At 66.1% G+C, this 47,957-nt stretch carries 50 protein-coding genes; 26 read left to right on the plus strand and 24 right to left on the minus strand.

What is annotated here, in order from left to right; translation table 11 throughout:
• A partial coding sequence (locus C489_RS02300) for a thiolase family protein (RefSeq protein WP_006429506.1) occupies positions 1–995 on the plus strand: 995 nt, incomplete at its 5' end.
• 422 nt (positions 996–1,417) lie between these two features.
• On the opposite strand, the gene C489_RS02305 is transcribed toward C489_RS02300, so the two are convergent.
• The 3 genes from C489_RS02305 to C489_RS02315 all read right to left on the minus strand — a co-directional run bounded on the left by C489_RS02305 (position 1,418) and on the right by C489_RS02315 (position 3,790).
• On the minus strand, positions 1,418–1,849 hold the full coding sequence (locus C489_RS02305; protein ID WP_006429507.1) for a hypothetical protein: 432 nt from the start codon (positions 1,847–1,849) through the stop codon (positions 1,418–1,420).
• A 3-nt stretch (positions 1,850–1,852) separates the two neighbouring features.
• Complete coding sequence (locus C489_RS02310) at positions 1,853–2,377, minus strand: DUF7342 family protein (RefSeq protein ID WP_006429508.1); 525 nt, start codon at positions 2,375–2,377, stop codon at positions 1,853–1,855.
• 240 nt (positions 2,378–2,617) lie between these two features.
• Positions 2,618–3,790 (minus strand): MFS transporter, encoded by a 1,173-nt coding sequence (locus tag C489_RS02315; protein WP_006429509.1) that lies wholly within the window; start codon positions 3,788–3,790, stop codon positions 2,618–2,620.
• Positions 3,791–4,050: 260 nt separating this feature from the next.
• Here C489_RS02315 and C489_RS02320 point away from each other — a divergent pair, with 260 nt between their 5' ends.
• Both C489_RS02320 and aroC read left to right on the plus strand, forming a co-directional pair.
• Entirely contained in the window at positions 4,051–5,166 is a 1,116-nt protein-coding gene (locus C489_RS02320) for an MFS transporter (protein ID WP_083902748.1), read from the plus strand.
• A 109-nt stretch (positions 5,167–5,275) separates the two neighbouring features.
• Positions 5,276–6,427: a chorismate synthase gene (aroC, locus tag C489_RS02325; protein ID WP_006429511.1), complete on the plus strand. Its 1,152-nt coding sequence runs from the start codon at positions 5,276–5,278 to the stop codon at positions 6,425–6,427.
• Between the two features lie 46 nt (positions 6,428–6,473).
• On the opposite strand, the gene C489_RS23195 is transcribed toward aroC, so the two are convergent.
• On the minus strand, positions 6,474–6,647 hold the full coding sequence (locus C489_RS23195) for a hypothetical protein (RefSeq protein ID WP_449289377.1): 174 nt from the start codon (positions 6,645–6,647) through the stop codon (positions 6,474–6,476).
• Positions 6,648–6,816: 169 nt separating this feature from the next.
• Positions 6,817–7,473: a lactate utilization protein gene (locus tag C489_RS02330; RefSeq protein ID WP_006429512.1), complete on the minus strand. Its 657-nt coding sequence runs from the start codon at positions 7,471–7,473 to the stop codon at positions 6,817–6,819.
• Positions 7,474–7,667: 194 nt separating this feature from the next.
• Here C489_RS02330 and C489_RS02335 point away from each other — a divergent pair, with 194 nt between their 5' ends.
• From C489_RS02335 to C489_RS02345, 3 genes are all read left to right on the plus strand, one after another.
• Complete coding sequence (locus C489_RS02335) at positions 7,668–8,444, plus strand: PHP domain-containing protein (protein WP_006429514.1); 777 nt, start codon at positions 7,668–7,670, stop codon at positions 8,442–8,444.
• 239 nt (positions 8,445–8,683) lie between these two features.
• Positions 8,684–10,588, plus strand: a complete 1,905-nt coding sequence (locus tag C489_RS02340) for a 2-oxoacid:acceptor oxidoreductase subunit alpha (RefSeq protein WP_006429515.1) — start codon at positions 8,684–8,686, stop codon at positions 10,586–10,588.
• Positions 10,589–10,591: 3 nt separating this feature from the next.
• Positions 10,592–11,527 (plus strand): thiamine pyrophosphate-dependent enzyme, encoded by a 936-nt coding sequence (locus tag C489_RS02345; protein WP_006429516.1) that lies wholly within the window; start codon positions 10,592–10,594, stop codon positions 11,525–11,527.
• A gap of 114 nt (positions 11,528–11,641) precedes the next feature.
• Here the strand turns inward: C489_RS02345 and C489_RS02350 are convergent, their stop codons facing one another.
• Both C489_RS02350 and C489_RS02355 read right to left on the minus strand, forming a co-directional pair.
• Positions 11,642–12,811 carry a LolA family protein gene (locus tag C489_RS02350; protein ID WP_006429517.1) on the minus strand — a complete coding sequence of 390 codons (1,170 nt, stop codon included), beginning with the start codon at positions 12,809–12,811 and terminating at the stop codon, positions 11,642–11,644.
• 73 nt (positions 12,812–12,884) lie between these two features.
• Positions 12,885–13,199, minus strand: a complete 315-nt coding sequence (locus C489_RS02355) for a hypothetical protein (protein ID WP_006429518.1) — start codon at positions 13,197–13,199, stop codon at positions 12,885–12,887.
• 153 nt (positions 13,200–13,352) lie between these two features.
• On the opposite strand from C489_RS02355, the gene lrpA1 reads away from it, so the two are divergent.
• The 5 genes from lrpA1 to C489_RS22030 all read left to right on the plus strand — a co-directional run bounded on the left by lrpA1 (position 13,353) and on the right by C489_RS22030 (position 16,392).
• On the plus strand, positions 13,353–13,781 hold the full coding sequence (lrpA1, locus tag C489_RS02360; protein WP_006429519.1) for an HTH-type transcriptional regulator LrpA1: 429 nt from the start codon (positions 13,353–13,355) through the stop codon (positions 13,779–13,781).
• A 74-nt stretch (positions 13,782–13,855) separates the two neighbouring features.
• A complete protein-coding gene (locus tag C489_RS02365) occupies positions 13,856–14,335 on the plus strand; it encodes an SRPBCC family protein (protein ID WP_006429520.1) in 480 nt (159 codons plus the stop codon).
• 90 nt (positions 14,336–14,425) lie between these two features.
• Complete coding sequence (locus tag C489_RS02370) at positions 14,426–15,022, plus strand: nitrous oxide reductase accessory protein NosL (RefSeq protein WP_006429521.1); 597 nt, start codon at positions 14,426–14,428, stop codon at positions 15,020–15,022.
• A gap of 55 nt (positions 15,023–15,077) precedes the next feature.
• Positions 15,078–15,980, plus strand: a complete 903-nt coding sequence (locus C489_RS02375) for a DMT family transporter (RefSeq protein ID WP_006429522.1) — start codon at positions 15,078–15,080, stop codon at positions 15,978–15,980.
• 244 nt (positions 15,981–16,224) lie between these two features.
• Positions 16,225–16,392 (plus strand): hypothetical protein, encoded by a 168-nt coding sequence (locus C489_RS22030; protein WP_006429523.1) that lies wholly within the window; start codon positions 16,225–16,227, stop codon positions 16,390–16,392.
• 53 nt (positions 16,393–16,445) lie between these two features.
• Here C489_RS22030 and C489_RS02380 read toward each other — a convergent pair whose 3' ends face one another.
• Positions 16,446–17,606 carry a glutathione-independent formaldehyde dehydrogenase gene (locus C489_RS02380; protein WP_006429524.1) on the minus strand — a complete coding sequence of 387 codons (1,161 nt, stop codon included), beginning with the start codon at positions 17,604–17,606 and terminating at the stop codon, positions 16,446–16,448.
• A gap of 199 nt (positions 17,607–17,805) precedes the next feature.
• Here C489_RS02380 and C489_RS02385 point away from each other — a divergent pair, with 199 nt between their 5' ends.
• Positions 17,806–18,225 (plus strand): GlcG/HbpS family heme-binding protein, encoded by a 420-nt coding sequence (locus C489_RS02385; protein WP_049890514.1) that lies wholly within the window; start codon positions 17,806–17,808, stop codon positions 18,223–18,225.
• 125 nt (positions 18,226–18,350) lie between these two features.
• Here C489_RS02385 and C489_RS02390 read toward each other — a convergent pair whose 3' ends face one another.
• The 3 genes from C489_RS02390 to C489_RS02400 are packed head-to-tail and all read right to left on the minus strand — an operon-like array spanning position 18,351 to position 22,386.
• Positions 18,351–19,742 (minus strand): plastocyanin/azurin family copper-binding protein, encoded by a 1,392-nt coding sequence (locus C489_RS02390; protein WP_006429526.1) that lies wholly within the window; start codon positions 19,740–19,742, stop codon positions 18,351–18,353.
• Positions 19,743–19,767: 25 nt separating this feature from the next.
• Positions 19,768–21,477 carry a pyrroloquinoline quinone-dependent dehydrogenase gene (locus C489_RS02395; RefSeq protein ID WP_006429527.1) on the minus strand — a complete coding sequence of 570 codons (1,710 nt, stop codon included), beginning with the start codon at positions 21,475–21,477 and terminating at the stop codon, positions 19,768–19,770.
• Between the two features lie 6 nt (positions 21,478–21,483).
• Entirely contained in the window at positions 21,484–22,386 is a 903-nt protein-coding gene (locus C489_RS02400; protein WP_239642022.1) for a hypothetical protein, read from the minus strand.
• Positions 22,387–22,578: 192 nt separating this feature from the next.
• On the opposite strand from C489_RS02400, the gene C489_RS02405 reads away from it, so the two are divergent.
• Positions 22,579–23,436: a hypothetical protein gene (locus C489_RS02405; RefSeq protein ID WP_006429529.1), complete on the plus strand. Its 858-nt coding sequence runs from the start codon at positions 22,579–22,581 to the stop codon at positions 23,434–23,436.
• A gap of 20 nt (positions 23,437–23,456) precedes the next feature.
• Here C489_RS02405 and fdhF read toward each other — a convergent pair whose 3' ends face one another.
• Positions 23,457–25,601 (minus strand): formate dehydrogenase subunit alpha, encoded by a 2,145-nt coding sequence (gene fdhF, locus C489_RS02410; RefSeq protein ID WP_006429530.1) that lies wholly within the window; start codon positions 25,599–25,601, stop codon positions 23,457–23,459.
• Between the two features lie 773 nt (positions 25,602–26,374).
• Here fdhF and C489_RS02420 point away from each other — a divergent pair.
• The 4 genes from C489_RS02420 (at position 26,375) to C489_RS02435 (ending at position 29,997) form a co-directional block, all read left to right on the plus strand.
• Positions 26,375–26,929, plus strand: a complete 555-nt coding sequence (locus C489_RS02420) for a hypothetical protein (protein ID WP_006429532.1) — start codon at positions 26,375–26,377, stop codon at positions 26,927–26,929.
• A 68-nt stretch (positions 26,930–26,997) separates the two neighbouring features.
• Positions 26,998–27,654, plus strand: coding sequence for a molybdenum cofactor guanylyltransferase (locus C489_RS02425; RefSeq protein WP_006429534.1), 657 nt, complete (start codon positions 26,998–27,000; stop codon positions 27,652–27,654).
• A 105-nt stretch (positions 27,655–27,759) separates the two neighbouring features.
• Positions 27,760–28,683 (plus strand): 2-dehydropantoate 2-reductase, encoded by a 924-nt coding sequence (locus C489_RS02430; RefSeq protein ID WP_006429535.1) that lies wholly within the window; start codon positions 27,760–27,762, stop codon positions 28,681–28,683.
• 87 nt (positions 28,684–28,770) lie between these two features.
• Positions 28,771–29,997: an iron-containing alcohol dehydrogenase family protein gene (locus C489_RS02435; RefSeq protein WP_006429536.1), complete on the plus strand. Its 1,227-nt coding sequence runs from the start codon at positions 28,771–28,773 to the stop codon at positions 29,995–29,997.
• Between the two features lie 12 nt (positions 29,998–30,009).
• Here the strand turns inward: C489_RS02435 and C489_RS02440 are convergent, their stop codons facing one another.
• From C489_RS02440 to C489_RS02460, 5 genes are all read right to left on the minus strand, one after another.
• Positions 30,010–30,471, minus strand: coding sequence for a hypothetical protein (locus C489_RS02440; protein WP_006429537.1), 462 nt, complete (start codon positions 30,469–30,471; stop codon positions 30,010–30,012).
• 88 nt (positions 30,472–30,559) lie between these two features.
• Positions 30,560–31,309 (minus strand): 7-cyano-7-deazaguanine synthase QueC, encoded by a 750-nt coding sequence (gene queC, locus C489_RS02445; protein ID WP_006429538.1) that lies wholly within the window; start codon positions 31,307–31,309, stop codon positions 30,560–30,562.
• Between the two features lie 15 nt (positions 31,310–31,324).
• Positions 31,325–32,119: a 7-carboxy-7-deazaguanine synthase QueE gene (locus C489_RS02450; protein ID WP_006429539.1), complete on the minus strand. Its 795-nt coding sequence runs from the start codon at positions 32,117–32,119 to the stop codon at positions 31,325–31,327.
• Position 32,120: 1 nt separating this feature from the next.
• Positions 32,121–32,597 carry a 6-pyruvoyl trahydropterin synthase family protein gene (locus tag C489_RS02455; protein ID WP_006429540.1) on the minus strand — a complete coding sequence of 159 codons (477 nt, stop codon included), beginning with the start codon at positions 32,595–32,597 and terminating at the stop codon, positions 32,121–32,123.
• A 227-nt stretch (positions 32,598–32,824) separates the two neighbouring features.
• A complete protein-coding gene (locus C489_RS02460) occupies positions 32,825–33,181 on the minus strand; it encodes a winged helix-turn-helix domain-containing protein (RefSeq protein ID WP_006429541.1) in 357 nt (118 codons plus the stop codon).
• 164 nt (positions 33,182–33,345) lie between these two features.
• Between C489_RS02460 and C489_RS02465 the strand changes: the two genes are divergently transcribed.
• The gene (locus C489_RS02465; protein WP_006429542.1) at positions 33,346–34,029 is read left to right on the plus strand and encodes a competence/damage-inducible protein A; all 684 of its coding nucleotides are present in this window, start codon (positions 33,346–33,348) and stop codon (positions 34,027–34,029) included.
• Positions 34,030–34,042: 13 nt separating this feature from the next.
• Here C489_RS02465 and C489_RS22035 read toward each other — a convergent pair whose 3' ends face one another.
• Positions 34,043–34,183 carry a hypothetical protein gene (locus tag C489_RS22035; protein ID WP_006429543.1) on the minus strand — a complete coding sequence of 47 codons (141 nt, stop codon included), beginning with the start codon at positions 34,181–34,183 and terminating at the stop codon, positions 34,043–34,045.
• 159 nt (positions 34,184–34,342) lie between these two features.
• Between C489_RS22035 and C489_RS02470 the strand changes: the two genes are divergently transcribed.
• From C489_RS02470 to C489_RS02495, 6 genes are all read left to right on the plus strand, one after another.
• Positions 34,343–35,539, plus strand: coding sequence for an ATP-NAD kinase family protein (locus C489_RS02470; protein ID WP_006429544.1), 1,197 nt, complete (start codon positions 34,343–34,345; stop codon positions 35,537–35,539).
• Positions 35,540–35,691: 152 nt separating this feature from the next.
• Positions 35,692–36,723, plus strand: coding sequence for a phosphate uptake regulator PhoU (locus tag C489_RS02475; protein ID WP_006429545.1), 1,032 nt, complete (start codon positions 35,692–35,694; stop codon positions 36,721–36,723).
• A 130-nt stretch (positions 36,724–36,853) separates the two neighbouring features.
• Positions 36,854–37,039: a DUF7525 family protein gene (locus C489_RS02480; protein ID WP_006429546.1), complete on the plus strand. Its 186-nt coding sequence runs from the start codon at positions 36,854–36,856 to the stop codon at positions 37,037–37,039.
• 111 nt (positions 37,040–37,150) lie between these two features.
• The gene (locus C489_RS02485) at positions 37,151–37,375 is read left to right on the plus strand and encodes a DUF7123 family protein (RefSeq protein ID WP_006429547.1); all 225 of its coding nucleotides are present in this window, start codon (positions 37,151–37,153) and stop codon (positions 37,373–37,375) included.
• 106 nt (positions 37,376–37,481) lie between these two features.
• Positions 37,482–37,916 (plus strand): SRPBCC family protein, encoded by a 435-nt coding sequence (locus tag C489_RS02490; RefSeq protein WP_006429548.1) that lies wholly within the window; start codon positions 37,482–37,484, stop codon positions 37,914–37,916.
• Positions 37,917–37,941: 25 nt separating this feature from the next.
• A complete protein-coding gene (locus C489_RS02495) occupies positions 37,942–38,796 on the plus strand; it encodes a nitrilase-related carbon-nitrogen hydrolase (protein ID WP_006429549.1) in 855 nt (284 codons plus the stop codon).
• 259 nt (positions 38,797–39,055) lie between these two features.
• Here C489_RS02495 and C489_RS02500 read toward each other — a convergent pair whose 3' ends face one another.
• The 5 genes from C489_RS02500 to C489_RS02520 form a co-directional block, all read right to left on the minus strand.
• The gene (locus C489_RS02500) at positions 39,056–39,778 is read right to left on the minus strand and encodes a hypothetical protein (protein WP_006429550.1); all 723 of its coding nucleotides are present in this window, start codon (positions 39,776–39,778) and stop codon (positions 39,056–39,058) included.
• A 156-nt stretch (positions 39,779–39,934) separates the two neighbouring features.
• Entirely contained in the window at positions 39,935–41,122 is a 1,188-nt protein-coding gene (glmU, locus tag C489_RS02505; RefSeq protein WP_006429551.1) for a bifunctional sugar-1-phosphate nucleotidylyltransferase/acetyltransferase, read from the minus strand.
• Between the two features lie 159 nt (positions 41,123–41,281).
• The gene (locus C489_RS02510) at positions 41,282–42,859 is read right to left on the minus strand and encodes an aldehyde dehydrogenase family protein (protein WP_006429552.1); all 1,578 of its coding nucleotides are present in this window, start codon (positions 42,857–42,859) and stop codon (positions 41,282–41,284) included.
• Positions 42,860–43,201: 342 nt separating this feature from the next.
• Complete coding sequence (locus C489_RS02515; protein ID WP_006429553.1) at positions 43,202–43,720, minus strand: hypothetical protein; 519 nt, start codon at positions 43,718–43,720, stop codon at positions 43,202–43,204.
• A 99-nt stretch (positions 43,721–43,819) separates the two neighbouring features.
• Entirely contained in the window at positions 43,820–44,629 is an 810-nt protein-coding gene (locus C489_RS02520; protein ID WP_006429554.1) for an RIO1 family regulatory kinase/ATPase domain-containing protein, read from the minus strand.
• A 149-nt stretch (positions 44,630–44,778) separates the two neighbouring features.
• Here C489_RS02520 and C489_RS02525 point away from each other — a divergent pair, with 149 nt between their 5' ends.
• A complete protein-coding gene (locus tag C489_RS02525; protein WP_006429555.1) occupies positions 44,779–46,017 on the plus strand; it encodes a DUF7544 domain-containing protein in 1,239 nt (412 codons plus the stop codon).
• A 91-nt stretch (positions 46,018–46,108) separates the two neighbouring features.
• Complete coding sequence (locus C489_RS02530) at positions 46,109–47,251, plus strand: acyl-CoA dehydrogenase family protein (protein ID WP_006429556.1); 1,143 nt, start codon at positions 46,109–46,111, stop codon at positions 47,249–47,251.
• A 97-nt stretch (positions 47,252–47,348) separates the two neighbouring features.
• Here the strand turns inward: C489_RS02530 and C489_RS21820 are convergent.
• On the minus strand, positions 47,349–47,957 hold a 609-nt coding region (locus C489_RS21820), incomplete at its 5' end, for a DUF6517 family protein (RefSeq protein WP_006429557.1).

The following is a 47,957-nucleotide window of genomic DNA, read 5'->3' on the forward strand; positions in this document are numbered from 1 at the left end:
TCGACGACCTGATGTGGGGCTGTGCCCAGCAGCGCTCGGAGCAGCGGACGAACATCGCACGACAGATCGCGCTCTTCTCGGACCTCGGAGAGTCGGTGCCGGCGACGACCATCGACCGCCAGTGTGCCTCCTCCGCGCAGGCGATCATCAGCGCCGCGGACTCAATCGCCGCGGGCCGCCACCAGGCGGTCATCGCCGGCGGCGTCGAGAGTATGAGCCGTGTCAAGATGGGCGCGGCTGACAGCGGCGAGATGTATCCGAAACTCGACGAGGAGTACGGCATGCGGAACCTCCAGATGGGGATGACCGCCGAGAAGGTCGCCGAGCAGTACGACATCAGCCGCGAGGAACAGGACGAGTACGGCGCGCGCAGCCAGCAGCGCGCGGTCGAAGCGACCGAGGAAGGCAAATTCGACGACGAGATTGTCCCGATCGAAACCGACGGCGGCGTCCACGACGAGGACGAGGGGCTCCGTCCCGGCACGACCCCGGAGAAGCTCGCCGAACTCCCCACTGTGTTCAAAGAGGACGGCACCGTCACGCCCGGCAACGCCTCCCAGATCGCCGACGGCGCGGCCGGCGTCATGCTCACCAGCCGCGAGTTCGCCGACGAGAACGACCTCGAGGTCCTCGCCGAAGTCGGGACCAGCTACGTCGCCGGCGTCGACCCGACGATCATGGGCGTCGGCCCGGTGCCGGCGACGGAGGGCCTGCTCGAGCGCGCCGGTCGCGAGATCGACGACTACGGGCTCGTCGAGATCAACGAGGCCTTCGCCAGCCAGACGCTGTACTCCCAGCGCGAACTCGGGATTCCGGACGATCAGCTCAACGTCAACGGCGGTGCGATCGCCATCGGCCACCCGCTCGGCTGTTCCGGCGCGCGGCTGCCGGTGACGCTGGTCCACGAGATGAACCGCGAGGGCGTCGACCGCGGCATCGCGACCGAATGCGTCGGCTTCGGCCAGGGTGCGGCGATCGAGTTCGAACTGCCCTGAAGCGCTCGGAGTAGCCCTTTTGGTCCAGATTTTGCGAGGCCGATCGCGAACGGAGTGAGCGAGTCGGCCGAGACAAAAGGTGGTCGTGTCAGGGTGCGGCGATCGAGTTCGAACTGCCCTAAACCGCTCGGAGTAGCCCTTTTGGTCTCTTCGTGAACGGAGTGAACGACGGTCAGCGAGAGCCCTGCTCTCGCCAGACAGATTTTGCGAGGGGAGCGCGGTTCGAACGAAGTGAGAACCGCGAACTGCGAGCGGGGAACGGATGCGAGGCCCGAACGTAGCGAGGGTTTCGAGAAGCGAACGGCGAAAGCCGTGAGCAGTGACCCGCGAGCACCGCGTTCGCGAACGGAGTGAGCGACTCGGCCGAGACGAACGGTGGTCGTGTCAGGGTGCGGCGATCGAGTTCGAACTGCGCCGTCGAATCACTCGTGTCGTTCTTGAATTCGCTTTTCGACGTACTCCAAGACGCTGAAGAGGACACCGAGGTGATGGTCGGCCTCGAGCGGTGAGGACTCGGCGGGCGACGACGCGTCCGGCGGCGGGTGAAAATGCTCACGAGGGGCGGTCGGTTTCGGATGGCGATCCCACCGACACTGCCAGGTCCGATCGTCGACGGCTTCGAGGTAGTGAATCGTGTAGTCGCCGCCGACGAACCAGCGAACATCGAGCCGACTCTCGGTCACGCTCGCCGGATACCGCGTCTCGTCGAGTCGGAGTTCGAGGACCCTCGGAGAGATTGAATCGGGTCGAAACTCCCAGCTCGAAACGAGCGACCGCGTGGTCGCACGCCGCGCGAGTACCTCGAGTGTCGGCACGTCGAGCGGGCCGCTCGGCCCCTCTTCTCGAGCGGTCACGGTTCAGACCCGTGCTCGATCGTCGGCCGACGATTCCGCACGGCGGACGGCTCGTTTCAAGAGCGTGATGTCCCGTCGGATCGTCCGCCATTCCGTGAGATCCTCCCAGCGGTCGTGGAGGGTATCGTGGTCCTCGATCGAATCGTCCGGGACGACGGCGTCCGGCTCGGGGAGGCCGTATCGCTCCTGTCGCTCTCGATCCGCGTCGATGAGTTCCTCGAGGCGGGCGCGAAGTTCGCTCGCGCTGTGTTCTTGCGCGAGCGTTTCGACGCGCTTCCACCGGAAGTACGACGGGTTCCGTCGATACAATGCCGGCCGCTCGTTCGATCGGTCCGCGATTCCCATCTCGACGAGCTGCTCGAGCGCTCGCCGAGCACCGTTTTCCGAACAGTCCGCCCGCGACGCGAACTCCCCCGCGGACGCGGGATCGGTGGTACCGACGAGACAGTCGTAGACGCGCTGGAACGTCGTCCGATCCCCGCTTCGCTCTTCGGGCGGGGACTCGGTGGGGCCGGGCTGATCCGTCATAGTCCCTCGTTCGAGCGGAGAGCGCATATATCTTTCTTACAGCTCAGATATCTGTTTCGGCGTCCGGTCGAAAAGAGCCGCCTCGCCGAGGAGGTACTCGAGGCGCGGGTAGCGCTCGAGGAAGGTTTCGCCGCCGAGGTCGTCGGTCTCGAGGCGAGCGTCGAGGCCGAGGATCCGGCCGGCACCGAAGGCGGCGACGGAGAAGACGAATCGCGTGATGGCCGCGCGCTGACTCTGCGATTAGTAGCCGAGGCCAAACGCTCGGTTCACGGCGAGTGAACAGACGGTGACCGCGAACAGTCCGCCGAGGACGAGAAACGACGTTCCCCAGCCGAACAGGTCGGCCAGCAGGCCGACACCGACGGACCCGGCGGAGCCGACGACGGTGTAGCACGTCCGGACGAGCCCGAAACCGGCACCGCGTTCGGTGTCGCCGAACTGGTCGAGAAAGCGCGGATCGAGCGCCGCGAAGAAACTCGAGCCGAGGCCCGCAAATAGGACGGCGACGCCGACGGTGGCCCGCGACTGCCCCGCGACCAGCCCGAAGAGGCCGATCGTCCCGGCGAGCATCGACCCACCGATCGCGAGGTCGCGGCCGTACCGGTCGGAGAGAGCGCCCAGCAGGAACTGGCCGACGGTTCGGACGACGAAAAACGCGGAGAATGCAGTCCCGGCGACCGTGGCCGAATAGCCGCGGTACTCGACGAAGAAGGTCGGTAGGAACGTGAGCAGTCCCTGTACGATGAACGTGCCGAGCATGGCAACCGCGAGCGTGAACGCGACCGCCGGTCGCGAGACGAGTTCGAACAGCGTCGCGACCTCGAACCGGTCGCGCATCGGTTGATCCGGTCGCCGCGGTTCAGTCGGGCGGATCCGCCACGCGAACAGCGCGAAGACCGGCACGCCGACCGCGACGGTGAGCGCGAGCGCCGGCCGCCACCCGTACCGGGTCCCCACCCACGCCGCCGCGACGGGGGCGACCAGCCCGGCGAGCGGACCCCCCATCGAGTGGATCCCGACGGCGCGTCCGACTTCGTCGTAGGTCCGCGAGAGCAGCGTCGTCGCGACGGAGTAGTGCAGCCCCGCGATGAGGCCGAGGCCGACCGCGAACACGACGAACGCGGCGAAGATCGGCGAGAACGCGAGCAAGACGCTCGCGATCACGGTGCCGCTGACGGCGACGAGGATGACCGGCTTCTCCCCGTACCGATCGCTGAGGACGCCGCTCGGGAACTGTGAGAGCCCGTAGGCGAGCCACATCCCCGTCAGCGCGAGCCCGATTTCCGCGTTCGAGACGCCGAAGTCCGCGACGATGAACGGGATGACCGGACTGATCGCCATCCGCGCGAAGTAGGTGACGAAAAAGGCGAGCAGACAGAGCACGAGCACCGTCGTCCGGTACTGCCAGCGCATTGGTTCTACCCGCTGACTTTCCCGGTGAGCTGTATAAGCGTGGTGACATCGGTGCGAGGAGTCGAATCGAGTCGCAGTACGGCAGTGTCGCAGTCCACGTCGTGTACGTATCCGGTATCTTTCACACCCGGACCCGGTTCCGAAACGGAACGCTTTCGACGGCGGGCCGGCGACGCGGGGACGTGACGACCGAAACCGCAACCGGGGAGCGGCCCGACGGCCGCCGCAGTTGGGTCGTGGCGATCGTCGGCGCGATCGCGATGGTGTTTACGTTCGGCACGGCGTTCTCCTACGGCGTCTTCCAGCGGCCGTTCGGCGAAGCCTTCGGGGTGTCGCCGGTCGCGCTCTCGGGGGTCTTCGCCGTCATGCTGTTCACGTTCTTCATTGGGTCCGGTGTGATCGGGGTCTTCGCCGCCAGGGTTCCGGCCCGCATCGTGTTGCTCGCTTGTGCCGTCGCTACCGGCGCGATCGCCCCGACGCTGTACGCGGTGGAGTCACCCGTCGGGCTGACGGTCGTGTTCGCCGTCCTCGGGCTGGCGCTCGGCACGGTCTTCGTGGTGCTCGCGTCGGTGGTCCCTCGCTGGTTCGACCGTCGTCGCGGGGCCGCCACGGGACTCATTTTCGTCGGCAACGGGCTGGGGCTGTTCGTCCTGCCGCCGATCTGGCAACGAACCCTCACGCGTGTCGGCGTCCGGCAGGGCTTTCTCGTAGTCATGGCAGTGACTGCGGTCGCGTTCCTGCTCGCCGGACTCACCTGCCGGCGGCCGACCTGGGCGGAGCGCTCGACGGCGACGGCCGGCGACCTCCTCGAGTGGACCCGCGGACTGGTCGGCACCCGGAGCTTCCGGCTGTTGTTCGTCGGGGTCGGGTTGGCCTTCGCCTGGTACCAGCTGCTGACGGCGTACGCAATCGACCTGTTCGCCGCGCGGGGGTTGACCGCGGCCGACGCCGCGACCGCGTACGGCCTGATCGGCGGCGTGAGCATCATCTCGCGGCTCGGCAGCGGCTACGCGACCGACCGCGTCGGCTCGCTCCGGGCCTTCCTCGCGTCGCTTTGCTGTGCGGCCGCCGGCATCGCGCTGTTGTTCCTGCCGCAGCTATCGGTTCTCGCGGTCGCGATCTTCCTGACCGGACTCGGACTGGGCGGCTGTGCGACGCTGTACGTGCCGCTGGTGATGGGGATCTACGACCCGGAGAAAGACACCGCGATCGTCGGCGTGTTCAACGTCGCGATCGGGACCAGTGCCCTAGTCATGCCCCTGCTCGGCACTGCGAGCATCGCCTACACTGGGGGCTATACCGCCGCGATCGCGTTGACGTTCGTCGCGACGCTCGCCTCGTTGTGGGCGACGATCGCCGGGACGACGTCCGCCTGAAACGGCCGGGCAGCACACGGGCGTTCCGGATCGCTCGAGTCCCGGTGCGGGAATCGGGCCGCGTTCGAACCCTGTACCGCTAAGTGGCCCCGCCACCGACGACGTGGTAATGAACGGCAACCGCTTCGGTCGCCTTTTTCAGGTGACCACGTTCGGCGAGAGCCACGGGGAGGCGATGGGCTGTACCGTCTCGGGCTGTCCCGCCGGCCTCGAACTCTCCGAAGAGGACATTCAGGCAGATCTCGACCGGCGAAAGCCGGGCCAGTCGATGATTACGACCAGCCGCGGCGAACCCGACGACGTCTCGATCAAGTCGGGGGTTCAGGACGGCTACACGACCGGTACGCCGATCGGGTTGGTCATCCAGAACAAAGACGCCCGCTCGGGCAAGTACGAGCCCTTCATCACCGCGCCGCGGCCGAGCCACGGCGATTTCACCTACTCGGCCAAATTCGGCACGCGAAACTGGGGCGGCGGCGGCCGCTCATCGGCCCGCGAGACCGTCAACTGGGTCGCCGCGGGTGCGATCGCGAAAAAGATCCTCGCACAGCAGGGGATCGAACTCAAGGCCCACGTCAACCAGATCGACGATATCGAGGCCCCCGACGTGAGCTTCGAGCAGATCAAAGAGCACTCGGAGGAAAACGACGTCCGCTGTGCCCACCCCGAGACGGCCGAAGCGATGCAAGAGCGGATCGCGGAGTACCAGGAGGAGGGCGACTCCATCGGCGGCAGCATCTACTTCGAAGCGCAGGGGGTTCCGGTCGGCCTCGGCGCACCCCGCTTCGACTCGCTGTCCGCACGACTCGGCCAGGCCATGATGGCGGTGCCGGCGACGACGGCCTTCGAGTTCGGGCTGGGCCGCGAGGCCCGCGAATGGACCGGCAAAGAGCGCAACGACGATTGGGAATTTGATGACGAGGGCAACCCGTCGCCCATCGAGAACGACCACGGCGGGATTCAGGGCGGCATCTCGAGCGGCGAGCCGATCTACGGCGAAGTGACGCTGCACGCGCCCACCTCGATCCCGAAATCCCAGCAGACCGCCGACTGGGAGACGGGCGAGCTCAAAGAGGAGAAGGTCATCGGCCGTCACGACCCCGTCCTCCCGCCGCGGGGCGTCCCCGTCGTCGAGGCGATGCTCGCGCTGACGCTGGCCGACTTCATGCTCCTGAGCGGCCGGATCAACCCCGACCGCCTCGACGACCAGCCCGGCGAGTACGACACGGACTACCATCCGAGCAACCCGAACAACGAGTAACTCGCCGGCCGGCGGCACACCCTCGATTGAGACGAAATCGGTCGTCTTAGCAGTAGTAGACCCAGAACGTGTGCGCAGCTGCACAGTCCACCTTCGTGTGCGCTCCGAACGCCGCTCGATACGGGCTGATTTTCAGGTCCACATCGGCGTCCGGGACCGGTATGGTACTCGTTTCACCGCACTTGGGACACGCGACTTCCTGTGTTTCTGTGACTTGCATCTGCGCTGATCAGCGATAGTACGTCACGAACAATGATGAACGTATCTGCGCCGGCGTGATAGATCCGCCAGCACGACAGTCTCGAGACTGATCAGTGCAAAATCGAGAGGGAAAACACCCTTTCAGGCGGCGTCTCTGCACTGCAGAGACCTACCCGAGCGCAACCGGCTCAGTATCCCAGCTGCTCGCGGACGAGCACGACGGTCGTGCGCCCCTCCTCGAGTTCTTGGCGGAAGATGAGTTCCTTGGCGATGGCCGAGTCGACGCCGTAGGCCTCCTGTGCGCGTTCGTTCTCGAGGGGGTAGGCCACCGACTCGAGGCGGTCGAGCGCGTCGTCGAGCGTCGGCACGATCTTGTTGACGCCGCTGACGATGACGACGTTGCTCGCGGCGAAGGGGTACGCGCCGATCCGGCTGCCCGAGCGGTCGGCGGCGACGAGTTCGCCGGTCTGGGCGATCGCGTTGATGCCGCCGAGGAAGTAGTCGGCGGTCTGTGACGCTCGCCGCGCGGCCTGGCGCTCTGCGTCGTCGTCGATGCTCCAGATTTCGTCGGCCAGACTGTCCCACTCGTGGTCGCCCTCCGAGAGGTAGTCGGCGAAGCCGATCTCCTCGAGCGTCGTGGAGTGGCCGTTCATCACCGACGCGCCGGCGGGGATCTGTGACTGGACCGCGTCGAGGGCCTCGTCGGCCGAGTCGGCGACGACGACATCGAAGCCGTTAGCCTCGAGGTTTTCGACGGCCGTCTCAACGGCCTCGTCGGTTGGGAGTTCGTCGAGTGTCGCGTCGATCTCGGTGTCGTCTACGTAATCGGATTTTTGCTGTGACATTTGAAGTATCCGTACACGTGAATGGGGGCGTGTCCGACTTAAGCGCTCGCGGATACCAGTGTTAGGTGATTACACCGATGTTACTCCGCTCGAGCAGCGAATATGTCCGCTGTCCGACAGCCAAAAGCACAGCTCACCGTTCGAAACTGTTCCGCGAGCGAAACTACTAACCCGTCTTTCGTGGTCGACGGCGTATGCGCGACTTTCACGTCCATTCGAACTACTCGGATGGCGGCTTTCTCAGGGGGATGGTACGCGCCGCCGAAAGCGCCGGACTCGAGGGCGTCGGCGTCGCCGACCACTGTAACGTGGCCTCGCGCGGGCGACCCGAATCGATGCGCAGCCTCTATGGGTTCAACCTCGATCTCACCTACGAGCGCCGGCGGCGGGGGATCGAACGGCTCCGGGAGGAGTTCGACCTCGAGGTTTACGACGCGGTCGAGATGGACTACGATCCGCGCGACGAGGACGCGATCGACGCGTTTCTCGCGGAAGCGAACTTCGACTACGCGATCGGGAGCGTCCACGATATCGGCGGCAACAACGTCCAGGTCGCGTCGAACTTCGCGGCGATGTCCGACGCCGAGCGCGACGCGGTCACCGACGAGTACTTCGAAACGCTGATCGAACTCGTCGAATCGGAACTGTTCGATATCGCGGCCCACGCCGACCTGCTCGAGCGGACGCCGCCGCTGCGGGGACGGGCGACGGAAGAACAGTACCGGCAGGTGGCGCAGGCGTTCGCCGATTCCCGAACGGTTCCCGAGATCAACGCCGGCCGGGCGCTGACCGACGCCGAGGTCGTCCATCCCTCCGAGCGATTGCTGTCCATTCTGCGCGAACACGACGTGGCCGTCACCGTCGGCACTGATTCCCATCGCCCCAGCGAGATCCCCGATCGCGCCGACTTCCTCGCCGATTTCGTCGCCGAGACTGGACTCGAACCGGTCGGTCCCGCCGGCCTCGAGTAGCACCCTGAAAACGGCCGAACACGGGAGAATAGTTCAATAGCCACAAACGCGGGTTCCGTTCTCCGAACGAATGTGGACAAGTATGCGCTCGAATCGCGGATATAATAATGATCTTTCATACATCTTCTTCAATGGCTGTCCATTCTTCACGAAAGTTCCTTGGTAATCTATAGCAAAGGCTTTAGGTCCGGTAGTGCGAAAATCCGGGTACGGTTGGCCCATCGGCCACTGATCCACCTATGAGCAGCGACGAACTCATCTGGCGAATCGCGGGCGGTTCCGGAGACGGGATCGACTCGACGAGCCAGAACTTTGCCAAGGCGCTGATGCGCTCGGGGCTCGACGTATTTACACACCGCCACTATCCGTCGCGGATTCGGGGCGGCCACACCTACGTCGAGATCCGGGCCGCGGACCGCGAGGTACAGTCACGTGGCGACGGCTACAATTTCCTGCTCGCGCTGGGCGACTCCTTCGCCCGCAACCCACAGGAAGAGGCCTACTACGGAAACGAAGAGATCAAACCCCTCTCGGAGAACCTAGACGACCTCCGCGAAGGCGGGATCATCGTCTACGACGAGGGCCTCGTCAGCGAGGAAGACGTCGAGGCGATCAATCTCGAGGAACGTGCCGAAGCAAACGATTGGCACGTCTTCCCGATGGACCTCCGGTCGCTCGCCCGCGAGCACGGCCGCGAGGTCATGCGCAACACCGCCGGCGTCGGCGTCACCGCGGCGCTGCTCGACATGGATCTCGAGCACATCGAGGACCTGATGTCCGACGCCATGGGCGGGGACATCCTCGAGTCGAACCTCGAGATCCTCCACGAGGCCCACGACATCGTCACGGAGGAGTACGACTTCGAGCACGACCTCCGGGTCCCTGAAGGCTCCCACGAGAGCCAGCAGGCGCTGCTGTCGGGCTCGAACGCGATCGCCTACGGTGCCATCGACGCCGGCTGTCGGTTCATCGCCGGCTACCCGATGACCCCGTGGACGGACGTGTTCACCATCCTCAGCCAGAACTTCCCCGACATGGGCGGCGTCTCCGAGCAGGTCGAAGACGAGATCGCCGCGGCCGCGCTCGCAGTGGGCGCGAGTCACGCCGGCGTCAAGGCCATGTCCGGCTCTTCGGGCGGCGGCTTCGCCCTGATGAGCGAACCGCTCGGGCTCGCCGAGATGACCGAGACGCCGCTGGTCCTCATCGAGGCCATGCGCGCCGGTCCCTCGACCGGGATGCCGACCAAGCCCGAACAGTCCGACTTAGAGCACGTGCTCTACACGAGTCAGGGCGACTCCCAGCGCGTCGTCTTCGCGCCGGGCAACATCGAGGAGGCCTACGAGCAGACCCGACTCGCCTTCGAGATCGCGTGGGACTACCAGATCCCCGCGATCCTCATCTACGACCAGAAGCTCGGCGGCGAGAACACCAACGTCGACCTCGAGTTCTTCGACCGCGAACCCAAGCCGGATCTCGGGTCGACGCTGACCGAAGACGAGCTTCGAGAGGCCGCACACGACAACTCCGGGAAGTTCAAGCGGTTCAACCACGAGGACGCCGAGAACGGCGTCAGCCCGCGGTCGCTGCCCGGCCAGAAGGGCGGGCGCTACCTCGCGACCGGTAACGAGCACTCGCCCGTCGGGCACATCAGCGAGGACCCCGACAACCGCGTCGCCCAAATGGATCGTCGCATCGAGAAACTCGAGTCGATCCGCGAGGAACTCGACGAGGAACGCGAGTCCACGCAGACCTACTTCGGCGACGAGACGGCCGACTACGGTATCATCACGTGGGGCTCGAGTCAGGGTGCCGTCGAGGAGGCCATCGGCCGACTCAACGAGAACGGCCACTCCGTCAAGGGGCTCAGCGTCTCCGATATGATGCCGTTCCCCGAGCAGGAAGTGACCGAGTTCCTCGAGAGCGTCGACGAGGCGCTGGTCGTCGAGATGAACGCCACCGCGCAGTTCCGCGGCCTGCTCCAGAAGGAACTGGGTCGCTTCGGCGAGAAGCTGACCAGCCTGCTGAAGTACAACGGCAACCCCTTCGAGCCCGCCGAGATCGTCGAGGGCTTCGAAGTCAATCTCGCCGACGAGGACCGCGAACCGACCGCACAGGTACGAATCGAACCCGCTGCAGGTGACTGACCCATGAGTGCATTCAACGCGATCGGAGAGGAACGAGAGATCGACCGGGACGAGTTTACCCCCGGCGTCGAACCGCAGCCGACGTGGTGTCCGGGCTGTGGTGACTTCGGCGTTCTGAAGTCACTGAAACAGGCGCTGCCGGAGATCGGCAAGACGCCCGAAGAGGTGCTGACCGTCACCGGGATCGGCTGTTCCGGCAAGCTGAACAGCTACCTCGACACGTACGGGTTCCACACGATCCACGGGCGCTCGCTGCCCGTGGCCCGCGCCGCGAAACTCGCCAACACCGACCTCGAGGTTATCGCCGCCGGCGGTGACGGCGACGGCTACGGGATCGGCGGCAACCACTTCATCCACTCGGCGCGGGAGAACCACGATATGACCTACATCGTGTTCAACAACGAGATCTTCGGCCTGACGAAGGGCCAGACCTCGCCGACCAGCCCGAAGGGTCACAAGTCCAAGACCCAGCCCTCGGGCAGCGCGAAGACGCCGATTCGGCCGCTGTCGCAGTCGCTGACCGCCGGCGCGAGCTACGTCGCCCGCACCGCCGCGGTCAATCCGAATCAGGCAAAGGAGATCATCAAGGAAGCCATCGAACACGACGGCTTCGCACACATCGACTTCCTGACCCAGTGTCCGACGTGGAACAAGGACGCTCGGCAGTACGTCCCCTACGTCGACATCCAGGAGTCCGACGACTACGACCACGACATCCACGACCGCGCGGAAGCCGCCGAGATGATGCGCGAGACCGAGGACGTGCTCAACGAGGGCACCGTCCTGACCGGCCGCTACTACGTCGACGAGGACCGCCCGTCCTACCAGGAAGAGAAGTCCGCCGTCGGCGAGCTCCCCGACCAGCCGCTGGCCGAACGGTACTTCGACGACGACGTCGAGTGGGAGCGCAGCTACGACCTGCTCGAGCGCCACACGTAGCCCCGATTCGCGCGATCTCCACGGTTCGTTTTTTCGCAGTTTCCGACTCGACTCGAGACGGTTCACAGTCTCACGAGTGTAACGAGCGGGGAGGGAAACGGGATACCGACTCCGTTAGCAGTCAGTCTGGAGCGACTCGCCGACCGCTACGGCCGTGCCGTCGTCGAACGCCTCGTCGGCGAAGACCGAATAGGTTTGCTCGCCGCAGGACCACTGTACCTCCGTGCCCGCGTCGGTTTCGGCGATCGTTCCCGTCGCGGTTCCGACCGCGACCGCGTCGCCGCCGACCGCGAACCGTCGCGGGCCGTCGCTCGTCGTGACAGCGACCGTCTCGTCGTCCGGCGTGCGGTACCGGAGCGAGACCTGCGTCCGGTTCTCGTCGGGGAATTCGTAGCTCGTGATCGAGTCGAGTTCGACCGCGTCGGGCAACGCGTCCGCCGGCGGCTCGGCGACCGCGAACGGAACGGCCGCCGCGGCCGCGTCGATGGTCTCGTAGGCGTCGATCGAGGGGAACGTAACCGACTCGACGTGCGTGCCGTTCGCGCCCGCCGCCTGCGGGTCGAACGCGAAGTGCTCGTCGTCGATCCCGCCGTCGACCGTGAAGTTCCGATAGGTCCGCTCGAGGGCGACCCCCTCGCCCTCGACCGCGTGTTTGACCGGGAACAGCGTCTCCTGATCGTACCAGACCTCGACGCGGTCGACGCTGCGGTCGGCGGGCTCGCCCTCGCTGGTCGCCAGCGGAATGACGTACTCGGTGTCCTCGATCAGGACGCTGATCGAGCGCTCGATCGTCTCGCCGTCCGGCGGATCGAACGCGACGCGGTAGGCGTCGCGGCCGTCGACCGTCGTCTCCTCGGTCGCCGTGATCTCGTAGGCCTCGAGGTAGCGCTTCTGCTGTTCGTACAGTCCCTCGAGATACGATGTCGCGTTCGGGTCGGTCTCGAGGCGAGTCGCCCAGTTGTGGGTGGCGTCGTAATGCCAGCGCTCGTCGCCGTCGTCCGCGATGACGGTCTCCGCGCCGCCGGCGCTGGTTTCGATTCGGCTCTTCCCGTCGGCTCGGAGCCACACGGCTTCGGTGTATCGGGTCGTCTCGCCGTCGACGGTCCGGCGAACCTCGACCGTCGCAGTGACGTCGTTCGGCGGCTCGGCGTCGCTGATTTCCTGCTCGATATCGGCCGGCGTCGGGCCGCTACTCGGCAGTGTCGCACAGCCCGCGGTCAGGAGAACGAGCGCCAGCGCGACGGAGAGGAGCGCAGATCTGGGGTCACGATCGCTGGCCAACATGTTATATACCTCACGTTTCAGCGATCATTAACGCGTCGGTCCGGGAACTGCTGTCGCCGCAGTCGGCCGCCGGCTACTCGCGAGCGCCGAATCCGCCGGCGAACAGGTTCGAGAGGTATCGCAGGACGAGCAAGGCGACGATCAGCCCGGCGAGAAAGCGGGGGTCGAAGCCGGCCCGCATCTCCCGGATGCCGTACGCCACCACGAGCACCCCCATGAGCAGGGCCGTCCCGCCGGCCCATCGAGAAACGTACGCCGGGTCGACCGACTCGTCGTAGTTCGCGTGGAGATCGACACGCCCGCGGAACGCGATAAGAGAGCCGAGGCCCAGGATCGCGAGCCCGCAGAGCACCCAGACGAAACCGCTGACGAGATTTGGGTCGACCATACCGGTGTGGAGTCTGGGCCCAGCGGGCGAATAAGTCCGACGGTTATCCGGCCGAACTGCGGCCTGAAAGCCGCCCGCTCGCCGTCTTCCGTTCGGATATCCGTCGTTTTCGTATACAAAAGATATTTTTCTGCCCGAGCAAAACATACTCTCATGAGTACGCAGGCGACGGAAGACCGTATTCTCGACGTTCTCGAGGAGGACGCACAGGCGTCCTACGCCGAGATCGCCGAGCGGGCGAACGTCTCGAAGCCCACAGTGCGCAAGTACATCAATCAACTCGAGGAGGAGGGTGTCATCGTCGGCTATTCGGCCGACATCGACCCGAAGAAGCTCTCGAGCCAGACGATCGCGATGGTCGGACTGGACGTGGCGAGCGAGCGCTACGTCGAGGCGACGAAAGCGATCAAGGACCTCGAGGAGGTCGAGGCGCTGTACAGTTCCAGCGGCGACCACATGCTGATGGCCGAAGTGCGCGCCGAGGACGGCGACGCGCTCGGCGAGATCATCTCCGAGGAACTCCTCGAGATCGACGGCGTCACCGCGGCCCATCCCTCGTTCCTGCAGGAGCGACTGAAGTAACCCCCGGAGCTCTCCGTCGTCGCCGCCGTCGGGATTCACGTTTTCACGCTGGGCGTCGTACCCCCGGACAGTTCATGCAGACATACGAACGCGAAACGACCGTCGACTCGCCGTTCGACTCGGTCTGGGGGTTTCATTCGCGGATCTCCGGGCTCGAAGGGGTCACGCCCGACTGGCTCCAGCTGCGCGTCGAGCGCGTGATCGGCCCCGACGGCGAGCCGGACCCGGACGTGCTCGAGCCCGGGTCGGAGATCGCGCTGTCGATGCGCCCGTTCGGCGTGGGGCCGCGCCAGCACTGGACGTCGGTGATCACGGCCCGCGAGCGCGGCGAGGGGTCAGCGTACTTTCGTGACGAGATGGTTCACGGCCCGTTCGACCACTGGGAGCACACGCACACGTTCTTCGCCGACCGGGAGCAGACAGTGATCCGGGATCGCGTCGAGTACGACCTGCCGTTCGGCGGCCTCGGCGACGCGGTCGAGCCCGTCTCGACGCTCGGCTTCGAGGCCATGTTCCGGGCGCGCCACCGGTTGGCGAAAGCGCAACTCGAGTGATCGGCGAAGCCGGTCGGAGGAACGCCGCTCCGTTCGGATTCGAGAGGTGTACCACGCTCGTTTTTGCCTGTTGGGCCACTAGAACGGACCATGACTGACCGCGAGGGACTCGAGCGCCGGGAGCTGTTGGGTTCGCTCGGGGCGGGCGCAGCCGCCGGCATCGCGGGGTGTCTCGGCGGCGACGAGGACGACGAGGACGACGACTCTCAGGCGCAGGTGTACGAGCCGACGATGGAAGGCGTCGAGGAGGGTCCGGTCGAGTTCGGGGACGACGACAGCTGCGCTGTCTGTGGTATGTCGGTTCAGAAATATTTCGGCGGTCGAGGGCAACTCGTTCACGAAAACGGATTGGGGGCGACAGTCGAGTCCCCGGGCTGTCTGTTCGCCTACGTCGCCTCGTCGACGCCGGATTCGCCGATCGCCGGGGCGTGGGCGGTCGACCGCCGGACCGGCGACCTCATCGACGCGACCGAAGCTCACTTCGTCCTCATCACCGACAAAGAGGCGGCCGACGATCCGATGGGGATCGACCCGCGTCCCTACGCCGACCGCGCGGACGCCGTCGCGTTCCTCGAGGAGTGGGACGCCGAAGCCCTGAACGCTGAGGACGACATCATCGTCGGACTGGACGAGGTCGACCTCGAGCTCGCATCGATCTACCGCGGCTCGCGACTCCCCAACGAGTAGCGACCGACAGTTCGTTCCGGAACCCGTTTGGGCCTTCGAGCGAGTGCGATCACGTGTGAACACCGACCTCGAGGTCACGCCGGCGGTCGCGCTCGCCGTCGCGGTGTTCGCGACGAGCACCAGCGCGATTCTGGTTCGCTGGAGCGCGGCCCCGAGTTCGGTCGCGGCCTTCTACCGGGTCCTCTTTACCACGGTGCTGGTCGCGCCCCTCGCCGTGACCCGCCACCGCGCGGCCTTCGGGCGACTCTCGCGGCGCGACCTCGCGGGTGCCGCCGTCGCCGGCCTCGCGCTCGCGGTCCACTTCGCGGCGTGGTTCGAGAGCCTCGAGCACACCACGGTCGCGGCGAGCGTCACGCTCGTCCAGACCCAACCGATCTTCGTGGCCCTCGGTGCGAGCCTCGTCCTCGGCGAACGGATCGACCGGGTGACGGCGGCGGGAATCGCCGTCGCGATCGTCGGGGCCGCCGCGATGTCGCTGGGCGACACCGGGGGCGCGGCCCTCTCCGGCGCGACGCCGTACGGGAACGCCCTCGCCGTCTTAGGCGCGGTGACCGTCGCCGGCTACGTGCTGGCCGGCCGCTCGATCCGCCAGCGCGTGCCGCTGTTTCCCTACGTGACCGTCGTCTACGGTGCCTGCGTCCTCGCCCTCTTCTGGCTCGTCGGCCTGCAGGGCCACAGCTACGTCGGCTACCCGCCCCGCGAGTGGCTGCTGTTCTTCGGGCTGGCCGTCGGCCCCGGCGTCTTCGGCCACACGGTGAGCAACTGGGTCCTCGAGCACCTCGAGTCGGTCGTCGTCAGCGTCGCGTGGCTCGGCGAACCGGTCGGCGCAACCCTGCTCGCGCTCGTCTTGCTCGCGGAGGTCCCCGACGCGGTCACGATCGCCGGCGGCCTCGTCGTGATCGCGGGGGTCGCGGTGACGACCCTCGAGCGCGAGCGGGGCCACGGAACGGCGGACTGACGGACTCGGCCGCGACAAGGCGTCCTGATAGCTATCGTCGTCCTCGAGCAGCCGCGTCCAGCCGTCGTGACGGGGGAGCTGCAGTACTGGCATATGCGTCAGGGTTGCCGATCGTCGCGATCCCAGTTTTGCCGCTCGAGACACGCTCGAGTCGCCGCAAGCGATAGAGCAAAGACGCGACGGCATCGAACGCGAGTGATTGACGAATGGGACAGCAACACTCGGGCGTCGCGAGGAGGCGACGATGAGCACGAATCGACGGGGCGGACACGTTACTAGCGCGAGCGACACGGTCGAGCGGGAGTGCGGTCACTGCGAGTGGCACGGGGCTGCGGGATCCTATGCGGAACTGATCAAACGGTATCAGGATCACCTTCGCGATGAACACCCGACAGCGTGGCTGCGAAGCTAACGTCGACATCGCTAGCGGACCGGGCGAGGACCCGGTCCGAGCCGGCGGACCGGCTACGGCTCGAGCAGGACTTTAATGACGCCTTCCTCGCGTTCGTCGAACTTCTCGTACATCTCCGGCGCGCGGTCGAGGTCGACGCGGTGGGAGACGGCCCAGCTGGGGTCGGCACGCCCCTCGATAATCATGTCCCGAAGCTGTCGGTTGTACTCCTTGACGTTACACTGGCCGGTGCCCAGCTTCAGCCCCTTCTCGAAGAGTTTGCCGAAGTCGATACCGAGACGGCCCTGGGCCGCCATCTCGTCGGGCGCGCCGGGGTCCGACGGGACGTACAGTCCCGGGATGCCGAGCTCGCCGGTCGGTCGCACGGCCTGGATGAGTTGATTGAGCACGACCGCGGGGTTTTCGCGGGCCGGATCGTACGCGTCGTCGCTTGGATCCGTCTCGGGATCGATCGCCTGATAGCCCACCGCGTCGACGCCGTTGTCGACGCCCTCGCCGTGTAAATCTTTGATCTGTTCGACTGGGTCGCTCTCCTCGAAGTTGATCGGCCGCGCGTCACAGTGCTCCTCGGCTAGCTCGAGGCGGCTCTCCACGCGGTCGACGACGTAAATCTCCGATGCGCCCTGAAGCTTCGCGCTGTAGGCGGCCATCAGGCCGACGGGGCCGGCCCCGAAGATCGCGATCGACTCGCCGGGTTGCAGATTCGCGAGTCGGGTGCCGTGCCACCCCGTCGGGAAGATATCCGCGAGGAGTGCGAAGGAGTCCTCGTGTGCGTCACCCTCCGGTAGCTTCAGCGCGTTGAAGTCGGCGTACGGAACCCGGAGTTTCTCTGCCTGTCCGCCCTTGTACGGCCCCATCGCGACGTAGCCGTACGCGCCGCCGGCGAAGCCGGGATTGACGTTGGTACAGAACCCGGTGTAGCCGTTCTCGCAGTTCCGGCAGAACCCGCAGGCCACGTTGAACGGCATCACGACACGGTCGCCCTCCTCGAGTGACGTGACCGCGTCGCCGGTCTCGATCACGTTCCCCATGTTCTCGTGGCCGAAGACGATTCCCGGATCGGCCGCGGTCCGTCCCTCGTACATGTGAAGGTCCGAGCCGCAGATACACGTCGTCGTGATGTCGACGATGATGTCGTTCTCGTGTTCGATTTCCGGTTCGTCAACTGCTTCAACGGCCACCTCGTTCGGTCCCTGATAGACGACGGCGTTCATTGACATTCGGTATCGATCCTCGCTAAACGGACCACGGTCTCCGTTGTAAATGTTCGCCCGTTATCCGACGAAAAACAAACAACACCCAATTTGAGAGTGCCTTCAGCTGATCATTTCAACCGTAACTGTATTTCATCCGTACATATTATCATTTTCATAATGGGCGTTTATATCCGCCACTAGTGTGGGAAGATATCGCATGGTAGACACAGTGAGTCTCGACACGGCGAAGGAGGTCATCGACGCGGCCGAACGGCGGGCGAACGAGATCGACAATCCGATGGTGGTCACGGTCGCGAATTCCGAGGGCAACCTCGTCGCCCAACACCGGATGGACGGCGCGTGGCTCGCGTCGGTCGACATCTCCAGGAACAAGGCCTACACGGCGGCCGCGCTGGACATGCCGACGCACGACCTGGAGGAGCCGACGAAACCCGGTGAATCGCTGTACGGCCTACAGAACACCAACCAAGGGCGGATGGTCATCTTCGGCGGCGGCTACCCGCTGGAGCGGGACGGCGATATCGTCGGCGCGATCGGCGTCAGCGGGGGCGCGGTCGAGCAGGATATGGACGTCGCGGAGGCGGGCGTCGACAAATTCGACGACCTCTCCTCGTAGCGACCTCCGCCCGTTCGGCGTCCGTTCTATCCGGCCGACGGCCACGGGTTCAAACGGCGACGTGCTCGTGTGTCCTATTGATCAGGACCAAAGAAAAACGGACGACTCCGAGCCGAGAAGCGGCGTCAGACGCCGTCGTCGGTCTCGTTGCCGTCGACGGCGGTCGTCTCGTTCCCGTCCGCATCGATCGTCTCGTTGCCGCCCGCTTCGACCGTTGCGTTGCCGTTCGCCCCGGCCGGCGCGTCCGCGGCAGCGGGCGTCTCGCCGCCACCGCTGACGGAGATTTCGCCGATCGCATCGAGTTGCGACTGGTCCAGGTAGACGGCCATCTCCTCGTTGGCGACGAACTCGACCGTCTGGGTCGCGCCCTCCTCGGCGGTGAAGTCCGATCGAACGAACGTGTTCCAGTCGATCGTCTCGCCGCCGCTGGCGATGGCGAGGTTGTGTCCCGGGAGCGGTTCGTAGTGTCTGTTTTTGCCCTCCGGCTCGAGGCGACCGATCGTGTTCTCCCACTCGATCGCGTAGGACTCGCCCACCTCGAGGTCGAGCGTCGGGTTCGGTTGGTCGGCGATGGCGTCGGGCGCTACCCCGACCCACTGGCCGTCCTCGAGCCGCATCGAGAAGGTCTCGGCCGGCTCGCCGGGTTCGATCTCGGGAAGCGTCACGGTGAGTTGCCGGTCCTCGCCGTCGATCGTTACCGTCTCCGACACCCGCTCGTGGCCGTAGGTCCAGACCTCGATGTCGTACTCGCCGTTCTCGAGGAGGTCAAAGCGGGCGATCGCGGGCGGCTGCGTCTGTTGGCCTTCGACGTCTCCGTCACCGCCGTCGCTGGCGTTACCGTCAGTGGCGTTGCCGGCGCTTTCGTTCCCCGGCGACTGGGCCTCCGACTCCTCGCTCTGCCCTTCCTCCGCGAACGGGTCCGGCCGAGCGGCGAGGTCCGAGTACGAGTGCATGTCGCCGACGTAGACCTCAGCGCCGAGGGGCTCGCCGCTCTCGTCCTCGACGGTCACCGCGAGTTCGTGGACGTCGCCGGGATCAATCAGTTCGATCGGGCCGCGCATCTGGGCCGGGTGCGGCATGCAGAAGTACTCCTCCATCTCCTCGGTGGCGGTGAACCGGACGGACGTGTACTCGCCCTGCTCGGTCACCGTGTCGGTGGCCTCGAGGACCTCGATGTCGTCGGCGACCGCGCTACCGGCGGTGATGTTGAAGTTGTGCATCGAGCCGTCGCCGTTGATCCAGATGACTTCGTGTTCTTCGCCTTCGATCAGGCGCAGCGGCGGGTTAGACTGGCCGTCGATTTCGTGCGGCGCGACGCCGAGCCAGCCGCCGACGATGCCGACCAGCGTGAGCGTCCGGGCCGCGCCGTCGCTCTGTGCGACGGGCATCGAGAAGTCGAACGCGTCGCGATAGGCACCGGCTTCGCCGGTGAGCGCGGCGATACCCGTGAGTGCCGCTGTTCCCTTCAACACGCCACGGCGCGAGAGGTTCTCGCGTGAATCGTGTTCGTTTGACATAGTTGGATGGTGATTGGTGTGTTGGTCAGGCCTCGAGCGAGAACACGGCGAGCGTGTCGCCGCGGGTTCCCTGTCGGAGCCAGCCGCTGCCGCCGACCTGGACGGCGACGTACTGTTTCTCCTCGCCGGGGTCGTACCAGCTCATGGGGGAGGCGCTGATCGGGACATCGAACTCGTGCTCCCAGAGGCGCTCGCCGTTCTCGCCGTCGTAGGCGACGAGGTTGCCGTTCTGGGTGCCGTTGAACACGAGTCCCGTCGCGGTCGACATCGAGCCGCCCCACATGTAGAACCGGTCCTCGCTCTCGATCCAGTCGCGCCAGACGCGCTCGCCGGTCGCCGGATCGACCGCCGCGAAGGCGGTGATCGACTCGTTCCACTCGTCGGGGAACTCGGTGGCCGGATCGTCCAGGCCGCCGCCCCAGTAGGGGTTGCCCTCGCTGTACTCCTCGTAGCGCCAGTACAGATCCTGCGGGAAGTTCTGGTGGATGACGTACACCAGTCCCGTCGCCGGGTTGTACGATGGCGGTTGCCAGTCGTTGCCCCCCGGCGCGCCGGGGACGAACGGAATCCGCTCGTCCGCGCTGATGTGGGGAATCATCTCCCACATATTGATGTGCTGGCAGATCTCCTCGCTGCGCTCGTGGAGCTTGCCCGACTCGGCGTCCATCATGTACACCCAGCCGGCTTTGTCCGAGCCGACGACCATGTCCATCGAGCCGTCCTCGACCTCCACGTCCCGAAGCAGTACCCGCGGCGCGGCCGCGTCGTAGTCCCAGACGTCGTGGGGGCTGCTCTGGAAGCCCCACTCGGTCTCGCCGTCCTCGAGGTTCATCGTGATCGTCCCGCACGTGGGGAAGTTCGGTCCCGGGCGGACCGTCCCGTCGAAGTCGGGACCGGGGTTCGCCACCGGCGAGTGGAGGACCCCGCGTTCCTCGTCGATCGTCGGCGTCATCCAACTCGTCCCGCAGCCGTGGGTGCGGCTCTCGCCGACCCACTCGTCTTCAGGTAGCGTGTGCTGTCGCCACTGTATCTCGCCGCTCTCGGCGTCGAGGGCCGCGATGAATCCGATCACGCCGTACTCGCCGCCGGCGCTGCCCGTGTAGATCGTGCCGTCGTGGATCACCGGGGCCCACGTCGCCGAGTAGCCGACCTCGTGGTCGGCGGTCTGGGTGTACCAGACCTCCTCGCCAGTGTAGCGGTCCAGCGCGACGACGCCGGAATCGAGCGTCGTCATGTAGACCTTGTCGCCGAGGACGGCGGCCCCACGGTTGTTGTCGTCACAGCAGAGCTCGACCCCGATCGGCGGCGCGTAGGTGTAGCTCCAGAGGACCTCCCCCTCGCGGGGGTCGATCGCCTTCATGTGATTCGGCCCGTTCGTCTGGTACATGACCGGCGGATCGCCCGGGATCACGATGGGCGTCCCCTCCATGCTCGAGCCCGTCCCGACGGACATCTCGTACTCGAGCTCGAGGTCGGAGACGTTCTCGGGCGTGATCGTGTCGGCGGGCGTGGCCCGGTGTTGTTCGTAGTTCCCGCCGTACATGAGCCAGGACTCGGGGTCCTCGCCCGTCCCGCTCAGCATCTCCTGATCGACGTCGACCTCCGGAATGCGGTCGGTGTCGTGTTGTTCGGTCACCGACTCCTCGGGCCCGCCGACCAGCGTATAGCCGTCCTCGATCTCTCGCAGTTCGATCTCGCGTGCGGCCTGTACGGCCCTGTCGTTGCGTAGTGCCATGCGTGATCACCTCAGTTCGCTCGGAGCGCGCATCTCGTCCGTGATGTAGAAGACGGTGTGCAACAGCTCCTCTTGACTGACGATCTGGACGGCCGAGCCCGCGGTGAACGCGGCCGTCAGCTGTTCGTCCGTAACGCGTTCCTCGCCGGCGAGATCGCAGGCCGCGGTCGCCGAGACGAACAGCCCGCCCAGCATCGCCTTGACGTACCTGACCGCCGCGTCGAGGATCTCGTCGGTGAGCAGCACCTCGTTCTGCCAGAGGTGTCTGTCGAGCCCCTGGATCCACAGCAGTGCCCCGCCCATCGCGCGCTGGTGGAGCGGCGGTATGGTGTCGGTCTCGAACTCGACGCCAGCCGGGATCTGATTCGACGGCACCCAGCGGGCCAGCCGCTCGTCGTTGTTCGTGACGTCGACCAGCAGCGCCGTTTTCTCCGACTCGTCGAAGCCGGCGTCGTCGAGCGCCGACGACAGGGGGTCGGCCAGAATCAGTTCGCGCGCCGTCGTCTCGACGTGCGCCGCCGTAAACCGCGGCAGGTTCTCGTCGAGACTCTCGAAGAACCCGACCTCGAGCAGGTGGTCGTAGAGACGCCACCCGGGTTCGGCGACCGCTGTATACAGTCCGTGTGGTTCGTCCGGGACGCCCGCATCGCGAACGGTCGGCAAGCGACCGATCTCGTCCGCGATGGCCTCCCGTTCCCGCTCGAGCAATTCCCGATCGAGTCGCCTGGCGAGATCGGCCCGAATCGCGTCGCCACGAGAGGCGAACGTCGAGTCGGACCGCGCTTCGATCTGTCCTGCGAGTCGCTCCCACGTTATCGCCCCGTCCCCTGGGGTGTCGACGCCGAGGGTCGTCGCCAGATCGCGTTGTTCCGCGACCGTCATGTCTGCGGCAGTGGATACTTGTGCCATGATACCACGGCACAGTTGACGCCACCCCGTGATTTGATAATACTTACCAATGGATTCGGGGGTGCTCGGAACGGGCTAAATGAGTGTGTTCATTAAACAGGTAAAATGCCTTAGATACGATTATATGCTCCCGCCCTATCCCAGCGGGCACGGTGGCGCTTTTTGATCGTTCGACGCGTAGCAAATGCCCCGATGGTCGACATCTCCGAGACGCTCGCCCGGCTCGAACAGCCCGCGTACACCGGTGACAACCGGTGTCTGCCGTGTACCGCGGTGAACGTCGCTCTCGCGTTCGCCATCGCGGCCGGCCTCGCCATCGCGGGGTCGGCAGTCGCCGGCGCGCTCGCGTTCGGCGTCTGTCTCGCGCTCATCCGTCTCCGGGGCTATCTCGTCCCGGGCACGCCGACGATCACCCGACGGTATTTCCCGGATCGCGTCCTCGAGCGGTTCGGCAAGTCGACAGCGGCCACTCCGACGATCGAGGCGGTCTCCCCCGATGAACTCGCGAGCACCCTGACCGCCGCCGGCATTGTGACGGCCGACGAGGGCGCGATTCGACTCGCCCCCGCGTTCCGACGGCGGTGGAACGACCGCCTCTCGAGCGCCGACGCGGCCGACCCGAGCGCGGCCGAGGTCGGATCGATGCTCGGGGCGGACGAGAGCGAGCAGGTCGGCGAGACCGCGTTTCTCCTCGACGGCCGAAAGCAGGTCCGGTGGGAATCGACCGCGGCGCTCGCGGCCGACGTCGCCGCGGCGGCCGAACTCCGCACCCGGATCGACGGCTGGGACGCTCTCGCGGTCGACGAGCGCCGCGACCTCTTGACGGGGCTGCGACTGTTGCGAGACGACTGTCCGATCTGTCGCGACCAGGTCCAGACCGCTGCCGAGCGCCTCGAGCACTGCTGCCGGCGACCCCGTATCGGTCTCCGGTCGGTCTGTGAGGGGTGTGACCGACCGGTGGTCGAACGCAACCTCGCCGAGTCGGCGGCCGACCCGTGGCTCGAGCTGGCCGGTGTGGCGGTGACGGACGAAGCGACGACCGAAAAATAAGCAGTCTCCTCCGATCGAGTTCAGTCGTCGCCGGCTGCGGGGTCGGCGGTCTCGCCGAGCGGTTCGACCTCGACGTCGATCTCCGCGGCGGCGGCCTTGTACTCGGGGATCTTCGACCGTTCGTCGAGCACGTGGTTCGTAAGCTTGTTCGCCGAGGCGGCGGCGAAGTGCGGCGTCGTCCAGACGACCCCCTCCTTGGTGTCGTCGGTCACGTGTGCCTCGAGCGTGATCTCGCCCCGGCGGGACCGAAGGCGGACGTACTCGCCGTCTTCGATCCCGTAGCGCTCGGCGTCGGCGGGGTGGACGTCGACGAAGTTCTCCGGGGTCTGCTTGTTGAGCGTCGGCGATCTGGTGCTCATCGTCCCCGTGTTGTAGTGTTCCTCGAGTCGCGCCGTCGTGAGGAGCAGCGGGTACTCGTCGTCGGGGGTCTCCGCGGGCGGCGTGTGTTCGACGCCCTCGATGTGGCCCCGTCCACTCTCGGTGTCGAACTCGTGCTCGTAGAGGAACGGATCGCCCTCGTCGCCGGGTTCGTAGCAGGGCCAGTGCAGTCCTTCCTCACCGAGCAGGTCGTAGGTCATGCCGTGGTAGCTTGGACAGACCTGCCGGAGTTCCTCGAAGATTTCCTCGGGGTCCTCGAAGTCGAACCCACCGGGGCCGAACAGCCGCGTCCCGATCTCGGTCAGGATCTCCCGGTCGTGTTTCGTGTTCTCGTGGACTTTTCCCACGCCGCGCATCCGCTGGACGCGCCGGTCGGTGTTAGTGACGGTCCCGCCGCGTTCCGCCCACGTCGTCGCGGGGAGGATCACGTCGGCGTAGTCTGCGGTCTCCGTGTGGAAGATGTCCTGGACGACGGTGAACTCGAGCTCCGCCAGCCGCTCGGCGACCGCGTTGGCGTCCGGCTCGCTCATCACGGGGTTCTCGCCCATGACGAAGAGTCCCTTGATCGAGTCGCCCGCCTCGTAGGAGATCTCGACGTTCGTGAGGCCAGGTTCGTCGGGTATCTCGAAGCCCCACACCTCCTCGACGGATTCGCGGGCCTCGTCGTCGTCGACGAGTTGGTAGCCCGGGAGGACGTTCGGCATCGCGCCGACGTCACAGGTCCCCTGGACGTTGTTCTGCCCGCGAAGCGGGTTGACGCCCGTTCCGGGGCGGCCGAGGTTGCCCGTGATCAGCGCCAGATTGATCTCGTTTTGGACGTTGTCGACGCCGCAGGTGTGCTGGCTCATCCCCATCCCGGTGAAGATGGCCGCGTTGTTGGCCATCGCGTACTTTTCGGCCGCCAGTTCGATCTCCTCGAGCGGGACGCCACACTCCTCGGCCGCGGCCTCCTTGTCGAAGTCCTCGAGGGTCTCTTTCAGATGGTCGAATCCTTCCGTGCGCTCTTCGATAAATTCCTCGTCGATCCAGCCGTCGTCGGGGTTTTCTTCGTGGTGCTCGAGGATCGTCTTGAGGACGATATTGAGGAGGGGAATATCGGTTCCCGGATTCAGCTGCAAGTGCTGGTGGCGGTCGGTGTCGTCGATCTGGAACGACCGCGTCGTCTTGTTCGCGTGGGGATCGACCTGGATGACGGTCGCGCCCTCGAGGACGGCCTGCCGGAAGTACTGGCTGTTGGCGATGGGATGTTGCTCGCCCGGATTCGCCCCCTGAATCCAGAAGACGTCGGCCTCCTCCCGAAGGTCGCGCATGCTGTTTGTCATCGCCCCCGCGCCCAGACTCGTCCGCAGCGCCCAGACCGTCGAGGCGTGGCACATCCGCGTGCAGTTGTCGACGTTGTTGGTGCCGTAGCGGCGGGCCAGCTTCTGGAGGAGGTAGTTCTCCTCGTTCATCACCTTCGAGGAGCCGAAAAACCCCATCGCGTCCGGCCCGTACTCCGCTCGAATCCGCTCGAGTTCGTCGACGATGTACTCGTAGGCCTCCTCCCAGGAGGCCTCGCGGAACTCGCCGTCCTCCTTAATCTGCGGCTCGGTGAGTCGGTCTTCGTGGTCGACTACCTCCGTCGCCGCACCGCCTTTGATGCAGATTCGGCCCTCGTTGACCGGGGCGTCGCCCCACGGCATGAACTGGACGTCGCCCGGTTCCTCGCCCGGCTGTACTTGAATGCCGCACCCGACCCCGCAGTACGGACAGATCGTCTTCACTGGCTCCTGTTGATCACTGGACATTAGGGTCACACCCGTTGCCCGACCAGTCCACCGCCGCGTACATGATACTTTCTACCACACAGATTGTATGTGGCTCTCGATAGATCGTAGCGCCATTTCGAGACGGTAGCACTAGTGATATCCGCGATCAGTATCGGGTGACGAATAGCGATGATCTATCGCAGGAGTTACTGTGGGCTGATATCGAAGCACTCCCCGCCGATTCCGAGGGCCGCGAATCCCGTATCGACCTGTAGTGTCGGCTCTCGACAGAGAGAGCCGTTAAACGTACATTCGAAACCCAACTCTCCTTTCGAGATAACGACGACATCGCCCCGTTCTAGCTCTACTGAAGCGGTTTGTTCGTCTCCCGGTTCCAAATCGATCGTTCGCGTCTCAGTCGTCGTCTCCGCTCGGTCAATATAGTATTCCGTGCGCTCTTCGCGCGTTCCCGTGTTTTCTATGATAATATCCGCGCGACCGGTTCCAACTGCCGCACACCCGGCAAGGCTCCCGAGTACTCCAGTGCCAGTTACCCGAGCGACAAACCCGCGTCGAGATTCAGAGAAGATTGCCATTACCGTTCGACTAGCCGTTCAATGGAGTTATTTTTGGCGTCGTGAAATACAGCGGATTCACTCCATGCCTGCCGAGACAGTCCGTTCTGGTCACTAATTTCCGTCTTTCGAACTGCTGTCGCGGAGCGGTCGAACACCGGTCCGCCAGCGAACGGCGGTCCCGTCTCGAGGACACGGGGATAACGACTACAGGCTACCATGTCAAACGATTCCACGATGGAGGTCACCGACTCGCTCGTCGCCACAAAGGCCCGTGAGTACCGCGAGCGGGAACCCCTGTACACCGTCGAACAGGAAGCCATCGAGACGCTCCCGGCCGCGCTCGAGACCGGTGAGTACGGCCGCCGCGACGCGGCGTGGGTCGTCAGATGGTACTACCGTCGGCACCTCGGCGACTATCCCGACGACGAGCGACGAGCGGCGGAGGACCGATTCCGGAGCAATGACTTCGACGCGGTCCGGAGCGCCATCGCCGACGCCGTCGACGCGGCGACCGCTGCCGAGGCGATCGATCGGCTGACCGACCTCGGGGCCGTCGACGTTTCCGTTGCCTCGGCATTTTGTATGTTCATCGACCCCGACGAGTACGTCGTCGTCGGTCCCCGGGAGTGGTCGGCGCTCCGGGACGCGGGGGAACTCGAGCGGTCCTATCCCGACCCGCCGTCGGTGTCGGACTACGAACGCTACCTCGAGCGCTGCCGATCGCTCGCCGACCGCTTCGACTGCGAGCTGTGGGCGCTGTATCGCGCGCTCTGGCGGTTGTCGGCCTGAAAGGGCCACCCGATTGCGACTCGGACCGTGACCGCACACTTTTGCGATCGGTCGCCCAACGGTCGACTATGTCCCCCGAGACCGAGCGAGACGGGCGTGCAGGCGTCATCATCGCCGGCGGCCACTCGACCCGCTTCGGCGACGACGACAAGGCCGTCGCCGACCTCGCCGGCACGCCGATGCTCCGCCGCGTCGTCGATCGGCTCGAGCCGGTCGTCGACGAAATCGTCGTCAACTGCCGGGACGAGCAGGTGCCGGCGATCCGCGAGGCGCTCGAGGGCGGTCCGGAGGCGTCCGTTGCCGTCGATCCGGTCCCCGACCGCGGGCCGATGGCGGGCATCATGACCGGGCTCCGGGACGCCGCGAGTGAGTACGCCGTCGTCGTCGCCTGCGACATGCCGTTCGTGGATCCCGACCTGGTCGACCACCTCTTCGAACGGGCGGCCGGTTGCGAGGCTGCGGTGCCCCGACTCGAGGACCAGTGGTTCCAGACGACCCAAGCCGTCTACCGGACCGAGGCGATGGTCGACGCCTGCGAGCGCGCCCTCGAGCGCGGCGAGCGGCGGATCGTCGAACCGCTGTTGGAACTCGACTACGTCGTCGTCGACGAAAAGGAGGTCCGGGAGTACGCGAGCCTCGAGACCTTCGAGAACGTCAACACCCGCGAGGAGTTCGCGGCGGCGCTCGATCGACTCGCGGACGAGCGCGACGGGATCGGAGACTGAGTGGCCGGAGTCGACGGACCGCCCGTCGACGCGAGCGAGGACCCAATTGGACCCTCGACCCCGCCAGCCCACAACCTCTTTGACCGATCTGTCCGTACAGAGCGTATGAAATTCGCTGTCTTCGGTGCCGGCGGCGTCGGCGGCTACCTCGGGGCCCGCCTCGCCGACGCGGGACACGAGGTCCACCTCATTGCGAGGGGCGACCACCTCGCCGCCCTCGAGTCCGACGGACTGCGCCTCGAGAGCGTCCGCGGCGACACGGCGGTCGACCTCCCGGCGACCGACGACCCGGTCGAGATCGGGCCGTGCGACTGCGTCCTCTTCTGCGTGAAAGCCCACGACACGCGCGACGCAGCACCGGACCTCGAGCCGCTGCTCGGCGAGGACACGGCCGTCGTCTCGTTCCAAAACGGCGTCGACAACGAGGGGTGGCTCGCCGAGGAAATCGGCGCGGAGCACGTCGTCGGCGGCGTGGCCTACATCTTCTCGACCATCGGCGAGCCCGGGGTCGTCGAGCACACCGGCGGCCCGGCGCGGTTCGTCTACGGCGAACTCGACGGCGAGCGGACCGACCGGATCGAGGCACTCGACGCAGCCCTCTCCGAGAGCGAGGGCGTCGAGGCGGTGCTCGCCGCGGACATCCGGGTCGAACTCTGGCGCAAGTTCGCGTTCATCTGCGCGCAGGCGGGGATGACCGCGACGACTCGACTGCCAGTCGGCGAGCTCCGCGAGACCGACGCCTCGTGGGCGATGTATCGCCGCCTCATCGAAGAGGTCTGTACCGTCGGCAGGGCCGAAGGGGTCGACCTCCCCGAGGACACCGTCGACGAGTGGCTCGAATTCGCGCGTGATCTGGATCCAGAGATGTACTCGTCGCTGCACTACGACCTGACCCACGACAAGCGGCTCGAACTCGAGGCGCTGCACGGCTCCGTCGTCCGCCACGCGGACGAGGTCGGCGTCGACGCGCCGATGAACGAGGCGGTCCACGCGATCTTGCGGCCGTGGGCCGACCGGGCTGAGCGGTAGCTCGGAACCGGGTCCGGCGGCCGACGGCAACCCCGAGCGAATCGCTGCCGCATCCCTTTTAACAGCACGCCGGTCGTACGAACCGCCATGACTCCGTCTCGCTCGAGCGACCGCGACCGGTCCTTTCGGTTCGAGTACGAGCCGTCGACCATCAGGTTCGGTGCCGGCTGCGTCGACGACCTCGCGGCCGAACTCGAGGCGCAGGGCCTCGAGCGCGCGCTGGTCGTCTGCGGCTCGACGGTGGGCGAGACGCCCGCGGTGATCGACCCGGTGAAATCGGGGCTCGAGGACCGGCTGGCCGGCGTCTTCGCCGAGACGACGCCGGAGAAGCGCTTCGAGACGGCCCTCGAGGGCCGCGACCGGCTCGAAGACGTCGACGCCGACGCGCTCGTGAGCCTCGGCGGCGGCAGCAGCCTCGACGTCGCAAAGGTCATCAGCGTCCTCGCGGCGACAAACCGGGGCCCGGCGGCCGCTGGCCGGGAGTTCGCCGAATCGGGCACGCTTTCGGTCCCCGACGAGGGGTTAGTGCCGATCGTCGCGGTGCCGACCACGCTCGCGGGCGCGGACCTCTCGATGGTGGCCGGCGTCACCGCCTCGCCCGACTCGGGGCTGGTCGACGAGGAGATCGGCGGCGGACTCTCCGGTCCCGGACTGATGCCCGCGGCCGCGGTCTACGATCCCGAACTGGTCGCGACTACGCCCGAGTCGGTGATCGCAGGCTCGGCGATGAACGGCTTCGACAAGGGCATCGAGACGCTCTACGCGAGCAACGCGACGCCGGTGACCGACGCGACGGCCAGGCACGGCCTCGCAAAACTCACGGACGGACTCGGCGCATTCGAAGATGGGGACCGCGATACCGCCACGTTCGAGACGATACTCGAGGGGATCGTGCTCGTCCAGTACGGCATCTCGCGGCCCGGCGAGACGACGGCCTCGATCATTCACGCCTTCGGCCACGGGCTCACACGGACATATGACGTTCAGCAGGGGGCCGCCCACGGCGTCGTCGCCCCCTCCGTCCTCGAGTACCTGTTCGATCAGGATGGCGTGGACGCGCGGGCGGGGATGCTCGCGAACGCGCTCGGCGTCGACAATGCTGCGGATCAGGAGGTGGCGGTCGTCGAGGCGGTCACGGAAATCCGGGATGGGCTCGACCTCCCGTCGCAACTCCGCGAGGTCGACGGCCCGGAGCCCGCGGCGTTCACCGCGGTCGCGGAGTCGATCCTGAACGACCCGTTTATGGCGAACGTGCCGCCGGGACTGGACCCCTCGATCGACGAGATCGAAGCGGTGCTCGAGGCGGCGTGGTAGCGCCGAGCGGTCTCAGCGATCGACGCTGGCATCCGTCCCGTCGACCGCCGGCGGCGGGTCGGCCCCACGAGGCGGCGGCTCGAGGCCAGGGTGGACCGGCGAGCACAGTCTGACGGCATAACACAGCAGGGCCGTGCCGCACGCGGAGAGCAGGAATACCAGCGTCGGGGCGGCGATGTGGACGAGCCTGAGGAGGCCCAGCCCCCCGCCGAGCAGGAGCGAGAGGAGTTGGCCGGCGTCGGCCCAGTCGGGAAGGCGGTCGGCGATGCGGTCCCGATAGGTGGTCACGTAGAGCAGCCCGCAACACGCCCCGAGAAGCACCGCCGGCCAGTACTCGAGGGGCCGCGGGAGTCCGATATCCCAGTGGAGGTAGCCGACGTAGAACGGGAACCCGACGAGCAACGCCACGAACTCGCCGCGTCGCCCCTCCGGGAGCTGCCAGCTGCCGTCGTCGTCTCGGAACCAGTCCAGCATTGCGGGTTCTCAGCGGTTTGTTCAACGTGTCGACTGGTGAATGTTTCTATCGACCGTCGAACGCGAGAACGGGGTGGCGTCGTGGTCGCTACGAGTCGTCGTCGACGTACGACGGCCGCTCGGCGTACTCGATCGGGTCGCGGACGCCGATGTTCTGGAACGCCTGCAGCCGGAACGCACAGGCGTCGCAGGTACCACACGCGGGTTCGTTCTCGCGGTAGCAACTCCACGTGTGTTCGTAGGGAACCGCGAGGTCGACGCCGCGCTCGGCGATATCGGTCTTCGAGTGCTCGACGAACGGCGCTTCGATCGAGATCTCGGTGTCGGGTTTCGTGCCGACGTCGACCACGGTCTCGAAGGCCTCGAAGAACTCGGGGCGGCAGTCGGGATAGCCCGAGAAGTCCTCGCTGTGTGCCCCGATGAAGACCGCCTCGCAGTCGTTGGCTTCGGCGTAGGAGACCGCCATCGCCAGCAGGTTCGCGTTTCGGAAGGGAACGTACGAGGTCGGAATCTCGTCGCTCTCGAGGTCGGCGTCGTCGACGGCCATTTCGTCGTCGGTGAGACTCGAGGCTCCGATCGCCGAGAGGTGGTCGGTCTCGAGTCGCAGGAAATCGGCCGCGTCGAGTTCGTCGGCGAGCAGGCGGGCACACTCGAGTTCGCGATCCTCGGTGCGCTGGCCGTAGGAGGTATGCAGGGCGTAGATCTCGTAGCCCCGGTCGCGGGCCACGGAGGCGGCGGTGGCGCTGTCCATGCCCCCCGAGAGGAGGACGACGGCGCGTTTGCGTTCGGAAGCCGGTTCGTCGGTCGCGGTGTCGGTAGTGTCGGTGGTGTCAGTCATGAGTCGCGTGCAGTCTCAGGTTTCGGGCGCGTCGTTCCAGAGGTCGACGTGCAGTCGCGGCGTGTACCGGAAGCCGTAGTCCATCGCGAGTTCGGCGACGCGGGTGCGGGTCTCCGCGAGCCGATCGCGGGTCGCGCCCTCGGGCATCAGGAGCACGTCGTCGTTGGGGATCGGTACGTCGGCGGCGTCGCGGAGGTCGTCGAGCAGGGCGAGGATCTCCGGCATGTCCTCGGCGTCGGTTACGACGAACTTCAACTGGAACTCGTAGTCCTCGACGAGCGCGGCGAGCGCCTCGAGGTCGATCCGGTCGTCCTCGTGGCGCTGTTCCCACTCGCCGTCGCCTTTGGGGTCGCGCTCGGGCGTCGGCGTACTGCTCTCGAGTTTCGGGCTGATCGAGGCGAGATCGATCGGCGCGTCGCGGTAGATCGTGCCGTTGGTCTCGACGGTCGTGTGATAGCTCCGGTCGTCGAGGGCCTCGAGCAGGGCGACGCTCTCCTCGTGGAGCAGGGGTTCGCCACCGGTCAGGACCACATGATCGGCCTCGTGGCTCTCGATTTCGGCGAGGATCTCCTCGAGCCCCAGCCACGCGTGGGTGGGCTCCCAGGACGTGTGATAGGAATCGCAGAACCAACACCGGAGGTTACAGCCGCTCGTGCGGACGAACACCGACGGGACGCCGGCGAGGGTTCCCTCGCCCTGCAGGGAGTAGAACAGTTCGTTGATTGGCAGCCCCTCGGGGCGGTCGTCGCCGTCGGCTCCCGAATCGGTCTCGGTGCCGGCCTCGCGGTCGACGGAATCGGAAACCGGCATCTCAGCGCTCGCTCCCTCCGCAGAGTTCGCTCGTCTCGCTGACCCGGACCGCCACGTCGGTCACCGTCTCGGGCAGCGCCGCCGCGAGTTTCCGCTCGAGGAGCACGCTCATCACCTCGGCCGTCGGCGGCTGCTCGAGGACGACGACCCCGTCGTCGTCCCCGGCCGCTTCGAAGGCTTCGACGAGGGGATCGCCGGCCTCGAGCAGGAACATGTGGTCCCACTCGGAGACCACGTCGGTAATATCGCCTTTGTCCGCGATCCATCCCTCCTCCGTCAGGGTGCCCGTGACGGTGACGGCGACCTCGTAGTTGTGCCCGTGCGGTCGCGCACACTTGCCGTCGTGGTGTCGGAGCCGGTGGCCGGCACTGATCCGGATCGGCCTGTCGTGCCCGACGCGGAGAACGCGAGGCGTTCCGACGACCTCGTCGTCCGGTACAGGGTCGGACGCGTCGCGCTCCGCGGCTGGTTCGGTCATATCCCCGTATTCTCTCGGGAATACTTAAAGATGGCCGAGTGTCCCCGATCGGTGGTCGGCTTCCCACGAGCGAGTCGAACGGGTCTCGGGAGGGATCGGATGCTGTCCCCTGAAATAGGCATTCTCGAGAACGAGACCAGCGATCAGAAATCCCCGGTGACGGTAGTCGGTAGGGCCACTCGCTCGAGTAGAGGGACGTTCCGAAGGTTCCCTCGTCCGATCGGATCTCAGTCGGTGAGCTGGTCCTGCAGTCGGTTTTTGGCTTCCGTGCGACGCTTGCGCGAGAAGGCGGGCGTTTCGTCGGAGAAGTCGATTTCGATCTCGTCGAGCGTGCGGCGGTAGATGTTCGTCCGTCGCCCCTCATCGGAGAGCTGTCGGCCCTCGCAGGTCAGTAGGCCAGCGTCGACGAGTTCCTCGATCCGGCGATAGCAGGTGGCGATCGGGATCTCGATGTCTTCGCTTAACGCCTGTGCAGATTTCGGTGTTCCGGCTGCACAGAGGATTTCCGCACTGTATTTGTTCCCCAGTGCGGCGAGAATGGCGGCCGAATCCGCGTCGGTATGTTGTGTCCGACTCCGAGACATACTCTCTTCGTTACTAATTACTTGAATTGAATCTTGTGGTTATCGCGAGTACTACTTTATATGATATTCTGTAGTTGTGTTGGGTGTTTGACCAGATTTCGTACCAGCGGCGGTGATCGACTCGAGGGCGAGACCCATTTGAGGACCGGGCGCGAACGACCGGTATGAACGTCGCGGTCGTAACGGTCGGGGACGAACTGCTCGCCGGACGAACGACGGACACGAACGCCGCGTGGCTCTGCGAGCGGCTCGCAGGTCGCGGCGTCGACGTCGAACGCGTGACCACGGTCCCGGATCGAGTCGGCGATATCGCCCGCGTCGTCAACGAGTACCGCGCCGAGTACGACGCCGTGATCGTCACCGGCGGCCTCGGGCCGACACACGACGATCTCACCATGGACGGCGTCGCGGCCGCGCTCGGCCGCTCGGTCGAGGAACACGACGACGCCCTCGCGTGGCTCGAGGCGGACGGCTACACCCGCGACGACCTCGCGTCGGGCACGGCGGCTCTCCCGGCTGGCGCGCGGGCGCTCCACAACGAGCCGGGCGTCGCCCCCGGGGCGGCGCTGGAGGGCGTCTACGTGCTCCCCGGCGTGCCCTCGGAGATGAAAGCGATGTTCGAGTCGATCGCCGAGGAGTTCACCGGGACGCCGACCTACCGGGAGCGAGTCGTCGCCGACGAACCGGAGAGCGCACTGCTCGATCGAATCGCCGAACTCCGCGAGCGGTTCGACGTCGCCGTCGGGAGCTATCCGAGCGAGTCGGTCCGGATCGAACTGAACGGCACCGACGAGGCGACCGTCGCGGAGGCGGCCGCGTGGCTCCGCGAGCGGGTCGACTCTCCGTGAACGCCGCGAGTCCTCAGCGGTAGAAGGAGGCGAGCCACGCGATCGTGACAAGCAGGCCCAGCGCGAGCGCCCCCCAGCCGACGGCGGCCATCGGTAGCTCCGGTTCGGCTCCCGTTTCCGTCGCGAGAACGGCGGCGTCGATCAGTGCAGACATGATCGGCGATCCGTCCGCATCCCTCTTAACCTTTCAGAAACCGAGTCGGTCGCCGCGGCTCGGACTCGAGTCGCACACGCGGCAATGTCTACTGAGCAACGATCTGGCCCCGGCACGGCCTGCGATACGGCTTTCCGACTGGGGTCCCCATCCCCCGCTATGGAGTCCATCGGCGTCGTCGTCAACCCGATCGCGGGGATGGGCGGTCGGGTCGGACTGAAGGGAACCGACGGAAACGTTGCGGAGGCGCGCCGCCGCGGTGCGGAGCCGCGAGCCCCCGACCGAGCGCGGGAGGCGCTGCGATCGCTGCACCGTCGCGCGCCCGACCTCACCGTCTACACGGCCGCCGGCGCGATGGGCGAACGCGCGGTGCGAGACGCGGGCTACGAGCCCGCCGTCGTCTACGAGCCGGCCGACGCCGACGCCAGCGATACCGAACCCGTTTCGACGACCGCCGACGATACCCGGGCGGCCGTCCGCGCGCTGCTCGAGCGCGGTCATCAGACGGCGTCTGATGAGCCGTCAGAATGTACGCGTTCTGACGACGGCGTCGATCTCGTGTTCTTCGTCGGCGGCGACGGGACCGCCGTCGACGTGGCCGAGGTGCTCGAGGCGGCCGAGGGCGAGACGCCGATGCTCGGCGTGCCGGCCGGCGTGAAGATTTACTCGTCGGTGTTCGGCGTGACGCCGGCCGACGCCGGCCGGATCGCCGCCGAGTTCGACCGGACCGAGACTCGCGAGGTCAACGACATCGACGAGGACGCCTACCGCGAGGGCGAGGTGCGGACGGAACTCAAAGCCGTCGTCCCGGTCCCCGTCGCCCCGGCGGTCCAATCGAGCAAGCAGGTCTCGAGCGGCAGCGTCGAGTCGCTGGCCACGGGATTCGCCCGCGAGGTCGAACCGAGTCGGACCTACGTCTTCGGGCCCGGAGGCACCGTCGGTGCGATCGAGGAAGAGCTGGGCATCGATCCGTCGCCGCTCGGCGTCGATGTCTGGCGTGCGGCCGAACGCGATGACTCGGCTGGAAACGCAGCGGGCGCGAACGCGGAGCACGGGGAACTGCTCGCCCACGACGCCGCCGAGTCGGACATCCTCGAGGTCCTCACGGATCCGGTCACGATCGTCGTCTCGCCGATCGGCGGACAGGGGTTCGTTTTCGGCCGCGGGAACCACCAGATTTCGCCCGCAGTGATCCGGCGGGCCGACGAGATCGCGGTCGTCGCCGCCGCCGAGAAACTCGACGAGATCGACTCGCTGCGCGTCGATACCGACGACGAGGAGATCGACGAGGAGCTCCGTGGCTGGCTGCAGGTCCGCACGGGACGGTTTACCACCCGCCTCGTAAACGTCGTCTGAGTAGCCGCTGCAGTGTCTAAGGAGTACCCCGTTTGCACGCGAGCATATAAGGTATTCGTCGGAACGGCCGCGGAAATCAACCATATAACGATTCGGTCGTGTATAATGACCATATAGTCAAGATTAAGGTCGGGTCGATCGTAGGGTGTTGCATGGAAACGCGGAAAGTGCAACGACTCGGCCCGTCGACGCTCGCGATGACGCTCCCCGCAGAGTGGGCGTCCGAACACGACGTGGAGAAAGGCGACGAGGTCTCCCTACGGACCAGCGGGAAGGGGACCCTGACCGTGATGCCCGAATCCGCCAGCTCGGAGGAAACGGAAGCGATCATCCACACCGACGACCTCGACGCCGACGCCGTCGAGCGCGCGATCGTCGCCCAGTACGTCCTCGGCCGGCGCATCATCCGTATCGAGCGCGAAGACGGTGCCCTCGAGTCCGATCACATCAACGCGGTCTACCAAGCCGAGACCCAGCTGATGGGGCTCGGCGTCATCGAGGAGACTCCCGAGAGCATCTCGATCCGCTGTTCGGTCGACCCCGAGGACTTCACGCTCGATAACCTCCTCGAGCGCCTCGAGCGAACCGGCCAGACGATGCGCGGCGAGGGGATCAAGGCGCTGGCCCACGGCAACCCCGATCTGGCCCAGCGCGCGCTCAACCGAGAGCGGCAGGCCAACAAGATCTTCGTCCTCCTCCTGCGCCTGATCTTTACGGCCTACCAGAACCCCAACCTCGCGCGAGCGGTCGGGCTGAACACCGGCTTCCCGCTGATCGGCTACCGGTCGATCGCGAAGAACCTCGAGCTGACCGCCGACAACGGCGAGGACATCGCCGAGATCGTCATCGAGACGGAGGGCCACACCTTGAACGTCGACAGCTCGGTGATGCGCCAGATCCGAGAGCTGAACGACCTGGTCGACGAAATCACGTCTCGAGCCGTCGAGGCGGCCGTCGAGCGAGATTACGACAAATCCAACGAGGTCCGCGAGCTGTTCCACGAGATCGACGACCTCGAGCAGGAAATCCTCTCGGGGCTGCCCGAAATGGACAACGAGGACCTGCTGCGGATCCGCGAAGTGCTGGTCAGTCTCCAACAGACCGCCCAGTACGCGATGCGAAACGCCGAAATCGCGGCGAACCTCGCGTTGAACGAAGAATCCGAGCACACGACGATCAACTGATCGGCCCGCCCGCCCCAGCGCGGGCTTGCAATCATCGCTGGTCGACGGTGAGCCGAAAGCCGCCGCCTGTCGGGCCCGACAGTTCCGCGGAATGAGTGAAGTTAAGAGACCCCACACACAACGCCCGGACATGGCTACGGAATCCGAGACGACCGACAAGGGCGTCGGACTGGCGCTCGCTCTGGGCGCACTCGCGGTGATCGGCGCACTACTGATGTACACTGGCGCACCGGACGTGACCGCGGCGTGGGGCTTTGCCGCGGCCGTCCTCTTTAGCTCGCTGGCAGTCGTCGGCATCCACCTCTACTGGCACTGACGACGATCGAATCCGGCTCGCCCCCGAGCGTCGACGGCGACCGCTTTGCGATCGGGCCGTCTCGGCCGTTAAAAGTTAAGACCGACGACAACCTAAAGGGACCCACGGACGATGACCGACTATTCCGACGAAGAGCAGCGAATTATCTCGTACCTCCGCGAGAGCGCCGCCCGCGGCGAGCAGTACTTCCGGGCGAAAAACATCGCGGACGCGATCGGACTCTCGTCGAAACAGGTAGGCGCTCGGCTCCCCCATCTCGCGGAGAAGACGGACGAAGTCGATATCGAGAAGTGGGGTCGCGCTCGGTCGACGACGTGGCGCGTTACGATCAGTTGAGCGGCGTCGGACCGGGCCCCGATCGGCGTCGCCCGGCACCGCAGGACCCGCCACTGACCGCCCGCGGTCCACGGTCTTTTTATCCGACAATCGCACACGTACGGGCATGACTGTACGGGTCAACCGGTCGTTCGACGTGTCGGCGTCGCCCGAGCGGGTCTGGGAGTTCATCGCCGATCCGGCGAACCGCGCCCGGGCGATCAGCGTCGTCAAGGAGTATTCGGTAGACGATTCCGACGGGCGGCGGGTGACCTGGCACGTGCAACTCCCCATCCCCCTCGTCCGCAAGACCGTCACCGTAAACACCGAAGACGTCACCCGAAGACCGCCCGAGTACGTCGAATTCGTCGGGAAGTCGAAGGTCCTCGAGGTCACCGGGACACACGAAATCGTCGAAACCGACGACGGCGCGCGCCTCGAGAACTCGTTCGTCGTCGACGGCAAGCTCCCGGGCGTCGAGAAGTTCTTCAAGCGGAACCTCGACTCGGAACTCGAGAACCTCCAGCGCGCGCTCGAGCGGGACCTCCAGACGACACAGTAACGATGGTGGAGGCCACGGTGAGAGTATGACCGTCGATACGAACCGCGAGGCCGCTGGGGCCGACACCGGTGACTCGCTCACCCTCGCGCTCGCACAGATTCGGGTAGAGGCCGGCGAGGTCGAGGCGAACGTCGATCGGGCGCTCGAGGCGGTGGCGCGGGCCGCCGCTCGCGGGGCCGATCTGGTCGCGCTGCCGGAACTGTTCAACGTGGGCTACTTCGCGTTCGATCTCTACGCGCGCAACGCGGAACCCTTCGCGGGCGAGACGTTCACCCGGCTCCGTGAGGCGGCCGCCGACCACGACATCGCCGTCCTCGCGGGCAGCATCGTCGAGGATCTGGGGGCGACCGAAACCGTCGAAACGCCGGCCGACGACGGGTTGGCGAACACCGCTGCGCTGTTCGACGCCGACGGCGAACTCCAACTCGTCTACCGAAAACACCACCTGTTCGGCTACGAATCGGCCGAATCGGAGCTGCTGGTTCCCGGCGAGCGCCTCGAGACGGCGTCGATCGGCGGGCTGACCGTCGGCGTGACCACCTGTTACGACCTGCGATTTCCGGAACTCTACCGGCGGTTGGTCGATGACGGCGTCGAGTTGGTACTCGTCCCGAGCGCGTGGCCCTACCCGCGCATCGAACACTGGGAAACGCTCTCGCGGGCCCGCGCGATCGAGAATCAGGCCTACGTCGCGACGATCAACGGGGCCGGCGAGTTCGACGAGGCCACCCTGTTGGGCCGCTCGAGCGTCTACGACCCGTGGGGCGTCTCGCTGGCCTCGAGCGGCGACGAGCCGGCGCTGGTTATGACCGAGATCGAACCGAAGACGGTAGCGGACGTCCGCGAGGAGTTCCCGGCGTTGCGGGACCGGCGACTGTGACCGTCACGGAATCGCAGGCTGTGGCGGGGACCGACCGCTGACTTTTTATTTCGCCACGTATTCCATACGGATGCCGGCATAGGCGCTTTTCACGTCTCACCGGCAATTGCGCGTCGCTCCGGCCCGTCGCGCGCTCGGTTTCCCGGGAACCGAGCCACGCCCGCACCCGTCTCCTCGTCCCACCTTTCGTCACTCTCGTTTCGATACGTTGGTCCGCAGATCCGCGGCTCTCGAGAGCCATTTTCGCCGTTCTCGCGAGTCAGAACGGGAACCCGCCGTAGCGCAGGTAGACCATATCGAGGATGAGAACGAGTTGGAAAAAGCCCTGCACGCCGCCGAGCATCGCGTTCTGTTGGCCGATCGCGGAAATGATCGACGGGTCCGGCTCGGCCGAGCGCATCTCCTTGTACATGCGGAGTTCCCCCGGCAGCAGGAAGCCAAAGCCCTGGACCGAGAGGATCGTGACGATCCCGAGCGCGACGGCGATCGCGGGCTCGGTCATCGCGAACCCGTCGATGGTGAGCCCGACCCAGACCAGCGAGCCGACCGTCGCCAGCGCGAACGGAACCTGCCAGCGCCGGTCACGCCACGCGTTCAGCCGCCAGCCCAGTAACAGCAGGATCGGGATCAGGTTCGCCGCGGTAAACAGCGCCAGCCACGACTCGGCGTGGGGAAACATGCCGATTCGTTGCGCCAGCGTGATGCCGCCGGCGATCGTGACGAACGCGAGCGACGGGAGGAGAAACGCCGTCTTGGGCGTGAGCCGCTGGAACACCGCCGCGCTCTGTTCGTCGTCGAGGCCGCCGATGACCGGCCCGAGGACGGCACCGATGAAAATGTCGAAGCCCGTCCACAGAATCCCCGCCATCACGTGGACGAAGGTGTGCTGTTGGATCGTTGCGGCCGTCACCGCGTAGCCGAGTGCGGCGAGCGGAATCGCTACCACAGCGACCGCAAACGCCGGATTTGCTTGGTTCCCCATCCCCCTGATCGTTCCGCGAACCGTCGCCGTCGACATGGATGCCAACAGTCAGCATGACAGTATAAATACTGTTGCTCGAGCAACGACTACCGGAAGCCAACCGTTGGCCAAAAGCGTTGGTAACAGCCCGCAAGCGGCGTTTGAGACGGCTCGTCGTTACCGGTCCCGGTCGACGGTTTCGCCGGGGCGGGTGGTCGCGCCGCCCTCGAGTTTCAGGCCGGGCGTGAGACTCGTGTTGATGCCGGTCTTGGCCTCGTCGCCGGCGACGACGCCGAACTTCCGGCGGCCGGTGGAGACGCGGTCGCCCTTGACGGTGAACCTGATATCGGCGTCGTCGTGGCGGAGGTTCGCGACGTTCGTCCCCGCGCCGAAATTGACGTTCCGGCCGAGCACGCTGTCGCCGACGTAGGAGAGGTGACTGACCGACGTGCCCCGCGAGACGATGCTGTTTTTGATCTCGACCGAGTGGCCGACTTCCGCGTCCGGGCCGACCAGCGTCGCGCCGCGGACGTACGCGTTCGGGCCGATCTCAGCGCCCTCGCGGACGAGTGCCGGCCCCTCGATCACGACGCCGGGGTCGACCGTCGCGCCCTCCTCGACGACCACCGGGCCCTCGAGCGTGGCGTCCTCGCTCACGTCGCCGTCGATGCGGCGCTCGAGGTCGCCGAGTTTCCACTCGTTCGCCTCGAGTAACTCCCACGGCCGGCCGACGTCGAGCCAGCGCTCGAGCGTAACCGGCGTCACGTTGTACTCGTCGATCACGCGGGCGACCACGTCGGTGATCTCGTGTTCGCCGCGCTCGCTCGCCGGCACCTCGAGCCACTCGCGGGCCTCGACGGGGAAGGAGTAGGCCCCGGCGTTGGCGAGGTTCGTCGGCGGCTCGTCGGGCTTTTCGACGATTTCCGTGACGCGGTCCCCGCCGGGTCCGGTGCTGAGGACGCCGTAATTGCTGGGCCGGTCGACCTCGATCGCACAGACCGCCGGACAGGCGTCGAACAGCCGATCGATCGCGGCCTGATCGTAGAGGTTGTCACCGTTGAGGACCGCGAAGGGGCCCTCGAGGTGGTCTCGAGCGGCGTTGACCGCGTCGGCGGTTCCGGCCTGTTCCGCTTGGACGGCGTAGGAGACGGGGACGCCCCGGAACTCGGCACCGAAGTAGTCCCGGACCGTCTCGGCCTCGTAGCCGATCACGAGCACGATTTCGTCGGCTCCGGCCTCGACCGCCGCGTCGACGGTGTGGGCCGCGAGCGGTCGGTCGGCGACCGGGAGCATCGGCTTGGGTACCGACTCCGACAGCGGTCGCATTCGTGTTCCCTGACCCGCCGCGAGAACGACTGCCTTCATGTACTCGCCCCTTCCACGAATCCCCGGATAAGCGATTCGTTCGCGAGTAGAAACTGAAAGGCGAGCGGTCCGTTAATACCGCTGGGAAATCGGACCCCGTGTCGGTGCCGCGGGCCTCGCACTCGAGCGCTGCGTCGAGACGGCTTCGCGTCTCCGGTCTCAGTCCTCGGAGGTCTTGATGTCCGCCGACAGCCCCTGTGCCATCTCGATGTCGTCGGCGTTGTTCATCGTCCACGCGGTCCGCTCGGTGACGGCCTCGATGGCCTCGCGGGCGCTGGGGTAGCCGTTGCCCGATTTCTTGACGCCGCCGAAGGGAAGTTGGACCTCCGCGCCGATACACGGCAGGTTCGCGTACGCGAGCCCGATGTCCGCGCGGTCGCGGAAGTAGTTGAGCTGGCGGTAGTCCTCCGAGATGATCGCTCCCGCCAGCCCGTAGGGGGTGTCGTTGTGGATCTCGACCGCGTCCTCGATATCTCCCGCGTACTCGATCAGGGCCACGTGCGGGCCAAAACACTCCTCGTTCAGACAGCGCAGGTCGGACTCGTAGTCGATCTCGTAGACGAACGGGCCGACCCAGTGGCCGCCCTCGTGGCCGTCCGGAATCTCGCTCTCCTCGAGTTCGAACCGATCCACTAAGACGGTCGCGCCCTCTTCGCGGGCGAGGTCGTTGTGCCGGCGGATCTTCTCGACGTGGTCGGCCTCGATGGCCGGCCCCATGAACGTGTCTTCCTCGAGCGGATCGCCGACGGCGATGTCCTCGGCGATGTCGACGAACCGCGCTTTGAACTCGTCGTAGACATCCTCGTGGATGATCAGCCGCTCGCTCGAGACGCAACGCTGGCCGGTCGTCTTGAACGAACTCATCACGGCGGAGTGGACGGCGATGTCCAGATCCGCCTCCTCGGTGACGACGATCCCGTTCTTGCCGCCCATCTCACAGGCCGCGAGTTTGCCCGGTTCGCCGCCGACCTTGCCGGCGATCTCGTGGCCGACCTCCGCGGAGCCGGTAAAGAGCACGGTGTCGACACGCTCGTCGTCCGTGATGGCCGCGCCGGCGTCGCCGAAGCCCTGCACCATGTTGAAGACGCCGTCGGGAATCCCGGCGTCGTCCATCATCTCGGCGATGATCTGTCCGCACCACGGCGTCTGCTCGGCGGGCTTCCAGACGACGGTGTTGCCCTCGACCAGGGCGATGGCCATGTGCCAGAAGGGGATCGCGACGGGGAAATTCCATGGCGTGATACAGCCGATGACGCCCCGCGGTTTGCGTCGCATGAACGAGTCCTTGCCCGCGACCTCCGACGGAACCACGTCGCCGTGGGGATGGCGCGCGTTGCCCGCCGCCCACTCGACCATGTGCCACGCCTCGGTGACGTCTGCCTTCCCCTCGGAGATCTCCTTGCCGCACTCCTTCGAGACGATCTCGCCCAGCTCCTCGTGGCGCTCCCGAAGCTCGTGATAGATGTCCCAGAGGTACTCCGCGCGGTCGATGTAGGACAGGGAGCGCCACTCCTCGAACGCATCGTCGGCGGCCTCGAGGGCCGCGTCGATGTCGGCTTCGGTCCCGCGCTGGAAGGTCGCCAGCGTCTCGCCGGTGGCGGGATTCTCGCTCTCGAAGGTGTCCTCGTCCCCTTCATCGTCGGACGCCGTCCGACTGCTCGCGGGACTCCGTCCCGCGTTGGTCCACTCGCCGCCGATGTAGTGGCCGTGTCCCTGTTCGGTGAGTTGCTGGCTCATACTCGAACGAACGACGGCAGCGGTGAAAATCCTGCTGGTGGTTCACACGCCTCGAATCGGGTGGCTGGTGCTCGACTTGAGGGCTGACAGTCACTGGTGAACTTGCTCGACGGCAGCCGTGTGATACACTGTGGAGAGTCGCTCTGTCTGCCGGGCAACGACGGGATTCGGATTCTGTGCTCAGTACAGGTGGAGAAGTGTGCACTCACCGCGAGCGAACGTAGTGAGTGAGCGGGCCGACGACCGACCCGCAGGGGAGGGAAGAGTGCTTTTCATCGAAGTTTTGCGCTGCGGGCGCGACGGAGTCGCGCCCGCAGCGCAAAAGTTCGGTTCGCATACTCCTTATCGATCCTCTTCCTTCCCGCGGTCTTCGGTCACGGTCCGCTCGCCCTCCGGCGGCGCGTCCTCCATATCTTCGTGGCGTTCGTCGCCCGCCTCGGTCATCCCCTCCGTCGACGGCTCGAGGCCCTCGCCGGTCCGGCCCTCCTCGCTCGCGGCCGGCTCGTCGGGCGTTCCGGACGGCGGCCCCATGGTCCGCTGTTCGTCGCTGTCAGTTCGCGCGTCGGTGCTCTCGTTGCGCTCAATGACCGGATCGGTTCCCTCGTCCGACGCCGCGAGCGAGTCGCGCTCGGCCTCGAGTCGGATCGCGGTCCCGGTGACCTCGCCGACGGCTTCGGCATCCACCAGGACGACGTTCGCCTCGTGCTCCCACTCGAGGATCGCTCGAAGCGTGCTCCGGGCGTCGTCGTTCACGTCGACGTAGGCCGTCTCGGGTTCGGTCATCTCGACGGTCCCGAGGACGTCGCCGCCGGCGGTTTCGACCCGCTTCCCGACGTCGTCGTCGGTAAACGTCGCGCTCATGTGCGACTATAGCGCCACTCCGCGAAAACCCGTGGTGCCTGCACTGGCCTGTGCCGTGGCCGCTGGTCCGATCGCCCGCCGGCCGTCCCTTGGCTTCGGTTACTGCCCGCCCAGATCGGCCGCCTTCTCGAGTTCGCTCCGCAGGGTCGTCGAGTCGAACTCGTGGTCGGGTCGGAGCCGGACGAAGTCGAGAAACTCCCGCGCGGAGAGCAACGCGTCGGGGCCGTAGGCCGTCGCGGCTGCGTCGACGGCGTCCCGCGGACCGATTCGGGGCTCGAGGACGGCAAGCGCACAGGCCAGATCGTAGGCCGTAGTCTCGTCGACGCGGTCGTCGTCGACGCTGGTGGCGTCGATGAAGTAGAACTCGCCGTCACAGAGGAGGATGTTCTCGGCCCGCAGGTCGCCGTGGGCGAGTCCGTGTTCGTGGACGGTCGCGAGCATCGCGAACAGTTCGGGCGCTCGCGCCGCGACGATATCGTCCGAGACGTCGTCGAGCGACCGGAATTCGGGGAGGTACTCGAGGACGAGGACGCCGAGGCCGTTGACCTCGAAGGCGTCGATCGGTTGGGGGGCGTTGACGCCGATTTCGCGCATTCGCTCGGTCGCCGCGTACTCGTGTTCGACCATCCCGCGGGGGGTATCGAAGCGGTCGAAAAATCCCTCGCTCCCGGAAGAGAACGCGCCGACGTTGCGGCCGGTCGTCAACACCGCGTGGACCAGCGCGTTCTGCCGGGTGACAATCTTGACGAACCACTTGTCGTCGATCACGCAGGGCGTCGAGAGCCAGTTGTCGGCCTCGAGGAACTCGACGCGGACCTCCTCGCGGTCGTAGCGATCCGCCAGCGTGCGGACGACACGCTCGATGCGGCTCCACTCGACGGATCCTCGTGCGAGCCGGCGGATATCCATACTCCCACTGTCGGTAGTTGTGGTTAAATGTTCCTCGAAGTGTTGCAGGGAGAACGTGTCTGTCATCGACCGGCAAATCGTTCGACTCGTCCGCCACTGCCCGTCAGAACAGTATTATTATCACTGCGGCGAAAGTATCCTCGAGTAATATGGATGCGATCGACGATCTCGGCGATGCGATCGATGTCACGCGAAACCGCTTGACACCGGTCCGAAAAGGGACGTGGCTCAAGTTCGCGCTCGTCGTCTTTTTTGTGGGTTCGTCCGGCATCGGCGGGATGGGAGGCATCCCCGGCAATTTCGGAACGGGTACCGACGAGCCGACGTTCGAGGGCGAACAGCCGACGGGAGCCACTGACGTTCCCGTCGACGACGTGCTCGTCTGGGCGCTCGCGATCCTCGCGGTCCTCGTCGTGCTCTGGCTGGCCTACGCGTTCATCGCCGCGGTCATGGAGTTCGTCTTCCTCGAGTCGCTTCGCTCGTCCGACGTGCGTCTCAGGCGTTACTTCTCGGCGAACCTCGGGACGGGGCTGTGGCTGTTCCTCTTCCGGCTCGGGCTCCAACTCCTGTTCGGCATCCTCGCTATCGTCCCTGCCGCGGTCGTCTTCCTCTCGATGGAATCCGGGTTCGACGGCGTTTCGGCCGGCCTTCTGCTGCTTTACATCTTCTACGCGTTCGCGTTGGCAGTGATTTACAGCATCGTGATGCGATTCACCACCGACTTCGTCACGCCGATCATGCTGCTCGAGGACCGCGGCGTGCTCGCCTCGTGGGGTCGGTTCTGGACGACGCTGAAAGCGAGCTGGGCCGACTACGGCGTCTATCTGCTGTTAGTCTGGGTGCTCCAGCTCATCGTCGGGATCGCCGCCGGATTCGTCCTCGTATTCGGCGGACTACTACTGGCGATTCCGTTCGGGATTGTCGCCTTCCTGCTGTTCATCGCCCTCGATATGATCGGCCTGATACTGGCGGCTCTGGTTGCCATCGTCGGGCTCGTTCTGTTCGCGATCTTCGCCTTGCTGTTTTACGTCCCGATCACGACGTACTTCCGCTATTACGCGCTGCTGCTCCTCGGTGATACCGACGGTGACCTCGATCTCATTCCCGACCGGCGCGAAGCGGTGCGCGACGGCGGTCTCGGATCGGCCAGCCGGGACGACGACGGAGACGGAGCCGGGCCAGGCGGGTTCGGATCCGACGACGGCTCCGGCTGGGGCGATTCCGATGGTCGGGACGGATCGGATCGGCGAAACGACTCGAGCGGGTGGGACGATTCCGGCGATCAGGACGACGAACCTGCCGACCGAAGCGGGTCGGACGACTGGGGCCAGCGGGACGATCGAGATCGGTCGGCCGACTCCGACGAGGACGACGACGGCTGGCGGTAGAACCGTCTTCGACGAGTCGCGGGAGACGGCCATCGTCGTGCGATCTGCGGATCGGCGGTGCGCTTATTTCGGGCGCTAGCAAGTGTCACGTATGGAGTTCGACCTGCCCGACGAACACCGGATGATCCGGGAGACCGTGAGGGACTTCTGCGAGCGGGAGATCGAGCCGATCGCCCAGGAGATCGAGGACGAGCATCGGTTCCCGGCCGAAATCTTCGATCAACTCGCCGATCTCGACGTGATGGGCGTTCCGATCGCCGAGGCGTACGGCGGACTCGGCGGCGATACGCTCATGTACGCGCTGGTCGCCGAGGAACTCGGCCGGGTCTCCGGCGCGGTCGGGCTCTCCTACGTCGCCCACACGTCGCTCGCGTCGAAACCCATCGAACTGTTCGGCTCCGAGGCCCAGAAAGAGCGCTGGCTGCGCCCGCTCGCCGAGGGCGAGTACGTCGGCGGCTGGGCGCTGACCGAACCCAGTAGCGGCTCCGACGCGTCGGACATGGACACGACCGCCCGAAAGGAGGGCGACGAGTGGGTGCTGAACGGGACCAAGCAGTTCATCACGAACGCCTCCGAAGCCGGCTCGATCCTCGTCAAGGCGGTCACTGACTCCGATGCGGGCTACGACGGCATCTCGACGTTCATCGTCGATCCGCGCGAGGACGACGGCTTCGAAGTGACGACGATCTGGGACAAGATGGGGCTGAACGCCTCGCCGACCTGCGAAATCTCCCTCGAGAACGTGCGCCTGCCGGAGGACCGGCTGCTCGGCGAGGAAGGCGAGGGCTGGGAACAGACGAAAAAGACTCTCGACGGGGGCCGTATCTCCATCGCCGCGCTCTCGACGGGGCTCGCACAGGGGGCCTACGAACACGCCAAATCCTACAGCAAAGAGCGCGAGCAGTTCGGCCAGCTGATCTGCGAGTTCGACGCGGTTCGGGACACGATCGTCGACATGCACCGCAAGACCGAGCGGGCGCGACTGCTCACGCACAGAGCCGCGCGGACGTACGATCGAGGCGACCCCGTCACCCGAGAGTCCGCCCTCGCGAAACTCGACGCCAGCGAGGCGGCCCGGGAAGTCGCCGAGGACGCCGTCCAAGTGCTTGGGGGCTACGGCTACACCACCGACTTCGCGCCACAGCGGTTCTACCGCGACGCGAAGCTCATGGAGATCGGCGAGGGCACCAGCGAGATCCAACACTTGGTCATCGGCCGAGAACTGGGTCTGTAGACGGTGCCGGTGGCCGCGGCCTCGAGGCGGCGTGGCTGACGAACACCGAACACCGAGCGCTGAGCGGCTCTCGCAGTCGACCCGGTTGCCGACCAACTCAGTTGAGGAGGCCGTCGTCGCTCTCGTTGCCGTCGCTGCTGTTGGTCTCGTTTCCGCTTCCCGAGTCGTCGCTGCTCTCGTTGCCGCCATCGCCGTCGGACCCTGACTCCCCGCTCGAGGCGTCCTCGTCGACGTCGGTGGTAACGGACTCCATGAGCGAGACGATGTTTGCTTCCTCTTGGCCCCGGAGTTGCTGGGGATAGACGCCGATGCTGACGAGCAGATCCTCGCCGGCCTCGACGGCTTCGCTGACGTGGACGTCGACATCGATGTCCGCGCCGTCGAATTGGGCCTCGCCGGTGAACCGCGACCGCGTCGTCTCCTCCTCAAGGATCGAGACGGAGAACTCCTCGTCGGGGGAGACGTCGCCGAGCCCGTCGTAGTTGCTCGCGACGAGTTCCATGAGTTCGGTGGCGGACATCTCTTCGACGGGATTGAACTCCCGACCGAGCAAGGAGACCTGCGGGGTCGTCAGGACGATGAAGACGGCACCGCGCTGTTGGCCCAGCGGCCCCATATCCACCGCCTTCTCGTGGGTCGTCTTGTAGTTCGTGACGCTGACCTGCTCGGAGAGGGGGCCGACCTCCCGCTCGACGACGACCTCCTC

The sequence above is a fragment of the Natrinema versiforme JCM 10478 genome (assembly GCF_000337195.1).
Taxonomy (GTDB): domain Archaea; phylum Halobacteriota; class Halobacteria; order Halobacteriales; family Natrialbaceae; genus Natrinema; species Natrinema versiforme.

What these genes read in the sequence shown, in the direction of transcription:
- C489_RS02400 (WP_239642022.1), bottom strand. Translation starts at nt 22,386, where the DNA reads ATGGCACAAGTATCCACTGCCGCAGACATGACGGTCGCGGAACAACGC.
- glmU (WP_006429551.1), bottom strand. Translation starts at nt 41,122, where the DNA reads ATGAAGGCAGTCGTTCTCGCGGCGGGTCAGGGAACACGAATGCGACCG.
- C489_RS02435 (WP_006429536.1), top strand. Translation starts at nt 28,771, where the DNA reads ATGACTCCGTCTCGCTCGAGCGACCGCGACCGGTCCTTTCGGTTCGAG.
- C489_RS02405 (WP_006429529.1), top strand. Translation starts at nt 22,579, where the DNA reads ATGGTCGACATCTCCGAGACGCTCGCCCGGCTCGAACAGCCCGCGTAC.
- C489_RS02385 (WP_049890514.1), top strand. Translation starts at nt 17,806, where the DNA reads ATGGTAGACACAGTGAGTCTCGACACGGCGAAGGAGGTCATCGACGCG.
- C489_RS02495 (WP_006429549.1), top strand. Translation starts at nt 37,942, where the DNA reads ATGACCGTCGATACGAACCGCGAGGCCGCTGGGGCCGACACCGGTGAC.
- C489_RS02480 (WP_006429546.1), top strand. Translation starts at nt 36,854, where the DNA reads ATGGCTACGGAATCCGAGACGACCGACAAGGGCGTCGGACTGGCGCTC.
- C489_RS02525 (WP_006429555.1), top strand. Translation starts at nt 44,779, where the DNA reads ATGGATGCGATCGACGATCTCGGCGATGCGATCGATGTCACGCGAAAC.
- C489_RS02455 (WP_006429540.1), bottom strand. Translation starts at nt 32,597, where the DNA reads ATGACCGAACCAGCCGCGGAGCGCGACGCGTCCGACCCTGTACCGGAC.
- C489_RS22035 (WP_006429543.1), bottom strand. Translation starts at nt 34,183, where the DNA reads ATGTCTGCACTGATCGACGCCGCCGTTCTCGCGACGGAAACGGGAGCC.
- C489_RS02330 (WP_006429512.1), bottom strand. Translation starts at nt 7,473, where the DNA reads ATGTCACAGCAAAAATCCGATTACGTAGACGACACCGAGATCGACGCG.
- C489_RS02370 (WP_006429521.1), top strand. Translation starts at nt 14,426, where the DNA reads ATGACTGACCGCGAGGGACTCGAGCGCCGGGAGCTGTTGGGTTCGCTC.
- C489_RS02345 (WP_006429516.1), top strand. Translation starts at nt 10,592, where the DNA reads ATGAGTGCATTCAACGCGATCGGAGAGGAACGAGAGATCGACCGGGAC.
- fdhF (WP_006429530.1), bottom strand. Translation starts at nt 25,601, where the DNA reads ATGTCCAGTGATCAACAGGAGCCAGTGAAGACGATCTGTCCGTACTGC.
- queC (WP_006429538.1), bottom strand. Translation starts at nt 31,309, where the DNA reads ATGACTGACACCACCGACACTACCGACACCGCGACCGACGAACCGGCT.
- C489_RS02450 (WP_006429539.1), bottom strand. Translation starts at nt 32,119, where the DNA reads ATGCCGGTTTCCGATTCCGTCGACCGCGAGGCCGGCACCGAGACCGAT.
- C489_RS02475 (WP_006429545.1), top strand. Translation starts at nt 35,692, where the DNA reads ATGGAAACGCGGAAAGTGCAACGACTCGGCCCGTCGACGCTCGCGATG.
- C489_RS02315 (WP_006429509.1), bottom strand. Translation starts at nt 3,790, where the DNA reads ATGCGCTGGCAGTACCGGACGACGGTGCTCGTGCTCTGTCTGCTCGCC.
- C489_RS02420 (WP_006429532.1), top strand. Translation starts at nt 26,375, where the DNA reads ATGGAGGTCACCGACTCGCTCGTCGCCACAAAGGCCCGTGAGTACCGC.
- C489_RS02500 (WP_006429550.1), bottom strand. Translation starts at nt 39,778, where the DNA reads ATGGGGAACCAAGCAAATCCGGCGTTTGCGGTCGCTGTGGTAGCGATT.
- aroC (WP_006429511.1), top strand. Translation starts at nt 5,276, where the DNA reads ATGAACGGCAACCGCTTCGGTCGCCTTTTTCAGGTGACCACGTTCGGC.
- C489_RS02355 (WP_006429518.1), bottom strand. Translation starts at nt 13,199, where the DNA reads ATGGTCGACCCAAATCTCGTCAGCGGTTTCGTCTGGGTGCTCTGCGGG.
- C489_RS02465 (WP_006429542.1), top strand. Translation starts at nt 33,346, where the DNA reads ATGAACGTCGCGGTCGTAACGGTCGGGGACGAACTGCTCGCCGGACGA.
- C489_RS02490 (WP_006429548.1), top strand. Translation starts at nt 37,482, where the DNA reads ATGACTGTACGGGTCAACCGGTCGTTCGACGTGTCGGCGTCGCCCGAG.
- C489_RS02470 (WP_006429544.1), top strand. Translation starts at nt 34,343, where the DNA reads ATGGAGTCCATCGGCGTCGTCGTCAACCCGATCGCGGGGATGGGCGGT.
- C489_RS02310 (WP_006429508.1), bottom strand. Translation starts at nt 2,377, where the DNA reads ATGACGGATCAGCCCGGCCCCACCGAGTCCCCGCCCGAAGAGCGAAGC.
- C489_RS02395 (WP_006429527.1), bottom strand. Translation starts at nt 21,477, where the DNA reads ATGGCACTACGCAACGACAGGGCCGTACAGGCCGCACGCGAGATCGAA.
- C489_RS22030 (WP_006429523.1), top strand. Translation starts at nt 16,225, where the DNA reads ATGAGCACGAATCGACGGGGCGGACACGTTACTAGCGCGAGCGACACG.
- C489_RS02485 (WP_006429547.1), top strand. Translation starts at nt 37,151, where the DNA reads ATGACCGACTATTCCGACGAAGAGCAGCGAATTATCTCGTACCTCCGC.
- C489_RS02520 (WP_006429554.1), bottom strand. Translation starts at nt 44,629, where the DNA reads ATGGATATCCGCCGGCTCGCACGAGGATCCGTCGAGTGGAGCCGCATC.
- lrpA1 (WP_006429519.1), top strand. Translation starts at nt 13,353, where the DNA reads ATGAGTACGCAGGCGACGGAAGACCGTATTCTCGACGTTCTCGAGGAG.
- C489_RS23195 (WP_449289377.1), bottom strand. Translation starts at nt 6,647, where the DNA reads ATGCAAGTCACAGAAACACAGGAAGTCGCGTGTCCCAAGTGCGGTGAA.
- C489_RS02350 (WP_006429517.1), bottom strand. Translation starts at nt 12,811, where the DNA reads ATGTTGGCCAGCGATCGTGACCCCAGATCTGCGCTCCTCTCCGTCGCG.
- C489_RS02425 (WP_006429534.1), top strand. Translation starts at nt 26,998, where the DNA reads ATGTCCCCCGAGACCGAGCGAGACGGGCGTGCAGGCGTCATCATCGCC.
- C489_RS02530 (WP_006429556.1), top strand. Translation starts at nt 46,109, where the DNA reads ATGGAGTTCGACCTGCCCGACGAACACCGGATGATCCGGGAGACCGTG.
- C489_RS02340 (WP_006429515.1), top strand. Translation starts at nt 8,684, where the DNA reads ATGAGCAGCGACGAACTCATCTGGCGAATCGCGGGCGGTTCCGGAGAC.
- C489_RS02380 (WP_006429524.1), bottom strand. Translation starts at nt 17,606, where the DNA reads ATGAACGCCGTCGTCTATCAGGGACCGAACGAGGTGGCCGTTGAAGCA.
- C489_RS02460 (WP_006429541.1), bottom strand. Translation starts at nt 33,181, where the DNA reads ATGTCTCGGAGTCGGACACAACATACCGACGCGGATTCGGCCGCCATT.
- C489_RS02430 (WP_006429535.1), top strand. Translation starts at nt 27,760, where the DNA reads ATGAAATTCGCTGTCTTCGGTGCCGGCGGCGTCGGCGGCTACCTCGGG.
- C489_RS02365 (WP_006429520.1), top strand. Translation starts at nt 13,856, where the DNA reads ATGCAGACATACGAACGCGAAACGACCGTCGACTCGCCGTTCGACTCG.
- C489_RS02335 (WP_006429514.1), top strand. Translation starts at nt 7,668, where the DNA reads ATGCGCGACTTTCACGTCCATTCGAACTACTCGGATGGCGGCTTTCTC.
- C489_RS02515 (WP_006429553.1), bottom strand. Translation starts at nt 43,720, where the DNA reads ATGAGCGCGACGTTTACCGACGACGACGTCGGGAAGCGGGTCGAAACC.
- C489_RS02320 (WP_083902748.1), top strand. Translation starts at nt 4,051, where the DNA reads ATGGTGTTTACGTTCGGCACGGCGTTCTCCTACGGCGTCTTCCAGCGG.
- C489_RS02440 (WP_006429537.1), bottom strand. Translation starts at nt 30,471, where the DNA reads ATGCTGGACTGGTTCCGAGACGACGACGGCAGCTGGCAGCTCCCGGAG.
- C489_RS02390 (WP_006429526.1), bottom strand. Translation starts at nt 19,742, where the DNA reads ATGTCAAACGAACACGATTCACGCGAGAACCTCTCGCGCCGTGGCGTG.
- C489_RS02510 (WP_006429552.1), bottom strand. Translation starts at nt 42,859, where the DNA reads ATGAGCCAGCAACTCACCGAACAGGGACACGGCCACTACATCGGCGGC.